This is a genomic window from Pseudoalteromonas sp. SD03, from assembly GCF_040937955.1.
In the GTDB taxonomy this organism is placed as follows: Bacteria; Pseudomonadota; Gammaproteobacteria; order Enterobacterales; family Alteromonadaceae; genus Pseudoalteromonas; species Pseudoalteromonas tetraodonis.
In genome coordinates, this window is sequence record NZ_CP162514.1 from 863,436 (window position 1) to 921,106 (window position 57,671).

Genomic DNA, 57,671 nt, shown 5'->3' on the forward strand with positions numbered 1-57,671 from the left:
AGTCGTAACAAGGTAGCCCTAGGGGAACCTGGGGCTGGATCACCTCCTTATACGATTTAGAACTTATTTGTTCGTAGTGTCCACACAGATGATTGTTAGTTAGTTTGCTCTTTGAGTTGACTAATTAATATGCTCTTTAAAAATTTGGAAAAGCTGATAATAAAATTCGTATGAATACATTGTATTTGTACAGAGTTTTCAAAAGTAAAAAAGAATGATAGCAGTATCATTCAGTGCCATTTAATGAACGTTTAACGTTTGTTGATTGGTATCTACTTTAGTATTCAATATTAACTTCTGGCGAAGTTAAACTGTCACAAAACAAAGACCCGTTTGGGTTGTATGGTTAAGTGACTAAGCGTACACGGTGGATGCCTTGGCAGTTGGAGGCGATGAAGGACGTATTAACTTGCGATAAGCCTAGTCAAGCTAGTAAAAAGCACTTGAGACTAGGATTTCCGAATGGGGAAACCCACCTGCTTGCAGGTATCGTTAACTGAATACATAGGTTAACGAGGCGAACGCGGAGAACTGAAACATCTAAGTACCCGTAGGAAAAGAAATCAACCGAGATTCCGATAGTAGCGGCGAGCGAAATCGGAACAGCCCTTAAGCTTATTATGTGTTAATGGAAGGCTCTGGAAAGTGCCACGATACAGGGTGATAGTCCCGTACATGAAAACGCATTTTAAGTGAAATCGAGTAGGTCGGAGCACGTGAAACTTTGACTGAATATAGGTGGACCATCATCTAAGGCTAAATACTCCCAACTGACCGATAGTGAACCAGTACCGTGAGGGAAAGGCGAAAAGAACCCCTGTGAGGGGAGTGAAATAGAACCTGAAACCGTGTACGTACAAGCAGTAGGAGCCCACTTGTTGGGTGACTGCGTACCTTTTGTATAATGGGTCAGCGACTTATATTTTGTAGCGAGGTTAACCGATTAGGGTAGCCGTAGGGAAACCGAGTCTTAACTGGGCGAATAGTTGCAAGGTATAGACCCGAAACCCGGTGATCTAGCCATGGGCAGGTTGAAGGTTGAGTAACATCAACTGGAGGACCGAACCCACTAACGTTGAAAAGTTAGGGGATGACCTGTGGTTAGGAGTGAAAGGCTAATCAAACCGGGAGATAGCTGGTTCTCCCCGAAATCTATTTAGGTAGAGCCTCGGACGAATACTTACGGGGGTAGAGCACTGTTAAGGCTAGGGGGTCATCCCGACTTACCAACCCTTTGCAAACTCCGAATACCGTAAAGTAATATCCGGGAGACACACGGCGGGTGCTAACGTCCGTCGTGAAGAGGGAAACAACCCAGACCGCCAGCTAAGGTCCCAAAGTCATAGTTAAGTGGGAAACGATGTGGAAAGGCCCAGACAGCCAGGAGGTTGGCTTAGAAGCAGCCATCCTTTAAAGAAAGCGTAATAGCTCACTGGTCGAGTCGGTCTGCGCGGAAGATGTAACGGGGCTAAACTATGCACCGAAGCTGCGGATTCAAAATTTATTTTGAGTGGTAGGGGAGCGTTCTGTAAGCGGTTGAAGGTGTACCGGGAGGTATGCTGGACGTATCAGAAGTGCGAATGCTGACATGAGTAACGATAATGCGGGTGAAAAACCCGCACGCCGGAAGACCAAGGGTTCCTATCCCATGTTAATCAGGGTAGGGTAAGTCGACCCCTAAGGCGAGGCCGAAAGGCGTAGTCGATGGGAAACGGATTAATATTTCCGTACTTGGTATAATTGCGATGGGGGGACGGAGCAGGCTAAGCAAGCATGGCGATGGTAGTCCATGTGAAAGTGTGTAGGCTAGCGACTTAGGTAAATCCGGGTTGCTGTTAGGCTGAGACACGAGACGAGTCACCAAGGTGATGAAGTTGCTGATGCCATACTTCCAGGAAAAGCCTCTAAGCTTCAGATTATACCGAATCGTACCCCAAACCGACACAGGTGGTCAGGTAGAGAATACTAAGGCGCTTGAGAGAACTCGGGTGAAGGAACTAGGCAAAATCGTACCGTAACTTCGGGAGAAGGTACGCTCCGATTGGTGATGAGACTTGCTCTTTAAGCTGATTGGAGCCGCAGTGACCAGGTGGCTGGGACTGTTTATTAAAAACACAGCACTGTGCAAAATCGCAAGATGACGTATACGGTGTGACACCTGCCCGGTGCCGGAAGGTTAATTGATGGGGTTATCTTCGGAGAAGCTCTTGATCGAAGCCCCGGTAAACGGCGGCCGTAACTATAACGGTCCTAAGGTAGCGAAATTCCTTGTCGGGTAAGTTCCGACCTGCACGAATGGTGTAACCATGGCCACGCTGTCTCCACCCGAGACTCAGTGAAATTGAAATCGCAGTGAAGATGCTGTGTACCCGCGGCTAGACGGAAAGACCCCGTGAACCTTTACTACAGCTTGGCACTGAACATTGAACCTACATGTGTAGGATAGGTGGGAGACTTAGAAGCAGAGACGCTAGTTTTTGTGGAGTCGTCCTTGAAATACCACCCTTGTAGTTTTGATGTTCTAACGTTGGCCCCTGAATCGGGGTTACGGACAGTGCCTGGTGGGTAGTTTGACTGGGGCGGTCTCCTCCCAAAGAGTAACGGAGGAGCACGAAGGTTGGCTAAGTACGGTCGGACATCGTACGGTTAGTGTAATGGTAGAAGCCAGCTTAACTGCGAGACAGACACGTCGAGCAGGTACGAAAGTAGGTCATAGTGATCCGGTGGTTCTGAATGGAAGGGCCATCGCTCAACGGATAAAAGGTACTCCGGGGATAACAGGCTGATACCGCCCAAGAGTTCATATCGACGGCGGTGTTTGGCACCTCGATGTCGGCTCATCACATCCTGGGGCTGAAGTCGGTCCCAAGGGTATGGCTGTTCGCCATTTAAAGTGGTACGCGAGCTGGGTTTAGAACGTCGTGAGACAGTTCGGTCCCTATCTGCCGTGGGCGTTTGAGAATTGAGAGGGGTTGCTCCTAGTACGAGAGGACCGGAGTGAACGAACCGCTGGTGTTCGGGTTGTCATGCCAATGGCATTGCCCGGTAGCTACGTTCGGAACTGATAAGCGCTGAAAGCATCTAAGCGCGAAGCAGGCCTCGAGATGAGTTCTCACTAGACTTTTAAAGTCTCTGAAGGGCCGTTGAAGACTACAACGTTGATAGGCAAGATGTGGAAGTGGTGTGAGCCATTAAGCTAACTTGTACTAATTACCCGTGAGGCTTAACCATACAACGCCAAACGCGTTTTATGTGATAGTTTAAGCGAAGAAGTTAATATAACTAAAGTAGATTACTTGATTACTCTTTATTATCAGAATTCCAAATTTTAGTAAGCTCGATTAAATCGACCTTACACCAAATTTGCTTGGTGACAATAGCGTTTTGGACCCACCTGACCCCATGCCGAACTCAGTAGTGAAACGAAACAGCGCCGATGATAGTGTAGCATTTGCTATGTGAAAGTAGGACATTACCAGGCTCCAAATTTAGTCGAAAGACTTTAAATTTAAAAATAAATAATAAGAAAATTGAAAAGAATTTTCTTGGTGATAATAGCGTTTTGGACCCACCTGACCCCATGCCGAACTCAGTAGTGAAACGAAACAGCGCCGATGATAGTGTAGCATTTGCTATGTGAAAGTAGGACATTACCAGGATCCAAATAAGAGAAACCCGTTACAGCGATGTAACGGGTTTTTTGCTGTCTGGGATTTAATAAATAGCCAAGAGCCCATGCCGAACTCAGTGGTGGCCGTTCTCGTATATCCTGTGCTCCACGGCATTCGTATTCCTAAACAGCTCGAAGGCGAGCCCCGCAAAAGGCCGCCCCGACACAATGATAGTGTCGCATTTGCTATGTGACTTTCTACTGCTGTGGGCACCATGACATTACCAGGATCCAAATAAGAGAAACCCGTTACAGCGATGTGACGGGTTTTTTGCTGTCTGGGATTTAATAAATAACCAAGAGCCCATGCCGAACTCAGTAGTGGCCTTTCTCGTACATCCTGTGCTCCACGGCATTCGTATTCCTAAACAGCTCGAAGGCGAGCCCCGCACAAGGCCGCCTCGACACAATGATAGTGTCGCATTTGCTATGTGACTTTTTACCGCTGTGGGCACCATGACATTACCAGGATCCAATTAAAGAAACCCGTTACAGCAATGTAACGGGTTTTTTGTTGTCTGAGATAAAGAAAAACATCAAGCCAAGACTGTATATGGAACTTAGTAGTGGCCGCTCTTGCATATCTTGTGCTCCATGGCATTCGTATTCCTATACATCAAACAAAACAGCTTGGATCTAAACAAAAATGTAGGATGTTCTATTGTATTGTCGCTATAAATTAGCGCACTGGCTCCAAATAACAGAACCACGTTACAGCAAAATGCTGGTTTTTTATTGTTTTAAATTTGAAGATGAATTACGCAATATCTTAAAAAAAGAGACTGCCAGCCAATCTCATCATGTATATGCTTCCTATCAGATTACTAATAACTTATAGACTTAACATTCTCATGCAGTTATAGATCCTACGTGTTAAAATTTGATTTTAACTTTGCATATTATTGAGGTGTCTATTGCCAACCAGTGATTATCAACGAGTGCTAAATGAGATAACTCAAGAGGTTAAGCCTTTATTGAGCCAAGGTAAGGTTGCTGATTATATACCTGCTCTTGCTGAAGTTGATCTTGAGCAGTTTTCTATTGCTATTTACACCACTGAGGGGGAGATATTTTGCGCGGGTGATTGCGAACAACGTTTTACTATTCAATCTGTTTCTAAAGTAATGACTCTGACATTAGCGCTGCAACGTTATGGCGATGAACTATGGAGTAGAGTGGGTAAAGAGCCCTCAGGAACAGCATTTAATTCACTGACACAGCTTGAGTTTGAAAAAGGCATACCCCGTAACCCATTTATTAATGCGGGTGCCATAGTTACCTGTGATGCTTTATATAGTCGTTTATCAGCACCCATGCACTCTATGCTGGAAACATTTCGCGATTTATCTGGTAATCGAAGTATCGTAATAGATAAACAAGTGGCTAATTCAGAGTATGAGTTTAGGCATCGAAATGCGGCAATGGCACACTTAATGAAATCATTCGGTAACTTTGAAAATGAAGTTGATGATGTGCTGTGGTCATACTTTAATTTTTGTGCCATAGAACTTAATTGTATCGAACTTGCTAAGGCGTACAATTTTTTAGCTAATAAAGGGATAGACTATAGTTCTTCTAAACGAGTGCTTTCTAGTCGTCAGAATAAGCAACTAAATTCGTTGTTATTTACCAGTGGTTTATATGATGCGGCGGGTGATTTTGGTTATCGAGTAGGAATGCCGGGCAAATCAGGGGTTTCTGGCACTATATTGGCGGTGTTACCGAATAGATTTACTGTGGCAGTGTATTCCCCAGGATTAAACTCTTTTGGTAATTCAGTCGCAGGAATAGCAGCATTAGAGCTGCTATCTAAAAAGCTTGATATATCGATATTTTAAATACGCTTAGTGCATTGGGATTTTATTGATCCCAATACACTTGCTCTAAGCAATCTTCGCGCTCTGGTAAGCCACGTGATAAGCGTGGAGAATGCTGAACCAGTACTTCGTAACTTGCACGGTTGGCGTATTTACTAATTTGAGCGAGCGAAGAGTAGGTAATCGCTTGTTGCTGATGTTTTGCTGAATTAGCAACGTTCAACTTATGATAAACATTCGCTGATAAGTCATGCAATACAGCGGCTAAAGCACAATCACCAGCGCCGTTGGTATTTTTAATCGAGTCAGGCCCGCCCATAAACGGAGCAGTATGACTATATGCCTTTATTGGTTTTTCACAGTCAACTTTACGCATTGCACGTGAAAACTCATAACGATTAAAGTCAGGGATAGCACCAGGCAAAAGTGGATACTCTGTTTCGCGTTTGAAACTGTCATCAACAAAACCGGCCATAAATAAGCCTTTTTCACCGGCAGTACAAATTACTAAATCAACCCAGTCTAATGCTTTGTCGGCAGCTAGTAATGGATCTTCAAATCCAGTAATTGCTTGGCCTTCTTCTTCGTTCATAGCAAGGATATCAACATGCTTTTCTACAAAGTTAGCCCACCATGTCGGATCCTGCTCGATAAGAAACTTAGTACCGAGTGTTAATACAACCGGTACATCTGCATCGTTAGCATACTTGATTGCTTGCATGGTCGCTTCGGTCATGGTTTCATCGCCTTGAGTACGCATTAAATAAGCGCTAATCACTAATGCCGATGAGCCTTCGATTAGCTCTTTATCAATTGACTCAGGCTTTAGATAATTCATTAGGCCAGCACTAATGGCAAAGGTGCGTTCACCTGTTTCATCAATCAATGTGAAACAGCGGCCTATAGGACCATCTACAGGCTGTAAGTAGTCTAAGTCTACGCGACTTGAGTTATTACATAAAAAGCGATAAGCATAACTGCCTATTTTTATGTTTTCACTCATTACACCTAATAGCACCGAACGGTCATCAGCAAGTACGGAATAGTTGTGCATCGTGTTGCCAACGGTTCCGCCTGCGAATTCGTAATCGACCATGTCGTTTAGTTTTAAGCGATCGTATAAAGCATTGGTGATGTCATTATCTATAACTTGCGACATCCCTCGGCGCAATTGAAATTCATCGAGAAAAGCTTGGTCAACCTTAGCTTCTATATCAACAACGATTTGATCGATCCCCGTAATATAGCTGCGGTGTAATCGCTCAGTGGCGTTAAGTTGATTGGTCAGTGGATCTTTGGCTTCCACTGGAAAATAATGTTTATGCCTGCGGCGTCCAGGAAATTTCATTTGCTACCCGTGTTGTGAGCTAAATAAAAAAAGCGTGAGATTATAGCGTAAATCCTGCCTTATGAGCCATGACAAACCACTTAAATTTGTTTTATTTTTGCAATAAAGTGATCAATGACGCATTTTATTGCGCTAAGTTGGTATAATTACGGCATAAAAAATAGTTAAGTAATAATAATGACAGAGCCATTTGACGACCAATATTGGATGGAACAAGCGCTTGTGTATGCAAAACAAGCGGAGCAGCTAGATGAGATCCCGGTAGGGGCTATAATTGTTAAAGATAATCAGCTTATTAGCGCAGGCTATAATCGTTCAATTACTGATAACGACCCGTCGGCTCATGCTGAGATGATAGCGGTACGTGAAGCAGGAAAAGTACTTAATAATTACCGCTTAATTGACTGTACTCTTTACGTCACGCTAGAGCCATGCTCTATGTGCGCAGGTTTATTAGTACATAGCCGAATTAAACGCTTAGTATTTGGTGCAGCCGATGCTAAAACGGGTTCTGCCGGTTCAATTATGAACCTTTTACAAGAACCTCGTTTAAACCATCAGGTAGAAATAACGGGTGGGGTATTAGAAACACAATGTGCAGAGACTATTTCTAGTTTTTTTAAGCGTCGCCGAGCACAAATAAAGGCGGCAAAGCAAGCCGCTCGTAATAGTAACAGCGATTAGTCAGCTGCTGCTATTAAGGCGTCTAATTCAGCCATTTGCTGCATAGCAAACATGCGGCGGCGCCAAATTATTTTTTTATGTAAATTTCTTAACATCACTCGACGACGAGTGGCGGTTGAGTGCTTTATACAACGTTTAAGTTGATGTGTACGTCTACGTTTAAGCATGACTTATCCTTATGTGCTTGGTAATGACACAAAATTTTATACAATTAAGCCAGATTATTGAATAATTGATTACAAGTAAACAACTATTTGATTTTCTGATGTTCAGTTAATTACTAAGCTGCGTATTTATTTTTTTTCTTCAGCGGCATTACTTGTACGTTGCTCTGAATCATCTGGTTTAACGATTTTCTCTTCTGTTTCATTTGTTGAGGTGATTGGCGCCATTGCATTATTTTCATCAAGCCAAACAAGCGCATCGTAATAGCGGCGTATATTATCAACATAGGTCACTGCTACATCACCGCGAGCATAGCCATAACGGGTATTACGATAGTGACGTTTTTTTACTAACAATGGTAAGCGCTTTTTAACGTCGGCCCATTTATCAGGGCTAGCTCCCTGTTGCTCGGTAATAATACGGGCATCGTTAACGTGTCCCCAACCTACATTATAGGCGGCAAGTGCAAGCCAAGTACGATCCGGTTGAGGGATTCGATCCGGGACGCGTTTAATTAATTTTGCTAGGTATTGTGCACCACCGCGTATATTTTGCTCTGGTTCTAAGCGGTTTGTTACACCGACTTGTTTTGCTGTGCGTCTTGTTAGCATCATAATACCACGCACACCGGTTGGTGATTTAGCACGCGGGTTCCACATCGACTCTTGATAACTTAATGCTGCCAGTAAGCGCCAATCTAGGCTACCTGCATATTGCATAAACCAAGGTTGATATTTAGGCAGTGTTTCTTTAATTGCGTCTATATAGGCCAAGGTATTAACGTAATTAAATTGGCGGACATGACCGAAGTATTTTTCTTCGAGCACATAAAGTTGATTATTTTGTTTTGCTTCACCAAAAAAGGGGACTAATAATGCGTATAGGGAATCATCATTCGACTTTCTTAGTATCCATGCAATTGAATCATTTCGGGTAACTGAAAAGCCAATACTTAAATTAGGGTGATAGCGACGAAATAGCGCTAAAGTATGTGAATCCGCTAAGGTGTAATCTATTTCGCCGTCAATAACTGCTTGCAGTAATTCTTCTTCATCAAACTCTTCGGTTTCATTCCAGCTTAAGTTTGGGTTGGTTTGTTGAATTTCTTCTAATGTTAATGAATGGCTACTTTTAGCGATAACGGTGAAGTTTCCGGTTAAATCATCAAAATCACGAGGGCGTTCACGGCCTTGTTTAAAGACTAATTTTTGGCTAATTGTTCTGTATGTAGGGCCATAGCGATAGCGCTCAGCACGTACTTTATTGTAAGTAAGACCTGAGGCAATTAAATCGAGGTCACCACTGTCCAAACGCGCAAACATTTCGGATAAATTAAAAAAGGGTACAATTTCAAGCTCTACCCCTAAGTAGTCTGCAAACGCTTGAGAGAGCTCAAATTCAAATCCTTGTTCCCCTTGAACGGCTTGATAGTAATTACTTGCACTGGCAAGTGTACCAATACGAATTTTGTTTTCAGATTTGATTTGGGCAAGCTGTGTTGATTGCTCTTGTGTATTACATGCACACAAAAGTATGACTAACGTAATGGTTGTTATTAGCTTTATCTTCAACATATTCGCCTCTTTAGCATCGTATCTCCTGTTATAACAAAACTTACTGATTACGTCACTTATCGTTTAATCGCAGTGAGTAAAAAATAGGTGTAAACAAAAAGAAAAAGTTAATTTAATGAAAAGCGCATTTTTGAGTTAAATCTGAGAGTAATTTGGACTATAATACGCGCCTAAAATATCGTTCAATCCCTAACCCCGGGTGAAATTACTTATGTTGATCCTTCGTGGTGCACCAGCACTTTCAGAGTTCAGAGTTAATAAAATTTTAGCGCGTTGCCAACAATCGCAACTTCCTGTCACCAATGTATATGCCGAATACGCTCACTTTGCCGATTTAACATCGCCATTAAACACTGATGAGCACACCAAACTTGAAAAGTTATTAACCTACGGCCCAACAATTGCTGAGCATGCGCCAGCAGGTCAGTTGGTATTAGTGACGCCTCGTCCTGGTACAATTTCGCCATGGGCTTCAAAAGCGACAGATATCGCTCATAACTGTGGGCTTAAACAAGTTCATCGCGTAGAGCGCGGTATTGCTTACTATGTTGAAGGTGATTTAAGTGCAGAACAGTTAGCACAAGTTGCAGCACTTCTTCATGACCGCATGACTGAAGCTACTCACAGTAAATTAGAAGATGCCGCGCAGTTATTTCGCAGCGATGCACCTCGTCCAATGTCATCAGTTGATATTTTAGGTGGCGGCCGTGAAGCATTAGCCGCAGCAAATATAGAGCAAGGGTTTGCACTAGCTGATGATGAAATTGATTATTTAGTTGAAAACTTTATTAAGTTAGGGCGTAACCCTAACGATATTGAACTGTTTATGTTTGCTCAAGCGAACTCAGAGCATTGTCGTCATAAAATATTTAATGCTGATTGGACTATTGATGGCATTGAACAACCAAAGTCGTTGTTCAAAATGATTAAAAACACCTTTGAGCATAACCCTGAAAATGTATTATCTGCTTATAAAGATAATGCAGCCGTAATGAAAGGCTCAAAGGCGGGTCGCTTCTTCCCGAATGCACAAGGTGAATATGCGTATCACCAAGAAGACATTGAAATATTAATGAAGGTTGAAACCCATAACCACCCAACGGCTATTGCTCCTTTCTCTGGTGCGGCAACAGGGTCGGGCGGTGAGATTCGCGATGAGGGCGCAACTGGTCGTGGTTCAAAACCAAAAGCGGGTTTAGTGGGCTTTACTGTATCTAATTTACGTATTCCTGGTTTTGAACAGCCTTGGGAAAGTGATTTTGGTAAGCCTGGCCGTATTGTTAATGCTCTAGATATTATGACTGAAGGCCCATTAGGTGGTGCTGCGTTTAATAACGAGTTTGGCCGTCCTAATTTATTAGGTTATTTCCGTACTTACGAAGAAAAAGTGACCAGTCACAATGGTGAAGAGGTGCGTGGTTACCACAAGCCAATTATGCTTGCCGGTGGTTTAGGTAATATCCGTGCTGATCATGTTCAAAAAGGCGATATTCCAGTTGGTGCAAAACTCATTGCACTAGGCGGCCCTGCAATGAACATTGGCTTAGGCGGTGGCGCTGCATCAAGTATGGCATCGGGTCAATCAAATGAAGATTTAGATTTTGCCTCTGTACAGCGTGAAAACCCAGAAATGGAACGTCGTTGCCAAGAAGTCATCGACAAATGTTGGCAGCTAGGTGATGCAAATCCAATTGCGTTTATTCATGATGTGGGTGCAGGTGGTTTATCTAACGCATTCCCTGAACTTGTTAGTGACGGTGGACGTGGCGGTAAATTTCAGCTTCGCAATATCCCAAATGATGAACCGGGCATGGCACCACACGAAATTTGGTGTAATGAATCGCAAGAGCGCTATGTACTCGCTGTCGCTGTTGAAGATTTTGATCGTTTTGAAGCTATTTGTAAGCGTGAAAGAGCGCAATATGCGGTTATTGGTGAAGCAACTGCAGAGCCTCATTTAACGGTTGCTGATAGTCACTTTGAAAATAATCCTGTTGATTTACCGCTCGATGTTTTATTAGGAAAAGCACCTAAAATGCATCGTGATGTAACATCACAACAAGTGTTAGGTAAAGCACTCGACGTTGAAAATATCAGTGCTGCTGATGCTGCAGAACGTTTATTACGTTTACCAACCATTGCTGAAAAAACCTTCCTCATTACTATTGGCGATCGCTCGGTAACAGGTTTAGTAGCACGCGATCAAATGGTAGGCCCATGGCAAGTACCAGTAGCTAACTGTGCAGTAACCGCAGCAACATATGACACTTACCATGGTGAAGCAATGTCACTGGGTGAACGTACGCCTGCAGCACTACTTAACTATGGCGCTTCAGCGCGTTTAGCAGTGGCAGAATCGTTAACGAATATTGCCTGTGCAAACATTGGCTCTCTTGAAAATATTAAGTTATCTGCAAACTGGATGGCCGCAGCGGGACACCCAGGAGAAGATGCCGGTTTATACGAAGCGGTAAAAGCGGTGGGTGAAGAGTTATGTCCGGCACTTGGGTTAACAATTCCTGTAGGTAAAGATTCTATGTCGATGAAAACGACATGGAAGAACGAAGATGATGCTACAGAGCAATCGGTGACATCACCGTTATCGCTTATTATTACTGCGTTTGGTCGTGTTGAAGACGTACGTAAAACAGTGACCCCACAGTTACGAACAGATAAAGGCGATACATCGCTTATTTTAGTTGACTTAGGCGCGGGCAAAAACCGACTGGGCGCATCAAGCCTTGCTCAGGTTTATAAGCAATTAGGTGATACAACACCTGATGTAGATAGCCCAGAACTACTAAAAGGTTTTTACAACGCAATGCAAGCGCTAGTCGCTGATAGCAAGTTGCTTGCGTACCATGACCGTTCAGACGGTGGTTTATTTACCACTATCGCTGAAATGGCGTTTACCGGTCACACCGGTGTTACCGTTGATTTAGCGACTTTGACCGGCTCTGATATTGAAGCGCTTTATAACGAAGAGCTAGGTGCTGTAATTCAAGTAGCGAATAGCGATTTAGAGGCTGTAAATGCGGTATTTGAGCAGCATGGAGTTGCCGCAATTAGTCATGTGATTGGCTCGCTAAATAACGACGATAACATCGTGTTTAATCGTGGTGAGCAAACAGTACTTAATCATACTCGTACTGAACTTCGTACAATTTGGGCCGAAACAACGTATCAAATGCAAGCGCGTCGTGATAACCCAGATTGTGCTAAGCAAGAGTTTGACGCTAAGTTTGACGCAAAAGATCCTGGCTTAAATGTAAAACTTAACTTTGATTTAAATGAAGATGTTGCAGCTCCATATATTGCAACTGGTGCTAAACCGCAAATGGCTATTTTACGTGAGCAAGGTGTAAACTCTCATTTAGAAATGGCAGCTGCATTTAACCGTGCGGGCTTTGCAGCGGTTGATGTGCACATGAGCGACATTTTAGAAGGGCGCTTAACACTTGAGCAATTTAAAGGCTTAGTGGCGTGTGGCGGTTTCTCTTACGGTGATGTGCTTGGTGCGGGTGAAGGTTGGGCTAAGTCAATACTGTTTAATGACATGGCACGCGATCAGTTCCAAAGCTTTTTCCACCGTGAAGACACCTTTAGCTTAGGGGTATGTAACGGTTGTCAGATGCTATCAACATTAAAAGAGTTGATCCCGGGTACTGAGCATTGGCCACGTTTTGTAACGAACAAGTCAGAGCGTTTTGAAGCACGCTTTAGCTTAGTTGAAATACAAGAGAATCCATCGGTATTCTTTAATGGTATGGCGGGCTCGCGGATGCCAATTGCGGTATCTCATGGTGAAGGCCATGCAGAGTTTGCAAACGACGCAGCAACAAAAGCAGCGCTTGCAAGTGGTACTGTAGCGGTTAAATTTGTTGATAACTACGGCAACCCTACAACGCAATATCCAGCGAACCCGAACGGCTCGCCAGAAGGTATCACAGGTATTACATCAACAGATGGCCGTGCAACTGTAATGATGCCACATCCAGAGCGTGTATTTCGTACTGTTGCTAACTCTTGGCACCCAGATGAGTGGAAAGAGGATAGCCCATGGATGCGAATGTTCCGTAATGCGCGTAAAAATGTAGGTTAATATACACACTAGATTCATGATCTGGATGTAAAATAAAAAAGGCTGCCTTGTGCAGCCTTTTTTGATTATAGTGATTAAAAAACATGTAAGGATAATATGTTTAAGCGCATTGGTTTAATTGTTGGCACTCTTTTACTGAGTCTATTATTACTCGGGTATGTATTTCGCTTGCCTTTACTACAATGGGCCATTGCCCCTGAACTTAAAAAAGCAGGTGTCACATTAAGCTGCCTCGATTTTTCAATTACCTCAAAGTTAAATATACATGCCGACACTGTGTGTTTAAATTACCAAAACCAACAATTACAACTCTCTGATATTACAGCAAATACAAAGCATGTCAGTGTTCAAAGTGCAATATTAACGCTCAATCCATTACCTAAAAGTGATAACGCTAATCAACCGGCTAAACAGCTTGAGATAGCGCTACCTTCAAATCGCCCACTCATTAATATTAAACAGCTTGTAGTAAACAGTAATCAGCTCAATAAACCATTAAAATTTAGTGTATTAGAACCTGCGCTAAATCAATTTAATGTAATGGGCGATATAAATGCGAGTGCTACTTTAACCTCCAATAAAATAAGTGGTCAGCTAGCAGTTGATGACATTTTGTTAAAACAGGTAATAAACACTAAAAACACCTTACTCGATGCTGTTAACTTTAATACTCAACAAGTGTTTAGTTTTGACGGGATTGAGCTTAAGTTGAACGGGGGGATTAGCGCTCAATTTGCTCATACGTTTGAGCAATGCCAATTTAATTTATTAACCACTGGCCAGATGGCTACTCGCTTTAATTTAAATAACCAAGCGTTAATCCTAGATACCGGTTCACTTAATAACAAAATTAATTTAACCCCTCGCTGTACTGAGTTAATTCCACCAAGTAAGTACGCAGATTTTGTAAGCAAACAAGTTGCTTTAAATTGGCAGGTTAAGCTTTCTCAAGCTCTTCGCATAGAAGAGGGGGAGCTGAGTATTCCAGTAATTAATGTGATGAGTGAAGGTAATAAACACTTTGATATTTTAATAACAGATACCGCCCTCACTATTAACGCTTTGCTTGATAATATTCAGGCAAAGGTGTCTGCTCAAATAAACACGCCAGATATAAACAGCATTAATATAAGCGCTCAGTTAAATGGTACTAAAGTTAAAGGTGATTACAACGTTGAGCTTGAAAGGCTACCCGCATTTATCCCTGTTACTGCTAATGCGCTTAATTTCAGTGGTTACTTTGAATTAAGTGAATTTATTGACTCAAAACCTGTCGGGTACACACAGAGTAAATTTTCCGTTGCTAGCTTTGAAGCTTTTGATGTAAAAGCAGTGCATTATCAAGGTAGTTTAACCGCGAAAATGGATAAACAATTAAATGCAGAAATTACATTAACTAATCAGTTAAAAAATGCGGCATATAAAGAATTTAAACTTACCAATATAAATAATAGTCTCACGGCAAAAGCAAACCTAGGTGTAGGTGAGTTATTTGCTCATTTAACTGCGAAAACGCAAATTAAGGCTCTTAATAGCGCTGATATAAGACTGAATAATATAAAAATAGACTCGAGTGGATTACAAAGCCGTGCACTTAAAGCGTCGCACCATGCGTTTATAGATGATATTGAGTTGGTGGTAAATCATCATATATCGTCACAGGCGCATCCGTTTGAGGTGATTGTGCCAGCGCAAAGTGTGTTGCCATTAAACACCTTTATTAATCAGTTTTATCCACTTGCTAAGCTGACAAAAGGTACTTTTAACGGCAATATTAGTGGCGATGTCAATTTACAAAGGGCATCCTTTGATATAGATACTCGCCAATTAAGTGGACTTTATAATGACTACCTTGCAAGTGATTTTAGTAGTGTATTTAGCGGGGAATTTAATTCAGGTAGGCTTAATGTAAAACCCACTACCTTTCATTTAAATGAGTTTAGAGCGGGCGCAGTTATCAAAGGCCTTAAAGGGCAATGGCTCGTCAATAACAATAATGTGCTTGTTAGTAATGTTGAAGGTAATGTGCTTGGCGGTACATTTTTATTAGATAACTATACGCTTGGACAAGAAACCCAAGTTAGCACTGTAACGTTTAATAATATTGATGCAAGTAAGCTGATCACCCTTGATGATAAGTCGGGTATTACTTTAACAGGACGTTTGGCTGGTACACTGCCGGTGAGCGTTAATAAAAATGGTGTGCACATTAGCCAAGGCAGTCTGTTTAGCCAAGGTGAGGGCAATTTAAAAATTAGCAATAATGCTGCATTTGATTCTGTGATGCAGCAACAGCAAGAGTTGCAACCTGTACTGGCGTTATTGACTGATTTAGATATTCAAAAACTCAATAGCAGCGTTGTACTTAAAAATGATGGTTGGTTAAAGCTTGGAGTTAATTTACAAGGTTATAATCAGCAAGCGCAGCAGCAAGTTAACTTTAATTACAACCATGAAGAAAATATATTTACGCTTTTACGGGCACTGCGTTTAAGTGATGAAATTACACAAAAAGTTGAGCAACAATTTTCACAAAAAGGAAATGGGCAATGAGACAGTCGTTATCGATAAAAGTGCTGCTCGCGTTAGCAGCAATATCAGCACTAAGTGCGTGCACGCATCGTGTTGAGGTGTCGGCTAAAGAGCCAATCACTATTAATTTAAATGTTAAGGTTGATCATGAAATTCGTGTCAAAGTAGATAAAGAGCTCGATAATTTATTTAGCGATGACAGTGAGTTATTTTAAGGAGCTAGAATATGAATATTAAAAATAAATTAAATATAGTAACCCTAATTAGTGCCGTTTGTATGTCATTTTCAGTTTGGGCTATGAGTTTAGATGAAGCTAAAAGCCAAGGCTTAGTTGGTGAAAACAGCTCAGGCTACCTTGGATTAGTTGTACAAAATACAGAAGCAAAAGCGGTTGTTGATGACGTTAACGAAAAACGTAAGGCACAGTACTTAAAATTAGCTAAAAAGAATAACTTGTCACTTGCACAAGTTGAGGCATTGGCAGCGGCAAAAACAATCGAAAAAACGCAAAGCGGCCACTACATTGAAGTAAACGGTAGCTGGGTCAAAAAATAAAGTTAATGGGTTAACTAAAGGTATTAAAAGCCGAGCTTATACGCTCGGTTTTTTACAGTTTTCTAATAATTGTTGCCAAAAATCAATGCCTTTTCGGCGTGCTAAGTTTATATTATGCTCAGGAATAGACTCAGGTTCGTCATAATTTTCAAGTGCTTCACTCATACTTGCTTCACGAATTAGGTGCAAGGTAGGAAACGGCGCTCTATTTGTGTAGTTGGCCGCATCGGTTTCATCGCTATCGGCAAATACATAATCGGGGTGAAAATTTGCAATTTGATATTTACCTTCAAAGCCTTGTGCAACCAATAGCGCATTTGCTAAATCGACTAAATCTAAAAAGTCTTCAAAGTCACTAAAACCGTTATCGAACATGATTAGCGTGGTTTCTCGTTCGCTCTCGCGGTCAAGCTCGATACATTGCTCAAGCATATCCATTACAGCATCATCGATAGTATTGGCGTTACTTACAATGTAATGAATACAGTTGTTTTCGACTTCTTTACGGGCAAACGGGCAAAAGTTATATTTTACAATAACGGATGAAACCCATTCTCGGGTTTGGCTAATAGCTATGTTAGTCACTGTTTTGGCTCTAAGTATTGATTAATAATAGTGAGTGTTTTTTTTATGGCGCCTTGGTTTTTAGTAACACATTGCGCCGCTTTTGTGCCGAGCGTTTGGCATGCCTTTTTATTTTGGCTAAAAGTAATGAGTTGTTGTGCCAGTTCATCTGTATTTTCTACCACGCATGCCCCTTTAAGCTTTGTTAACTCAGGATAGACATGATCAAAGTTATACGTGTGAGGGCCTGTTATTACACCGACCGAAAATGCGGCTGACTCAAGCGGGTTATGACCACCACGACGAATCAAACTACCGCCAATATAACTAACACTAGCCGCGCCGTATAAACACTGTAATTCACCTAGCGTATCGGCAAGTAAAACGTGTTCGTTTTGGTAATTATTTTGGCTACGACGACTAAAGCTTAAAGTACTTTGTGTGAGTAGTTCAGCCACTTTATCAAATTGCTCGGGGTGTCGCGGGGCAATAATCAATAAAGCATCAGGCTGCTTTTTTAACAACTGCTGGTGGGCATCGAGTATTAATTCATGCTCTATAGGGTGAGTAGAACCTGCCACCCATATAAAACGTTCTTGGCTATTATAGTACTGTTTGAGCGCGCTCACCTTTGTTAGTTGCTCTTGAGTAGGGCTAATATCAAACTTGATTGAACCTGTAACATGGCTTTTTGAAGGCTCAAGCCCAAGTGCAATAAAACGCTCTGCATCTGTTTTGTTATGACTGGCTAACGCAGTAATAGAGTGCATAATACGGTGAGTTAACTGCGCAACCTTTTGATAACCCTGCTGCGACTTTTCAGAAAGTCTCGCATTAACAACCAATACCGGGATTTTTTTGTTATGCGCATTAGCCATAATATTTGGCCACAATTCAGTTTCTAAAATACACAGTAACTGCGGTTTTACGCGTTTTAAAAATCGAGCAGTGGCAAAAGGAAAATCGATAGGTAAATAACTAGTAGCGACGGTATCTTTAAATTGTGCTGTTATTTGTGCGCGGCCAGTTGGGGTATTACAAGTGATCAAAATATTTAGCTGCGGGTGCTCATTTTGCAACGCTTTAATTAATGGCGTTGCTGCTAATACCTCACCTACAGAAGCACAATGAATAACTACAGGTTTAGTTTTATTAGAAAATAAACAGCGACGTACAAACCCAAAACGTTCTTTAAAATGCGCGCGATAACCCGAATTTTTTTTACCACGTAATACATATAAATAAAATATGATCAAAGGGCTAATAATGATTAGTGCAAGTGAATAAAAAGTTCGTGCCATACTGAGCTTTGTTTAAGGTAATTGTAGCTAGTTTATCGTGAAACGGCTTATTTCTAAACATACAAAGTATAAAAGTTGGTTTGAGTTCATTTACTAGGGTATAAACTAAATCAATGTCATTCAAATCACGCTATTGCATCAGTTACATGATTTTAGGAAATGCTTATGGTTACTTTTATAACAAAAACGATTTCCATGCAGTAAGCCTTTGATTTTAGTTTCTGTGAAACATCTAATTTAGTTATATAGAGGTGATTTGGCTATAAAATTATGGAATAATGAAATTAATTTTTCCTGCCATTTCAGTTCCAAGAGGAATATCTCATGTCAATTATAGATTCAGTGGCAACCAGCTACCTAGAAAGTTTAAACCGTCATCAAGTATTGTTTGAAACAATGGAGGCGTATCATCAAGAGGTAATGCAGTTGCTAGAAGCATGTCATAGTGCTTTACAAGCTGGTGGTAAGGTTGTTTGGTTTGGTAATGGCGGCAGTGCTGCCGATGCTCAGCATTTAGCTGCAGAGTTTGTGGTGCGTTATAAATTAGAGCGAGGCCCATTAGCGTCTATTGCTTTAACCACAGACACGTCTATTTTAACGGCGCACAGCAACGATTATCATTTTGATACTGTGTTTGAGCGCCAAGTACAGGCGCTATGTAAACCTGAAGATATCGTGATTGGTTTAACTACATCAGGTACCAGTAAAAATATCAATTTAGCATTAGAAGCTGCTAACAAAATAGGGGCATTCACGGTTGCATTTACTGGCCGTGACGGCGGGCAAGTAAAAGATATTGCAAAGTTACCTATTATTATTAAAAACGACGAAACCGCGCGTATTCAAGAAGCACACATGTTTATTGGCCATTGGTTATGTGAAGCCATGGATATGGTTGTTGCGGAGCAGCAGTAATGGATTTATCTTTACTAAAGAACTTATCAGCAGCACGTATTTTAGTGGTGGGCGACGTGATGCTCGATCGCTATTGGTATGGTGACTCAGGCCGTATCTCACCAGAAGCGCCAGTGCCCGTTGTTAAAGTAAGTAAATTTGAAGACAAGGCTGGCGGTGCGGCTAACGTGGCTAAAAATATAGCCCGTTTAGATGGTAAAGTGGGGTTGTTAGGCCTTATTGGTGAGGACGAAAGTGGGCAAATTTTAGAAAATATTTTAGAAGGTGAAAAAATAAATTCACAGCTTGTCAGCGTGTGTGATTTACCGACTATTTCTAAAATGCGTGTAATTAGCCGTCATCAGCAAGTGGTACGTTTAGATTTAGAAGAAACTTTTAACGAATCACATAGCCAGCTTTTATTAAATCGATTAGAGCTTGTGCTAAATGATTACGATTTTATAGTGTTTTCTGATTACAACAAAGGCTCGCTATCGCTGATAAAAGAGATGATAAGTGTGGCCAAAAAAGCAGGTAAAACGGTACTTGTTGATCCTAAATCATCAGATTTACAGTTATATCGCGGTGCTGATTATATAACACCTAATTTAAATGAATTTAAATTAGCAGGCGGGCAAGTGGGCTCAGAAGAGACGCTTGCAAGTAGTGCACGAAACCTCATTAGTGATGCGGGTATAACGGCGATGTTACTTACCCGTTCAGAGCAAGGTATGTCGCTTATAAATGCCACTGAAAAATATGATTTTGCAGCTCAAGAGCTTGAGGTCAGTGACGTAACTGGCGCAGGGGATACTGTTATTGCAACCCTTGCCGTTATGTTAGGTGCGGGCATGACTGCCAAAGATGCAGTCGAAATTGCAAACTTAGCAGCCGGTATTGCGGTAAGTAAATTGGGCGCGGCTACAGTTTCTCCAGAAGAGTTAAGCCGAAAACTGGGGCAATATTTACAAGCAACTGGCGAGCATTATCAAACCCCGTTTGATGATGTATTGCAGCATATTGAATTTGCTAAGCAAAATGGTGAAACGATTGTATTTACTAATGGTTGCTTTGATATTTTGCATGCAGGGCATGTGCGTTATTTAGCGCAAGCTAAAGCCCGTGGGGACAGATTAGTGGTTGGTTTAAACAATGATGAATCTATTGCTCGTTTGAAAGGCCCTGAACGCCCAATAAACCCATTAGATGAGCGCGCCATGGTCCTCAGTGCACTTGCCTCCGTTGATTGGGTTATCCCGTTTGGGAGTGCTGATGAAAATGACACGCCAGCAAAACTTATCGAGCAAATAAGCCCTGATATTCTTGTCAAAGGCGGCGACTATACGGTAGAACAAATAGCCGGTGCGGAGCATGTGCTGCGCCATGGCGGAAAAGTCGAAGTGCTTGAGTTTTTAGATGGCTGTTCAACATCAAAAGTGATTAGCAAAATAAAAAGCTAGTTCGCTAATCAAAAAAAGGGGATAAACTGCAGTTTATCCCCTTTTTTAATGTTATTAATGAAACTAAAAGTTGTATTCGAACTTAGCAAATGCAGAGGTATCGTTTTCTGCTCCATCGTTATTAGAGGCAAGTCCGCCAAGGGTTAAGCGCCCCCCCATGGCAAGCATTCTGTAGCGTACTTCAAGTTGTTGAGAACTAAAGCCTGTTTTAGTAATCGAATTACCTAAATCTGGATTATTAGGGTAACGGTCGCGGTTGTCGCTATTGAAGTCAATATCACGCAGTTTTACTTGCCAATCAGTTCCGTTAGAAAGTTGCCCAAGTACAGTAAGTACTAGTGACTGCGTATCATTATCATAAGTAGAGCCGATAGGACGGCCATGATAGCGATAGCCTGATTGATAATCTGTGTGCTCATAATAGCAGTTTTCGGTCGTTGACCCCGCAGAGCAAGAGACACCTGTATCAATATATTCTAAGTTGACTAGTAAATTCTGCTCGTAAACGCGATGTGTTGTTTGTAAGCCAAATAAATACGCTCTATCTGCTGGTTTAAATTGTGAGCTCGCATCTTCACCAATGGTACTTGCATAAATAGCATAAGGTTGATTGAACAACGTATCAGACCAGCGAATATCAATACCGGCTAATTGATTACCAATTTTTGACTGTAACTGGCTATCACAATTACTGGTGCCATCAACGCATTCTGTATCACCGGCAATCATATCGATAAAGTCACTAGCCGAGCTTGGTTGTCCTTTCCCTGCCCATTGTGCTGTCCAGCTTAATGCTATTTCTAATTGTTGAACGGGGCGAAAGTTAACACGAGTGCTCCATAATAACGCATCAGGAATAACGCGGTTTGATTCAAGTTTAGCCATTTGTGCAGTAAAGCTCCACTGACCAATCCAACTCAGCCAAGGTGTTTCAAATGCACTGCTTTGCTCTCTGCTGATACTTATTGCAGGAAGTGGTTTGGCGTTACCGGACATAATTAGACTGTTATCAACGCCTGGGCCCCAAAACTGTTCAACCGCACCGGCTCTAAATATCCAATTACCCAAACGATACGCTAAATAGCTATCATCAAGTGAGGTATCATTGCAGTCAGTCAGTGCTTGCTCATTGTTAACTATATCGTCTGTTGTTTTACCGTTGATTAAACACTTTTTACCATCACTGCGGTGATTAAGCGCAATTTTGGCTGCAAAGTTATGTCCTAGGTAAGCATAGGCTGCTGTTAATTCTGACTCTTGGGTATTCGTTGCACCAAAGCTGGTGGTCGCTAATGGGTCTGAGCTGGCAAATGCAGAAAGTTGAACACTATGTGAACCACTGTTTTCTGACTTATAACGATGTTTTACACGCAATAACGCATCTTGTAAGCGAGGTGGTAATTGCTCTAGTCCGGCATTATCGATATCAGCAATAAAGCTTTTCCACATTAACGGGTAGGTAGTTACCGGGGCTAAAATAACACCTGCATCGGCAAGTTGCTGGATATCAGCTCTTAACCCAAAATCATCAGGTTTAACCCAGGGTTCAGCATAAACAGGGGTACTCATTGCACAAAAAAGCGAAGAAAGTATAAAAATTTTGTTTCGCAAAGCTCAGATCCTTGTGATTGAAATTGCCGGTAAGTTTAGCAATCTAAGCATCTTATTGCAGTAATTAAATCTAAATTGGTATGTTAAATCATATAGAAAAATGCTTACCATCTATCGCTAAAAAGTTGCCATTGGTATACTGCAGGTCAAATAAGCCAGTGAGATTGTAATGAGCAAAAAACGACTTTTATTTATTCCTGTGTCATCACCAGAAGGTATTGGTGAATATATGCGCTCATTACAGCTGGCTCAAACTTTAAAGGCTGAGTATGGCAAGCAGTTAGATATTCATTTTATCTTAAATAAGCATACGGCTTATGCTAAAAGCTGCCCGTTTTCTAGCTTACTCTTAAACCAATCGGCAACAAAAGAAAATACGCACGTATGTCAGTTTATTGATCAATACAAACCAGATGCGGTACTTTTTGATTGCGCAGGACGCGCTGAGCAAATGAAAGCGGCAAAAAAAGTGGGTGCTAAAGTTGTTTTTATTTCGCAGCATGCAAAAAAGCGGGCAAAAGGTTTAAAGCTTAATAGGACTGGTCTTATTGATACTCATTGGGTTGTACAACCGGATTACTGTATTGAACCTCTTTCGTGGTATGAAAAGCTAAAATTGAGCATGTTGCCTTTGGCCTATCCTGCTAATGTTGGGCCATTTACAGTATTTGCATCAGCGCAACAAAAATGCGATGCACTAAACCGTTATCACTTGAAAGAAAAAGAATTCTTTATTGTTAACGCGGGCTCTGGTGGTCATACAGTTAATGGCGTAAATTGCGCAGATATATATTTTCAAGCAGGGCTTGTTATTGCTAAACAAACAGGCTTGAAAGGCGTGGTGGTATTTGGCCCTAATTACACTAAGTCGCTACCTAAAACCAATGAGTTAATTTGTTTGCCAAGCCAAGAGGGAACTGAATTTTTAGCCTTACTCAGTCAGGCTAAAATTGCATTACTGAGCGCGGGTGATACTTTACTACAAGCTATTGCTTTGCAAACCCCAACCATTGCTTGTGCTATTTCAAAAGATCAGAGTGATCGAGTCGCACGTTGTGCAGCCACTGGCGTTGTTAAACAAGCTGAGCTTGATATTTTAGACATCACTCAAAAAGTGCAAGAGCTACTTACTGAGCCAAATTATAACAATACACTCAGCCAATATATGTTGTTAGAAAATGTACATAGCTTTGATGTTATAACGAATGGTGTAAAAGTACTGTTGCAGGGGAATAAGCTATGAATATTGTCATTGTAATTGACTCTCTTGTTGGTGGTGGCGCTGAAAAGGTAATGCTTACATTAGCGCAAGAGATGGTATTAAAAGACCACAATGTGACTATCTTGTCATTGGCGCAAAATATTGAATATGACATTCCAACCACTTTGAACGTTGAAAGTTTATTTTCAGGTCGAGCAACAAAAGTAGATCGATTTTGGCAGATAAAAAAGAATATCAGAGTGTTAGAGACATGGTTTGAGCAAAAGTTACGGCAACTTGGGTCTATTGATATAGTACTTTCTAATTTAGATCGTAGTAATAACTTATTAGCGCAGAGTAAAATAAAAAATACCCATTTTGTTGTTCATAACTCAGTTAATGCAGAGCTCGCTAGGCAAAAAAAACTAGGCCCACTTTCATACTTATATCTTAAAAAGAGTAAACAAAATCTTAATGGTAAATCACTGATCTGCGTGTCCAAAGGGGTTGAAGAAGAAATACAACAAGGCAGCTTAATAACCCCAAGTGCTATTACCACTATTTATAATCCATTCAATTTTAAAACAATCAATGATAAAGCTAATGAGGTGAATACAAATATACCCGATTCTCCCTATCTTATTCATGTGGGACGTTTAGCTAAACAAAAACGCCATGATATTTTATTTTCTGCATTTGCCAAGTTAGATAAAAAATACAAATTAGTGCTGTTATGTAACAAAAAAGAAAAGGCATTAAAGTTAGCCAAAGAATATGGTATTGAAAATCAGCTTATTGTTCCGGGATTTGTACAAAACCCATATAACTGGATAAAGCAGGCAAAGGCTTTATTGTTAAGTTCAGACTTTGAAGGGTTTGGTAATGTGCTAGTCGAGGCTTTAGCAGTAGGTACGCCTGCTGTCAGTACTGAGTGCCCTCATGGTCCAAGTGAAATACTTACGGGTGAACTAAGTAAATATCTAGTACCTATTGGCCAAGGTGAGCTCCTAGCGCTCGCAGTTAAGCAAGTGCTCGCAGATAACCCAAATGTAACCAACGCAGCTATTTTAGAAAAGGTGTGTGCCGATAGAGTAACAGAGCAATACTTAGCGTTAGCAAACTAGTTTTTATTAGGTTAACCCATTATGGTAGTGTTTATTTAAACTTTGCCAATCGTTTTCTTGCCAATGAAAGCTGCTATTGCGGCTTTGCTCTTTTAAAAATGAGCGCTGTAGGCGAGACATGTTGCTTTGTTGCCATTTTTTATCGGGTGTTTTTATTTCGCCGCGGTCAAAATCGATAATAAAAACGTTGCCACTGTCATCAAATAAAATATTATTAATATTTAAATCAGCGTGATAAACCCCTTTATTATGAAATAACGCAATTGTGCTGGCTATTTTTTTTATTTCAATATCATTCAATGCGCGTTCAATCAGTATATCTAATACGCTTTTAGCGCCGCTAACTGCTTCAGTAATAATATCACCTCGGTAAATAAAACCATGGCGGCTCACTTTAGCGGCAATAGGTTTTGGTACATTTAAACCTAGCTCTATTAATTGTGTCATCAAGCTAAACTCTTTATAAACACGGGTATGTTCAAGCCCCCAGTACAAATACTGATCACTGAGTAGCTTTCCTATCAGGCCGCCACGCCAATAATGGCGCAACACAGCCGTTAAATCTGTGTGTTTAAAAAACCATGCGGTTGCACGTCCCTTTTTAGCGCCAACAATTTTTTGCTGTTGCTGCCAAAAGTCGGGGCTAAACCAATCTAGCGATATCTGCGTGCTATATTGAGGATGGCTTAAAATGACATGGTTATTTTTGATGTGTTGATTAAACATAGCTCATAGGATTCGCTTTAATATGTGCACATATTAACGTGTTTTCAGGCTAAGGATAAGTACTTGCAATGACGCGATTATAATTTAAGATCGGGTTTTATTATATTATGCCCAAGGATACGTGTGACTTCAGCGCCTACTTACACTTCAATTTGTATTTTACGTCTTTCTGCTATTGGTGATGTATGCCATGCAGTAAGTGCGGTACAAGCTATTCAAAAAGCACACCCAAATGCCAAAATTACATGGGTGATAGGGAAGGTCGAGGCGATGCTGTTAGCAGATTTGCCTGGCGTTGAGCTTGTTGTATTTGATAAAAAACAAGGTAAAGCGGCACTGAAACAGTTAAAGCAAACCTTTAAAGGGCAGTGTTTTGACGTACTGCTTAATATGCAAGTGGCTTTAAGAGCAGGTTTTGTTGCTCGCTGTATTCCTGCCAAAGTTAAAATTGGTTTTGACTGGGCTCGTTCAAAAGAGCTACACAGTTTATTTATTAATAAACGCATTAAAGCCCAATCCCAGGCGCATGTTTTAGAGGGATTTAAAGGCTTTGCCCAAGCGATTGGTGTTGATGATTATGTCCCTGTATGGAATATGCCCTTTACCAACAAAGATCAAGCTAAAGCTGATGAGCTGTTAGGTGACGATTATTTATCAAATAAGCTATTTGTTATTTCGCCAGCAGCAAGTAAAGCACAGCGTAACTGGTTAGCCGATCGCTATGCTGCGCTTGCGGATTATGCACATACACAGGGGTTTAAAATAATATTAACTGGTGGACCGACTGAACTGGAAATTAATTTAGCAAATAACATCATTAAACACTCTGATTCACCCATTCTGAACTTGGTGGGTAAAACAAAACTCAAAGAATTATTGTGCGTACTTAAGCGTGCAGACTTAGTACTGGCACCTGACACAGGCCCAGCTCATATGGCGGTGACTGTGGGCACACCGGTTATTGGCTTATATGCGCATTCAAACCCAGCGCGTACGGGGCCTTATTTATACCAAGACTACGTGGTTGAGGTTTACCATCAAAACTTAGTAAAGCAAACAGGTAAAACCGCCGAGCAATTGCCTTGGGGTACTCGTGTTAAAGGCGATGATTTAATGAGTCAAATAACCACCGATGCAGTAAAACAAATGTTTGATCATGTTGTTAAAAAAGAGTCACTGTTATGAATCAAGAAAACACTAACAAGGCGCTTTTTTTAGATCGAGATGGCGTAGTAAATGTTGACCATGGTTATGTGTTTAAAAGCGAAGAGTTTGAATTTATAGACGGTGTGTTTTCAACATGCAAAGCGTTTTATGATGCGGGCTATAAAATAATTATAGTGACTAATCAGTCAGGCATTGGCCGTGGTTATTATTCTGAGAGCGAATTTTTAGCGCTTAGCGAGTGGATGAAAGCGCAGTTTAGCGCTCATCAAATTGAAATTACGGACGTTTATTTTTGTCCTCATCATCCTAAAAACGCATTACCAGATTATTTAAAAGAGTGCGATTGCAGAAAACCAGCGCCTGGCATGTTACTTCAAGGAATAAAAGATCATCATATCGATCCTGCACTTAGTGTGATGGTGGGTGACAAATTAGGTGACATGCATGCTGCCATTAGCGCTAATGTGCGTACCAAAGTACTGGTACGTTCAGGGCAAAAATTTGATGACAAAGCTGTAAATTTTGCTGACTATGTTTGTGACTCAATCAACGACCTTCCGGCTTTGTTTGCTGATCTAACGTAGTACACACCTCAAGCCTGTAAACTGGCAGCTTTTCCTGCCAGTTAGGCAATTTGCGACGAATGACAAACAGTGCAATTTGGCGCTTAAACTTTTACAATACCTGCATTATAAATAGCAGCAACACGTCTGCTGTTTAACCCGTTCAACCAAATGGAGATCACAGATGAGAGCATCTGCTTTTTTTAGCCAATTACAACAGCAAATCGAAGACGTTAAAGCGGAAGGTTTGTACAAGAATGAACGTGTTATCACTTCGCAGCAGCAAGCTCAAATTGAAGTGGCATCAGGCGAAAAAGTTATTAATTTTTGTGCTAACAACTACTTAGGTTTAGCTAACAGCCCAGAGCTTATTAAAGCAGCGCAACAAGGCTTAGATGACCATGGGTTTGGTGTGGCGTCTGTGCGTTTCATTTGTGGTACACAAGATATTCATAAAACGCTCGAGAAAAAAATCAGTCAATTTTTAGAAACTGAAGACACCATTTTGTACTCATCGTGTTTTGATGCCAATACGGGGTTGTTTGAAACCATATTAGGTGCAGACGATGCGATTATTTCTGATTCATTAAACCATGCTTCTATTATTGATGGCGTACGTTTATGTAAAGCGAAACGTTTCCGTTATGCAAATAACGATATGGCTGATTTAGAAAAGCAATTAATGGCAGCCGATGAAGCCGGTGCTAAAACTAAATTAATTGCAACCGATGGCGTGTTCTCAATGGATGGCGTTATTTGTAACTTAGAAGCCGTGTGTGACTTAGCTGATAAATACGATGCACTTGTTATGGTTGATGACTCACATGCTGTTGGTTTTGTTGGCGAAAACGGTAAAGGTACACCTGAGTACTGCAACGTGCTTGATCGTGTTGATATTATTACTGGTACCTTAGGTAAAGCACTAGGTGGAGCCTCGGGTGGTTATACCTCAGGTAAAAAAGAAATTGTTGAATGGTTACGTCAGCGTTCTCGTCCTTACTTATTCTCAAATTCGTTAGCGCCTTCAATTGTAACGGCGTCAATTAAAGTGTTAGAAATGCTTGAAAATGGTGGCGAGCTTCGCGCTAAGCTATGGTCAAATGCTAAATACTTCCGTGAGCAAATGGAAGCGGCTGGTTTTACCTGTGCAGGTAAAGATCATGCGATTATACCTGTGATGCTAGGAGACGCCAAAGTAGCGTCACTTATGGCTGATAAGTTATTGGCTGAAGGGATTTATGTAACCGGCTTTTCATTCCCTGTTGTACCAAAAGGGCAGGCGCGTATTCGTACCCAAATCTCTGCAGCGCACAGCAAAGAACAGCTTGATACAGCCATTGCAGCATTTACCCGTATTGGTAAAGAGATTGGTGTTATTTAATTTTCTTGTTAAATCGCGGCTGAAGTCGCGATTTTTTAATTGAGTGTGAATTATGAAAGCATTATCAAAGTTAAAAGCAGAGCCAGGCATTTGGATGACAGATGCACCAAAGCCTGAAGTAGGTCATAACGATCTGTTAATTAAGATTCGTAAAACGGCTATTTGTGGCACCGATGTGCATATTTATAAGTGGGATGAGTGGGCACAAAACACCATACCGACGCCTATGGTGGTTGGCCACGAATACGTGGGTGAAGTAATCGACATGGGACAAGAAGTTCGCGGTTTCGAAGTTGGCGACCGTGTATCAGGTGAAGGTCATATAACCTGTGGCCATTGTCGTAACTGTCGTGCTGGGCGCGTTCACTTATGTCGTAATACAACAGGGGTCGGTGTAAACCGCGAAGGCGCATTTGCAGAGTATTTAGTGATACCTGCATTTAATGCGTTTAAAATCCCAGATAATATTAGCGATGAACTTGCCTCTATTTTTGACCCATTTGGCAATGCAGTACATACCGCATTATCGTTCGATTTAGTCGGTGAAGATGTCTTGATCACCGGTGCTGGCCCTATTGGTATTATGGCAGCAGCAGTGGCTAAGCATGTGGGTGCACGTCATGTGGTTATTACTGATGTAAATGAATACCGCCTAGACTTAGCACGTAAAATGGGCGCAACGCGTGCTGTAAACGTCGCGAATGAAAAGCTTGAAGATGTAGCTAAAGAGCTGGGCATGACTGAAGGCTTTGATATTGGCCTAGAGATGTCAGGTGTACCAAGTGCATTTAATGCCATGCTAAATAACATGAATCATGGCGGCAAAATTGCCATGTTGGGAATTCCACCTTCAGATATGGCGGTCGATTGGAATCAAGTTATTTTTAAAGGCTTAGTGATCAAAGGTATTTACGGTCGTGAGATGTTTGAAACTTGGTACAAAATGGCCAGTTTGATTCAATCAGGGCTTGATTTAAAACCAATTATTACTCATCAGTATTCAATAGATGACTTCCAAGCTGGCTTTGATATGATGATTTCAGGCCAATCGGGTAAAGTAATTCTTAACTGGGATTAATTACCCCTTGTTAAGAGAATTAAAGGCGGCATTTGTCGCCTTTTTTGTAATTATAAGAGAGTACTATGGCATTTAAACATATATCAATCGCACAAACCCTTGAACTACTTGATAAAGAAGATGTAGTGATTGCTGATATTCGCGATCCTAATTCGTATCAAGCGGGTCATATTCCGGGTTCAGAGGCATTATCTAATGCGAATATTGCCCAATTTATGATGGAAAAGGAGTTTGACCAGCCGATTATTATTGTCTGTTATCACGGTATGAGCTCACAAGGCGCTGCCAGCTACTTAGTAGAGCAAGGCTTTGAAGATGTTTACAGTATGGATGGCGGTTTTACTGCATGGGAAGCCGCTTACAAGGATAAAGTAGCACGATGATAGAGCTAGGCAGCCTAACTAACCCTCGCGCTGCACAGGGCTTTATAGATTACTTAAAAAGCCAAGGGTTTAGCGGGCAAATTCGTACTGAGGATGGCCATACGCTTGTCATTAGTGTGGCACCTGAGGACTTTCATGCGGTTCAACCTTTGTGGAATGAATTTGCTAAAAACCCTAACCATGAACGTTATCAACAAGCGTCATGGCAAGTAGGCAGCACGCAATCACCATTAAAATATCAAGGCCAGTCGCTTAATTTAGTCGCGCGGTTTAAAGCCTTAAGTTGGCTTAATCAAAGTGTTAGCATACTGAGTATTGTTGTTTATATTGCCTTTTTATTTGGTGCGTTTGAACCTATTTACATGGCGTTGCAGTTTAACCCTGCGTCACCACTTACTTGGTTAACCCCGGCTATTGTGCATTTTAGCGCCATGCATATTGTATTTAACTTAATCTGGTGGGTTTCACTGGGTGACAATATTGAAAAGCAATGTGGTAAGTCGAGTCTAATCGGACTTTTTTTAGTTACCGCTTTAATAAGTAATTGGGCACAGTACTTAATGGTCGGGCCTAACTTTGGTGGGCTTAGCGGTGTTGTATATGGGTTGTTAGGCTTTTGTTGGATTTACAGCACCCTTAACCCTAAACAGCCTGCACTGGTTACAACTGCAATTGTTGGATTTATGCTGGTATGGTTAGTACTTGGTTTTGCAGATGTATTATTTGTTGGAATGGCTAATTGGGCACACTTAGGTGGGCTCGTTAGCGGTATGGCTTTTGCCTATACCGCTCAGTTTTTTAAAACAAAAAGTGCCTAATGATATAAATATTTAGTAAATAAGAGATCACGGATGATCTCATGCCCTGTTTCTTCTTTAAGAAGGCTTTTTAGTTTTTCTGCGCTTTTAAGGCGTATTTGCTCGCGTCCTGTTAAAGACTTTATTTTGTTTTCAGGCTCTTTAGATAAAATCTCTACTAACGCATCACGAAGTAACGGCGTGTGGTGTTCCACGATTGCAATATCTGATGTTTTATTAAGCATTAAATCAACAGTGACACGTACATAGCCCATTTTTTTACTCGATGGGCCAATGTAGTTGGTAATAATATCTGGCTCAAACCCAAAATAACCGACAGTAGACTCAGCACGTGCTGATAAGCTAGTTAAGCTGACTAGAAGAATAAAAAGGCCTGTAAATACTGTTTTTTTCATTTCAAAAGCGTTTCCGTAAACTGGTTACAAATAGTTTATACTTATTAGTAAATAAGATACAGCAAGATGCTGTTATTTGTTGAGTTATGTAAAGGCACTCTGTACTCAAGTTTGGGATAGGCAATAGCGAGAGTCAAATGTTGATTAGCTTTTTATAATAACAGGGTGTGCTTGGTAGTGAGTAAATCGCGCTTTTTCAAATCTCTTAGCAATGTTATGATCTTGCTGATTTTTATCAAGTAGAGCTATTGTGATTACGTTTCCTCTTTCTTTATCTGCTGATTGGCAGAGTACTTCTCAAGTCTGTGGCTTATCTAGCGCTGAGCAAGAGTGGCTATTTGAACCGCATTCTTTAACGGCTAAATTAAAAAGCCAGTCACAGCGTTTTGCTGTAAAGGTGCTAAGCGAGCAAAAAGTTAACCTCTCGCAACCTCAGCAAGCTTTATTAAGTAATGAGGTGAACACCGTACTTAACCGTGAGGTTTTATTGTTGTGTGATGACAAACCGGTTGTATATGCTCAAAGCTGGTTGCCAATATCAAACAACAATACAAATAATCAGCTGCATAATATGGGTGAACGTCCGTTGGGTGATGTCATATTTCAAGACCCTGCGTTAAAGCGCGCTGATATTGAAATTGCTCGCTTTGATGATAACCACTCATTGCAATCATTGGTGAGCGAACTTAATTTACCCATACACATATTATTAGGGCGACGAAGCGTGTTCTCTTTGCATGACTACAAATTTTTAGTTTGTGAAGTTTTTTTACCAGGAGCCTATTTATACTCATGAAACTAGCCCCTTTATCGGTAAACCATGTACCGTATTACGTTCAGTTAATGCGAATAGATAAGCCCATAGGCACCTTATTATTACTTTGGCCAACTTATTGGGCGCTGTGGATAGCAAATGAAGGGATACCAAGCCTAACAAACTTCATTGTGTTTACCCTTGGGGTAATAGTTATGCGTAGCGCAGGATGCGTTATCAATGATTTTGCTGACAGGAAAATAGATGGCTCAGTAAAACGAACCTGTCAGCGCCCTTTAGCAACTGGGGCTGTGAGTAGTGGGGAAGCAGTTAGTTTGTTTTTGCTGCTGGTTAGTATCGCTTTTATTTTAGTAATAATGCTAAATACCAATACTATCTTGTTATCGTTTGGGGCGCTTGGGCTCGCGTTTTGTTATCCCTTTATGAAACGTTACACACAACTTCCACAGGTTGTATTAGGGGCTGCTTTTGGTTGGGCAATTCCTATGGCATTTATGGCATCAACAAACTCATTGCCTGTGCAAGCTTGGCTATTATTTGTCGCTAATATTTGCTGGACGGTGGCTTATGACACTATGTATGCCATGGTTGATAGAGATGATGATTTAAAAATAGGGGTTAAATCAACCGCTATTTTATTCGCCAGTTACGATCGCCATATGATAGGGTTGCTTAACGTTATATTCTTAGTATTAATGACATTGATCGGCTTTATTAGCCAAGTTGGAGCAAGCTTTTGGTTAGGGTTAGCGGTTGCTGCGGCTTTATTATTGTATCAACAGCGTTTGATTCATTTACGTCAACGAGATGCCTGTTTTAAAGCGTTTTTGAATAATCATTATGTGGGACTTACTGTATTTATAGGCTTATTATTTTCTTACCCCGTTTTTTCTTAACGGGGTGGGTCGATAATACCACTAATTGACGCATTTTTTCTGAACCAACCAGCAATCGAATAGCGGTTATCAAAAGCCGGAAGTACTTCATGCACAAAGCGTTCGCTTTCAAATAATACCAAAGTGCCTGCAGTGGGTTTTATAACCACTTCTATGTCTTTACTTTTTGGCTTGTAAATAACCAGCTCCCCGCCTTTCTTAGGAGAGTTTAAATACAATACGGTGGTAAAAACTCGATTTGAACGACCTTTGAACGCATCTACATGTTTTTTGTAAAAATCACCCTGCGTATACTTTGCATAGTGACATTCATAATCAAACAAGCCCATGAAAAAGTTACGATTAAGGGTAGTGCGAACAGCTTCCATTATTTGTTGATAGCTAAGCTGTGCATTTGAGCTGCCATCAAACCAGTAGGTTTTATCTTTACGAACGGAATCATCAATTTGTAAATTGTTTAATCGTCCAATACCGGCAAGGCTAAAGTGAGGATTTATTCTATAGCAATCAGCCATCAACTCGGATATTAAGTCACTATCAATGGCGTTTTCAATAATGGCATAGCCATGCGTTTCAATGTGCTCTAGGTAAATTTCAGCAGCTGTAAAGTTATTCATTAACGCTAGTCATAATATAAGGGAGCGTTAGTGTAGTGAAAAAAAACTTTAATGCCACTAATTTATAGTTGTTATAAAACGCATGGAGTCATTTTTTATGCTCTTGAAACCTTCTTAATTAGCGAGAGTAGGTGGTCAACATGCTCACCTGCCTCTATTTGCTGGCTTGTTTGCACCACAAGTTGTTCATGGCTAATATCGTTATTCGTTTTAAGCTGGATTAAGTTATGGTTTTCTGCCACAGAGCTGGTGTGTTCAATACCTGCAATAGCAAAATGATCTGACTTTTCAAGTCCAGCCATTACCTGCTCAATACTACCTACTTTAATAGTTGAAACTTTATTTAACGAGTCTATTACTTCATTAAGCATTGATTGCACTTGTTTTGACTGCGAAAAACAACTGAACATTGGATAGCTTTCGAGCTCTTTTTTACTTATATCGCTTTTATTTGCTAAAGGGTGTTGTTTTGAACAAAATAAAATAAGTTGATCAGGTAATTGTATATCGCTACCAATGCTATTGACTATTTGCGAGCATACACTAATGTCAATTTCCCCTTGAAGCAGTTTTCTATGAAGCTCAGTTTTATTTTGCAGCTGCATTTCAATTTTAATATGCGGGTACTGACTCAAAAATTCGCCGCAGGTGATTGGTACTATGCTGCTGGTTGTTGTGGTGTAGCCAATCACTAATTTTTTTTCTTCTGTGCCATTAATTGATTGAAAAGCGCGATGCTTTATTTGTTCTAGCTCATTGAGCGTATTTTTAGCAAAGTCGAGGAAAAGTTCGCCTGCTTGAGTTAACTTAACCGAGCGAGTAGAGCGGGTGACTAGTTCGTAGCCAAGCTCCGTTTCAAGAGTTTGAATGCTACGGGTTAATGCAGATGTGCTAATTTGGGTTTGTTCAGCAGCTTGCCTAAAATGACGAAGTAGGCCAAGTGCTACAAACTGTTCTAATTGTTCAAATCTCACTATATAGTCCTTTTTTATAGGTAAGCTAGGGGAATTACAGATTTAATACTGACTTTATATCCCTACAGATCAGTTGAAATAAGGTTTTTAACCACTTATTAAGATTAACTTTCTTTTAATCGTATTTAAAGAGAATAGTTGCAAAATGTTGTTATACCTTTGGGTAATGTTAAATTACTGTGGAGTTTTATTATTGACCAAATTTATGCAATTTTATAACAACTTTACTAAAGTCTCGTTTGGTTAATTGCTGTTTTTACTTTTGGGATTAGGCTCAATAAAGTTTTTACTAACTCGGTTACTTAAAGGCTTATTTTCAATGTTTTGTAATTCAATTTCTATGGCATCACAAGAAATATGAATTTCAAATAATGAAGTAAGCAAAGATAAGCTCAAGCAGCTTAAACTGACACCAAATAAAATAATGCCCGTGGTATTAAATTCTATAAATAATGCGAACATAGATAACGTACATAATAAAAAAGAGGCCACTCCGTATACTTGCATGGTCCTTATTAGTTTTATTCGCTTTCTAAGATTAGTTATTTGCGCCACTACAACAGGACGAATAGACTCACCTTCACGGGCATTCAATTCTCGTATTAGTTGCGCAAGTACTAAAAATCGGTTTGTATAGGCAAGTAATAACAATGAGATGGCTGGAAAAAGTAAACCTGGGGTAGTTAGCGTCATAATGTGTCCTTAAATCATATTATTTGCTTTAGGTTACGCGGGCTTATTGTACACATAAAGTAAATGAGGTGGATATTGCAAAATACTAATAATAGCCAATCAAATGTAACATCATTTGATTGGGTGACGCTTTATAATGCAGAAAATAGTTTAGAGGCCAATATAATAAAAGGACTGATTCTTAATGCGGGAATTGAGTGCCAAATAAAAGGTGAAATACTGCAAGGCGCAATGGGCGAGATCCCATTTGAACAAACACAAGTAAGTGTGCAGGTTTATGCGATAAAAGAGCGCCATGCACGTGAAATATTGGTAAACTATCAGCAAGTAAAACAATCCGCTCCAGATTGGGTGTGCCCTAACTGTAATGAGCATAATGGATCAACATTTGATTTTTGTTGGTCATGTGGGACCTTAAAGAATGACAAAAGCGAATAATTTTCAGCGTATTAGAGAGTTAAATTATTTACAAAAAGCGGTATTGGCCAGTGCGTTAATAGAGCGTATGTTGCCTAATTATGGGCTATTTAGTGAGGCTACCGGCTTTGGCGATGAGGTTATTTTACGCAATGCTTTAAATGTATGTTGGGAAAAAATACTCCTTCCTAAAAGTAAAATTGATTTAGAAAAGCAAGTTGAAAAAATAGAACCTAATGTTCCTGAACTTGCCGATTTTGATATGTTTGGTACCTATCCTGCCATTGACGCTGCCACCTCATTACTGAGCTTAATGCATGGCCTTTTAGCACAAGATGAGCAAGAGTTTGTTAATGTGAGTAAAATATCACAGGCCACCGTAGCTCGCTTTATTGAGTACCAAATGACGGTTGAAGGTGATGTTGCCGATAACAAAGCGGTGCGTGAACACCCACTGATGCAATACGAAATAGAGGTATTAGGTGAACTAATTGATTTTGTAGAAGCAATGGGGCGTATCACTGCTGAAAATGTGAAAGCATTGAAAAAGCATGTCCTTGCTGATGGCCAAACTAACATTGGTTTAGCACTGTAAGTTATTTGTTTTAAACACCTTGTTAGGTGGCAGGAGAATTAACAATGCGAATTTTAGGCATTGAATCATCATGCGATGAAACTGGTATTGCTATTTATGATGACGAAAAAGGGCTGCTAGCCCATCAATTATATAGCCAAGTAAAAGTACATGCAGACTATGGTGGTGTAGTACCTGAACTTGCCTCGCGCGATCACGTACGTAAAACATTGCCGCTTATTGATGCGGCATTTGCGCAAGCGGGTTGTGGGCCTGAAGATTTAGATGGTATTGCTTATACGGCAGGGCCAGGTTTAGTAGGGGCTTTGTTAGTAGGTACCTCAATTGGTCGCTCTTTAGCATATGGCTGGGATATCCCAGCGGTGGCAGTGCACCATATGGAAGGGCATTTATTAGCGCCAATGCTTGAGGAAAACGTCCCCGAGTTCCCATTTATTGCCTTACTGGTTTCTGGCGGTCATACCATGATGGTAAAAGTTGCTGGTATTGGTCAATACGAAGTATTGGGTGAGTCGGTAGATGATGCTGCTGGTGAAGCATTTGATAAAACAGCCAAGTTACTTGGGCTTGATTATCCAGGTGGCCCTCGTTTGGCTAAAATGGCTGAACAAGGTGTTGCTAAGCGATTTGTTTTTCCGCGTCCAATGACAGACAAACCTGGCTTAGATTTTAGCTTTAGTGGCCTAAAAACCGCCGCTTCAATTGCTATTCGTGAAAACGACAGTGATGAGCAAACAAAAGCAGATATTGCTCATGCATTTCAAACGGCCGTTATTGATACTTTAGTAATTAAGTGTAAGCGCGCATTAAAACAAACCGGTATTAAGCGCTTAGTAATAGCCGGTGGCGTAAGTGCTAATACGCAATTACGTTTGCAATTAGAGCGTGTGATGCAAGGTATGAAGGGCGAAGTGTTTTACCCTCGTACTGAGTTTTGTACTGACAATGGTGCAATGATAGCGTATGCCGGTATGCAGCGTTTAAAAGCGGGGCAGTTTGCTACGCTTGATATGAAAACTAAACCGCGCTGGCCAATCGATAGCTTAGAAGCAATATAGTTAACCAGAATTCAGGTTAGTTATTACTTCTTATCATCTGTAGGGGCTTGTTTAGTCCCTACTTTTGGTTCTTCCCCTTTAAATAAACGCACAATATTAGTGCGATGCCTAATAATGATCAGTAGCGTAATAAAGGTCACCGGTAAGGTGTATAACGGTTTTATCCACCATGTGTATAAAGGGGCTAGCGTAACGGCCACTAACGCGGCAAGTGATGAGTAACGAGTAATCGCGACAATCAGCAACCAAGTACCAATCAATAACCCTCCTAAAGAAAGCCCTATCGGTAGTAACGAGCCAAATGCAGTTGCAACCGCCTTACCGCCCTTAAAACTAAAGAATAACGGGTACATATGCCCTAGGCATGCAGCAACGGCGATTAAACCAAGCTCTAATGGCTCGAGTTTTAAAAAATAAGCGCCCCAAACAGGGATTGTGCCCTTTAAAATATCGAAGACTAAAACTAAGCATGCAGGAAGTGACCCGCCTAAGCGGTAAACATTGGTTGCACCTGGATTATTGGAGCCATGCGTGCGTGGATCGGGGAGTTTGAATAGCCGCGACACTAAAATGGCCGATGAAATCGAGCCGAGCAAATAGGCTAAAACAAACATTAAAATGACTAACACGCGCTTCCTTATTTTTTAATCATTACTTTTAAGCTATTATTGGCGTCAAAATTTACGGGCTTCTTAAATTACTCGCAATTTTGTAACGATTCTATTGTAGAAGTAATTTTAGTATATTTAAACACTGATTAAAGTATATACAGTATTAATTTGATTGATACAATATGTAATTAACTCAGTGACTTGTTACAGTCATTTGGAGTATCAATGGACAAGGTATTTATATCACAATTGCATGTCGAAACGATTATCGGGGTGTATGATTTTGAAAAGAAAAGTAAACAAAGCCTGTACTTTGATATTGAAATGTTAAGCGACATCAAGCCCGCAGCGCAAAACGACGATATTAACTTGGCACTGGATTACGCTAAGGTAAGTGAGCGTGTTATCGAACACAGTACGGCTAAACCGGTAGAGCTTTTAGAAACACTGGTGGAGCAATTAGCGCAAATCATTTTAACCGAATTTAATACCCCACAAGTGACAATAAAAGTAAGTAAGCCCGCTGCAGTTGCACAAGCGCAAACCGTCGGTGTAGAAATAACGCGTAACAAGGCTACGGCTTAAATGGCGCAAATATTTATTAGTTTAGGGTCAAATATTAATAAAGCAGAGCATATCAGGCGTGCTTTAGTGGCGTTAAATAAACACTTTAAAAATACACAACATTCTTCGGTATTTGAAAGTGAAGCGGTGGGTTTTGCCGGTAATAACTTTTACAACTCCGTACTCGCTGCCACTACCGAAATGGCGCTTGAAGATGTGTGTGCGTTATTAAAACAAATAGAGCGCGATAATGGTCGCAAAGCAAATGATAAAAAATTTAGCCCGCGCACCTTGGATCTCGATTTACTCTTTTACGATGATGTCATTTGCGAGAGCCCAGCTCAACTACCACGTGACGAAATTACCAAAAATGCCTTTGTATTACAGCCTTTAGCAGAGGTGGCTCCTGATTTTTATCACCCTGTAGCAAAAAAAACGATTGCCCAAATATGGAATGCATATAACAACCCTCAACAAAAACTATGGAAGGTGGAGTTTTCTAACCCATGAGTATTATAGAAATAATTGTTTTAGCCCTAATTCAGGGATTTACTGAATTTTTACCTATATCGAGTTCTGCACACTTAATTTTACCGTCGCAAATTTTAGGCTGGGAAGATCAAGGCTTGGCATTTGATGTTGCCGTTCATGTAGGAACGTTAATAGCTGTTGTTATTTATTTTCGTAAAGAAGTGGCCGATATACTCGGTGCTTGGTTTAAATCGTTTGGTGCACAAGGTACAACAGATGACAGCAAACTAGGCTGGTGGATAATTTTAGGTACTGTGCCTGCCGCTATTTTAGGGCTATTGCTAAAAGATTTTGTTGAACTGTATTTGCGCAGTGCATGGGTGATTGCAACCACAACCATCGTATTTGGTTTGTTGTTGTGGTACGCCGATGCTAAAGGTAAGCAAATAAAAACAATTTATCAGCTTAACTGGAAAACCGCACTCATCATTGGCTTTGCGCAAGCCGTTGCGATGATCCCAGGGACTTCTCGCTCAGGTATTACCATGACCGCGGGTTTAATGCTGGGTATGAATAAGCAAAGTGCAGCCCGTTTTTCGTTTTTGCTGGCTATTCCTATTATTTCAATGATGGGCCTTTATTACACAGCAGAGCTAGCGCTTGGCGATCATATTGTTGATTGGACTGCTTTATTGTTGGGTGTAGTGCTGTCGTTTTTATCAGCTTATGCCTGTATTTTTATGTTTTTAAAAGTGATTGAACGAATGGGTATGCTGCCATTTGTTATTTATCGTTTGTTATTAGGCATCGGCTTAATATTCTTTTTAATGCTATAAGCCATTAATCTTTAAAAGCCTCCCACCGTGGGAGGCTTTTTTATTTGCGTCAAACATCGCATCGGCGCTGTCTTGTTGAAATACCAAACATCTGCTGCAAATTTACCTAGAAAGCTCAACAGACCCTGATGGTAACTTGATCTAAATTTTGGCATTATAGCGCCATTAAAGTTCGCCTTAGAGCACATTCCGCGCAGGATGAAAGGATAGTAAATGCATATACATATTTTGGGTATTTGTGGCACATTTATGGGTGGTATTGCCGCTATAGCTAAATCATTAGGTCATCGCGTTACCGGGTCTGATCAAAACGTTTACCCACCAATGAGTACCCAATTAGAAGAGTTAGGAATCGAGCTAACCCAAGGCTATGATGTATCTCAACTAGAACCGGCACCCGACATCGTCGTCATAGGTAATGCTATGAGCCGAGGGAATCCGTGTGTTGAATATGTATTAGATAAAGGCTTGCCTTATACCTCAGGCCCAGAGTGGCTTAAGCATAATTTACTACAAAAATCATGGGTGCTGGCGGTGGCAGGAACCCATGGTAAAACAACGACTGCCAGTATGCTGGCATGGATATTAGAATATGCAGGTTTAAAACCAGGCTTTTTAATTGGCGGGATCGTGCAAAATTTTGGTCTTTCGGCTCGGGTTGGGCAAACGCCATTTTTTGTAATAGAAGCCGATGAATACGACACCGCCTTTTTCGATAAACGTAGTAAGTTTGTTCATTATTTACCGCGAACACTCATTTTAAACAATCTTGAATTTGATCATGCTGATATTTTTGAAGATTTAAATGCGATTAAAAAACAATTTCACCATTTGATACGTACACTACCGCAAAGCGGGAAAGTATTGTGGCCAAAAGATGATGAGGCTCTGAGCGATGTTATAGCAAAAGGGCTGTGGAGCGAGAGCGAAACATTAGGCGATGATTGGGATTATCAGCTACTTAAAGCAGATGGTTCTCAATTTAATGTGTTATTAAACACGCAACTGCAAGGTGTAGTTAACTGGCAGGCAATTGGTGAGCATAACGTTAAAAATGCCATGATGGCCATTGCAGCAGCGCGCCATGTAGGAATAGCTATTGAGCACAGTATTGCGGCTTTAGGCGAATTTATCAGCCCAAAAAGGCGTATGGAGCTTAAAGCGGATATAAATAACATTAAAGTGTATGATGATTTTGCCCATCATCCTACCGCGATACAAACAACGCTTGCGGGGCTGCGCGCCAAAGTGGGCAATGACAAAATTATTGCGATTTTAGAGCCGCGCTCTAACACCATGAAAATGGGAGTTCATCAATTTACATTGCTAGACTCATTACGCGATGCGGATGAGGTGCTACTGTTTGAACCTGAAAACTTAAGCTGGTCGCTTAAGGAGCAAGCAGAAAAAGCCGGTATGCAGTGTTTTGATTCTACAATCGCCATTATCGAAACAGTGCTTGAAAGTATTGAGCCAAATCAACATGTTTTAATTATGAGTAATGGTGGTTTTAATGGCCTTCATCAACAACTTGTTGATGGCTTGGCCAATAAATACAGCGGAGAATAATGTGCAATTTAAAGATAAAATCACCTTAGCATTTAGTGGTGCATCAGGCGCGCCTTACGGACTAAGGCTATTAGAGGTATTGCTTGAGCAGCAGTTTCAAGTGTATGTGCTTATTTCAAGTGCCGCGCGGGTAGTCTTTGATACCGAATCAAATGTTAAACTATCAGCAAATGAAGACAAGGCCACAGAGCAATTAAGCCTGTTATATAACGCAAAACCTGGGCAGTTAAAGGTATTTGGTAAAGATAATTGGTTTAGTCCGGTAGCTTCGGGCTCTGCAGCGCCGAAAAAAATGGTAGTATGTCCATGTAGCGCAGGCTCTGTGTCTGCCATTGCAGTCGGCGCATCAGATAATTTATTAGAGCGCGCCGCCGATGTGGTGATAAAGGAGCGAGGCCAGCTTATCTTAGTGCCACGCGAAACGCCATTTAGCGAAATTCATTTAGAAAACATGCTTAAATTATCGCGTTTAGGTGTAACAATTATGCCTGCAGCACCTGGGTTTTATCATCAACCGCAAAGCATAGAAGACTTGGTTGACTTTATGGTGGCGCGAATTTTAGATCATTTAAATATTGAACATAATCTCACAAAGCGTTGGGGTTATGGTGAGGGTAAGAAATGAATAAGCAAAATATTGCTTTAAATATTGAAGGCCTTACCAAGGTTTACAAAAATGGGGTAGAGGCAGTAAAAGGGGTTGATTTACAAGTTCACGAAGGTGACTTTTTTGCATTACTTGGCCCGAATGGGGCGGGTAAATCAACCACTATTGGGGTAATTTCTTCACTGGTTAATAAGACCAAAGGCAAAGTTGAAGTATTTGGTCACGATATTGATACCGACCTTGAGGCGGCTAAAGCGAATTTAGGCCTAGTACCACAAGAGTTTAACTTTAGTCAGTTTGAAACGCTGAGCCAAATACTCGTTAATCAAGCAGGTTACTACGGTGTACCGCGCGGCGAAGCACATAAACGTGCAGATAAATACTTGGCGCAGCTTGGATTAATCGAGAAAAAAGATAAGCAAGCGCGTACCTTATCTGGTGGTATGAAACGCCGTTTAATGATTGCACGTGCCTTAATGCATGAGCCGAAATTACTTATTTTAGATGAGCCGACAGCAGGGGTTGATATAGAGCTTCGCCGTTCAATGTGGGACTTTTTAAGGCAAATTAACGAACAAGGTGTGACTATTATTTTAACAACCCACTACCTTGAAGAAGCTGAACTGCTTTGTAAAAACATCGCCATTATTGATACCGGGCGAATTGTTGAAAACACCACGATTAAAGCCCTGCTTGCTAAATTAGACAAAGAAACCTTTGTATTGGATTTAAAACAACCGTCTAAACCCGTAACGCTAGATGGATACAAATTTACTATGGGGGATGACCACACCATTGAAGTTGAAGTGGCTAAATCTCAAGGATTAAACGCGGTGTTTACAGCATTGACTGAACAAGGTAATACCGTGCTGAGCATGCGAAACAAAGCGAATCGATTAGAAGAATTATTTGTAGGTTTATTAGAGCAAGGGCGGGGCGAATAAATGTTTAAATATGGCGTAGCCTTAAAAAGTATTTGGATTAAAGAGTGCATTCGCTTTTTGCGTATTTGGGTGCAAACCTTAGTACCGCCAGCGATCACGATGAGTTTATATTTTGTTATTTTTGGTAACCTAATTGGCTCGCGTATTGGTGACATGGGCGGTTTTAGCTATATGGAGTTTATTGTCCCTGGCCTTATTATGATGTCAGTTATAACTAACTCTTATTCAAATGTTGCCTCTAGCTTTTACTCAACTAAGTTTCAAAAAAGTATTGAAGAGTTATTAGTTGCACCTGTGCCTAATTACATCATTGTACTGGGTTATATGGGCGGAGGTATGACCCGTGGCATTATGGTTGGTTTTATCGTAACGTGCGTTTCTTTATTTTTTGTAGATATACAAATACATAATATTTTTGTGATTATAGCCACTGTTATTCTCACCTCGGCGGTGTTTGCCTTGGGTGGATTAATTAACGCTATTTATGCAAACAGCTTTGATGACATAAGTATTATTCCGACCTTTATTTTAACGCCGTTGACCTATTTAGGCGGGGTGTTTTATTCAATCACTTTACTGCCTGATTTTTGGCAAATGGTGTCGCAAATAAACCCAATTATTTATATGGTTAACGCATTTAGATATGGGTTTTTAGGTGTTTCGGATGTGGATTTATCGGTCGCAATGGGTGTGTTGTTGGTGTTTATCAGCGTCCTATTTACTTTAGCACTGACGCTAATTAAAAAAGGTGTGGGGCTAAGACACTAATGAGCGATGCAAATTCACGTAGTATTGTATCTAATCAAGCGGGACTTCATGAAAAGCTTGATGAAATAGTTAATAAACACTTACAGGCTGAGTTTAAAAAGCCAATTGCAACGCATACGCAAACCGCATTTGATGAAGTTAATGCTAAAGTGCAAGCCTTTAATGGGCCGCTTATTTTAGACTCCTGTTGTGGGGTCGGAGAGAGCACCGCTAATTTAGCAAAACGTCATCCTGAAGCGTTAGTCATAGGCATTGATAAGTCATCTCATCGACTTGATAAGCATGATGTTGAATATAAACAAAGTGAAAGTGGTCAATACATTTTAGTGCAAGCTGACTTAAATGACTTTTGGCGTTTAGCGGTGGCTGCTAATTGGCAGCCTACGCATCACTATTTGCTTTACCCTAACCCTTGGCCTAAGTCTAAACACATACAAAGGCGCTGGCATGGGGCGGCTATATTCCCGTTTATTGTAAAGTTAGGCGGTTTACTTGAGGTGCGCAGTAATTGGGATATTTATGTTAAAGAGTTTGCCAGAGCGCTTGAATTAGCGGGGAATCCATGTGAAACCGAATTGTTTGAGTCAGACGAAGCAATTACCCCTTTTGAACGTAAGTACTGGGCCAGTGGCCAGCAAAGCCACCGGCTTGTTATAAATCTTAAATAGCTAATTGTTGCTTAAAGTGAGTCACATGTGGCGTTGGTTTACCAAGGTAACTACCTTGCATCAGCGTCACATTTAGTTTATTGAGTAGCTCGGCAACCGTGTTATTTTCTACCGCTTCAACAACCAATTCAAGTTCAAGCTGCTGGGCTATATCAGCAATATAGGTGATAAATAGCGATGTATTTTCATCATTTACCAGTTGCTTGGTGATCGCACCATCGAGTTTAATACCATCTACCTCAATCTTTAACGTATTGAGCGTATTAATAAACTCATTACCCCAACAATGCATCACTATTTTTGCCCCTTTACTTTTTACCATCGCAATAAATGATTTTATTTCATAGTAGTGTGTAATGACCTGCGACTCTAATATTGAAATAGTAATGTTTTCAGGGTTGGGGTAGCGATGAAGCTCATATGCTATGTGATCATAAATAGTGGGATCTGCAATATTTTCAGCGCACACAGTTAACCCCCAGCTGATTGCTGATTTGCGAAAGCGCGAAATGCATTGAGTAAATAAGGTACGTGTTAACATCCCATCCATACGCAGCCTATTTACTGCATTAGAAAAGGTATCAGGGGTTAAAATCTCCCCATGTGAGGTCACTATTCTTGGTGAGCAGTCATACCTAATAATGGCATTGGTATTGGTATCTATAACAGGTTGAAAATAAGGAACAACGCGATGGGCATCAAACGCTTCACGAATTTCCTTTGCTATTTCTACATTGTATAAATACAGAGATTTATTGTCGTTAATCGCTTCTGAGTAGTTTACTATGGGTTGAACACCTTGCCTTGATTGTAGCAAAGCAATGTGGGCATTCTTAAGCAGTAATGACTTATTCCCTCTTGCGACTCCAGCGTTGAGCGTAATATAAATAAATGGGTCTGTAATAAAAGGTGTATTTTTATTATGGGATTGAATAATGCTGTAAAGCTCATCAAAAGGTGTTTCTTTACTGGTTAAAATGGCCAGCTTGTTGGTCGCAATACGATAAATACGTGATTGCAGACGGTTTTGCTGCTTAAAGTGACTGAGTAGTTTTTTCATCACTTCATCGGCTGTTTTTGTGCCAAAAAAACGACTGATACTATCAATTTCGTTAACCAAAATAATCGCGATTTGTAGATGATGCTCATTACTTTTTTTTAGCTGCTTTTCCAAGGCAATATGATTTTCAAACCCCGTAGCATGATCCCTCATTAGTGAGCGGCGTACCCCAAAACAATAAAGAATATAAACCAGTAACAATATGAACAGTACGCAACTAAAATGAAGCAGGGCTTGATTCAAACGTGTTATTAAAGCCGTATTGATTTTATCGACGCTAATATCAGCTGCAGTTAAATAGGTTCTGCCATTTTTTGCTATATGAGGAATATACACCGTTTTAGAATGACCACGATGCGCCGTTGACACTTCAAAAATAGGGGCCGTTGATAAAAATGCCACCATATTAATTGGCGTCGCTTCAGGGTAAAGATCTAAATACTGGGTAACTTTACCGTTATTTTGATCATCTTGGGTGTAACTGGAGGCAGTAAAATAAATATTTTCATCAATTAATATCATTGAATATAAATAATCTATATTTAAATCATTGGCTAAAGCAGAAAGCTGTTCGGCCTTATTTTGATAGCTTGCAAAGCTAATTTCTTGCGACGTTTTGTCGTGGTAATCACTACCTAAAATATACTTTACGCTGGTGGCTGCATTTATTAAGCGATTGTCAATGCTGCGCATTACATCACTTTGAATGGCAGAGTAAGTGTAGTAACCATAAATGATTAAGCTGACCAAAAAAAAGACGGTTCCAAGCGCCAACTGTGTTAATTTTAGATTTCCTTTGAGCATGTATTATCCTTATTTTTGTTGATTTTATTATACTTAAAAATTATAAATGCCCAATATTTTAATTACCCTTTGTACTAAATTTAAAAAATAGTGAAATGTTATCTATTTAGTATTGTCTTTTATGGCTTAAAACGAGACATTTTTGTCATATTGCAGTAAAGTTAGCGCAATTTTTTAGAAATGCCGTTGCTTAAAAAACACCTTATATTAGCGTGTTTTACAAACTAACAGGTGTTTTAGTCACACACTAGGTATGAAGATGGATCAAAAGCGTTGTGCCGTCGCCTCTAAAGAAAGCCTTAAACGGATATTCACCGTTCCAGAGGCGCCAGACTCAACTTTGAGCAAAATAGAGCTTGAAATTTCGAGTAATTTAGCAGGTTTCTTAAACGAAAATATCGCGGCAATTGAAAAACCATTACATGAAATAGAAAAAGATTTTCAATCGGCGGCAATCCCTGAAGAACCGACGTTTGTGTCTTGCTATGCTCAAGATATTATGGAGCAGCTGGTTGCTCATTCTGTTCATACCGCAGCGCCAAGCTTTATTGGCCATATGACATCGGCTCTGCCTCATTTTTTACTACCGTTATCGAAATTAATGGTTGGGTTAAATCAAAACCTAGTAAAAATTGAAACCTCGAAAGCGTTTACCCCATTAGAACGTCAAGTTTTAGGGATGATGCATCATTTAGCTTATAGCCAAAGTGATGGTTTTTATTCTAAATGGATGCACAGTGCAAAAACTTCGTTAGGGGCATTTTGCTCTGGCGGCACCGTGGCAAATATTACTGCACTTTGGATAGCTCGAAACCGCTTATTAAAAGCGGATGGCAATTTTAAAGGCATTGCTGCACAAGGTTTAGTTGCAGGAATGCTTCACTATGGTCACAAAGGGCTGGCAGTTTTAATTTCTGAACGAGGTCATTATTCGCTTGGTAAATCGGTTGATTTATTAGGTATTGGTCGTGAAAATTTAATTGGTATCAAAACTTCTGCCGATAATAAAGTCGATGTTAGTGCAATGCGAGAAAAAGCGTTAGAGCTTGAAGCACAAGGCATTAAAGTGATGGCAATTGTTGGGGTCGCAGGAACCACTGAAACCGGTAATATTGACCCACTTGAAGATATGGCTAATTTAGCACAAGAGATTAATTGTCATTTTCATGTTGATGCAGCGTGGGGTGGAGCTACTTTACTGTCTAATACCCATAGGCATTTATTAAAAGGTATTGAGCATGCAGATTCAATCACCATTGATGCGCATAAGCAAATGTATGTGCCGATGGGGGCCGGTTTAGTCTTATTTAAAGACCCTGCTGCAACTGATGCCATCGAGCATCATGCTGAATATATTTTACGTAAAGGCTCTAAAGATTTAGGCAGCCATACGCTTGAGGGAAGTCGCCCTGGGATGGCGATGTTAGTGCATGCTTGCTTACGTGTTATTGGTCGTAAAGGCTATGAAATGCTTATCGATCGCAGTATTAAAAAAGCGCGTTATTTTGCTGATTTAATAAAAGCCGATGAAGACTTTGAGTTAATATCAGAGCCAGAACTTTGCTTACTGACCTATCGCTATGTACCAAAACAAATTAAACACGCGATAGCCCAAGCTGATGCACAAACCCGTTTAGACATTTTTGCCGCGCTTAATCGTTTTACTGCCAGCATGCAAAAACGCCAACGTGAATCGGGTCGCTCATTTGTATCGCGTACGCGTTTAACGCCAGTTCAATATGATAACCAACCAACCGTGGTATTTAGAGTGGTACTGGCGAACCCGCTTACCTCAGGTGCTATATTAAAAGAGATATTAGAAGAGCAGAAAGAACTGGCACAAACTGATCCGGTGTTTAAAAAGTATTTACGAAAATATATGTAACTACAATTACAAATGCAATGACAAAAAAGACGCGATTAAGCGTCTTTTTTGTTGCTGATTAAAAGCAACTCGCCTTTATAAGGTTGCTGATAATTTGTTGAGAAGGTTTGATTTTTTCCATTGCTAAAAACTCATCGGGCTGATGCGCTTGGTTAATAGAGCCTGGTCCCATTACGATGGTTTCACAACCGAGTTGCTGTATAAATGGCGCTTCGGTACAGTAGTTAACAGCCACTGCTTTTTGCCCTGCTATATTTTCGGCTAATTTGACTAACGCGCTATCTGTGCTTCCCGTAAATGCTGGAATTGGCTCATGCAAATCAATTACGCTCACAGAGTTAGGGTATTGCTGGTTTATATCGTAGGTTGCATCAAGTACCAGAGCTTGAAGCTCTTGCACGCTTAAACCTGGAAGAGGGCGCATATCAATGTGCATTTCACAGCAGCCACAAATTCGGTTGGCATTGTCACCCCCATAAATATTGCCTAAGTTGAGTGTTGGATAAGGAATTTCAAAGTGATTTATTGAATATTTATTCTTAAGTTGTTCTTTTAAGATCAGTAATTTTGTAATCACTTTATGCATTACTTCGATGGCATTAAGGCCCCGTTCGGGATCAGAGCTATGTCCTGAGCGACCAACGACTCTGATTGCTGTAGTCATATGGCCTTTATGGGTAAATACTGGTGTCATATCCGTGGGTTCACCAATAATACAGCGGCTTGGCTTTAAATTTGGGTGCTTACAAATTTGCTGTGCGCCAGCCATAGTGGTTTCTTCGTCGGCGGTCGCTAATATTAAAATAGGTTGAGTTTGTTGCTTTTCATCAAGCTCACTAATAGCTTGCAGTACAAAAGCAAAAAAGCCTTTCATATCAATACTGCCTAAACCATATAATTTGTTATCAAGTTCAGTTAATTTAAATGGATTTTGATTCCAGCGGCTATCATCAAACGGCACCGTATCGGTGTGCCCCGCAAGCATTAACCCGCCATCGCCTTGTCCGCGTTTTGCTAATAAGTTGTAGCGGCCTTTACCACCTTCTAACTCTATTATTTCACAGGTAAAACCTAAGCTTTCACACCACTGAGCGAGTAGTTCAATCACGCTTTTATTGCTCATACACAAATGCTCTTCAATAGCGCTAATAGAGGGGGCAGCAATCAATTGCTGATACATCGAGATAAATGACGGCAGAGACATAAAAAAATCCAAAATAAGTATTCAATTTAATTGCATAACAATATAAAAGTATTTATGATGAATATCAATTCACTTTTTAAGCATAAATATATTAAAGTTACGCCATGAAAATAATACGACGATAGTTATCACTCATTAATTTAATCAGTTTAGCTAGGTTGCAACCTAGTGTAAGTCAATAACATGGAATGTAGTCACTAATTTTAGATAAAGAGTAAATAATGAACGTAGTAATTATAGGTGCCAGCGGTTACAGCGGCGCAGAATTGGCTAGCTTAATTGCCAAACATCCAGCATTAACATTATCAGCATGTTATGTATCAGCGCAAAGCTTGGATAAACATAAACTGCTCAGTGAATTATACCCTGAGCACTTAGGGTTACTTGACTTACCTTTGCAACCACTTGATGAGAGTGCATTGAGTGATATAGCTCATTCAGCAGACTATGTGTGTTTATGCACTGACCATAAAGTAAGTGTTGATTTAGCCCCTCAGTTTTTAGCGATGGGCAAAAAGGTATTTGACTTATCTGGTGGTTACCGTCTTGAAAGTAATGAAGATTACGTCACTTATTATGGTTTTGAACACCAGCATCCAGAGCTCCTCAATGAAGCTGCATATGGCCTTGCAGAGTGGAATAGTGAGGCCATTGCAAAGGCGCAGTTAGTCGCTGTAGCTGGCTGCTACCCAACTGCCGCATTAAACGCATTAAAGCCTCTTCAGCAAGCTGGGTTACTTAGTGATGAGCGGATTATTATTAATGCTGTATCGGGAGTAACTGGGGCAGGTCGTAAAGCAAGTATTGGCACGCATTTTTGCGAAGTATCGCTTGCTGCTTATGGTTTGTTTAACCATCGTCATGGGCCTGAAATACAGCAGCATCTTGGCCATAACGTATTATTTACCCCTCATTTAGGTAATTTTCCTCGCGGTATTTTAGAAACCATTTATGTACAGCTAAAACTGGGTGTGACTAGTGAGCAAGTAACTAAAGCGTATCAAGTATTAGCGGATGAGCCGTTAATTCGATTGCTTGGTGGCAAAACTCCCTCAATTAAAGGGGTAGCAAAACAACCCTATGTTGATATTGCGTGGCAGCAGCAAGACTCACAATTAATAGTGATGGCAGCGATTGACAATTTACTAAAAGGGGCGGCTGGTCAGGCTCTGCAATGTATTAATTTGTCAATGGGCTTGCCCCACACTACAGGTCTAGTAGGAGCGTTTAAATGAGCAGTAAAACGTGGGTTATTAAACTCGGTGGCGCAGTACTCAATACTGAAAATGCCGCTAAAGCGCTTTTTGAGGTTCTTAATGAGCAACATGATGCACAGTTTGTCATTGTTCATGGCGGTGGCTCATTAGTTGATAGCTGGTTAAAAGAGGCGGGTTTTGCCAGTGCTAAACACCAAGGTTTGCGTATCAGCCCTAAAGAACAGATGCCTTATATTGTAGGAGCATTAGCGGGAGCAGCAAACAAACAATTAATGGCGCAAGCAATGACTGCTGGGCACAAACCCGTTGGCTTGAGTTTATATGAAGCTGGAATAACAGCATCACAAAAATTAAAAGCGCTAGGGCAAGTAGGTCAATGCCATAGTAATGATGATTCTATTATTAATGAATTACTCAGTGGCGGGCGTTTACCTATAGTCAGCTCCATCGGTTTTGATGAGCAAGGGCTTTGGTACAACGTCAATGCTGACGAAGCAGCAGCCGCGATTGCGAGTAATTTAAACGCCGAACTTATTTTTATGACAGATGTAGAAGCGGTGCTTGATGTGAATAAGCATCCACTACATCAACTTGACACAAAACACATTGATTCTTTAATTGCAGAGGGAGTAATTGTGGGCGGGATGGAGGTCAAAGTTAAGACCAGCCTTCACGCTGCCCAACATTTACGACGCGGTGTGTACATTTCCAGCTGGCAAAAGCCAGAAAATTTAACGGCTTTGCTGCAAGGCGAGCACGTCGGAACTAAAGTGACACCATAGGTTGAATATGTTTAAAGATTTTATAACAGGTCTAGAATTAGACCAACAAGGCGCCCTTAATTTATTAAAATTAGCGCAAGATATTAAAGAAAGCCCTGCAAAGTACAGCCAAGTGTTAGCTGGTAAGTCAGTGGTTACTCTGTTCGAAAAGCAAAGTTTACGTACGCGTTTATCGTTTGATATTGGTATAAACCGTTTAGGCGGTCATGCGGTTTATCTAGATCAACAAAACGGCGCGATGGGGGCACGTGAATCAATAAAAGATTTCGCCTTAAATATTTCAACGTGGGCCGATGGGATTGTTGCCCGGGTCAATCAGCACAGTACGTTAACTACCTTAGGTGAGTATTCGTCTGTTCCTGTGGTTAATAGTTTGTGTGATTTATATCACCCATGCCAAGCCTTAGCTGATTTTTTAACGCTTCAAGAAGTGCACGGTGATGTTAGTCAGCTAAAGTTGGCTTATTTAGGTGAAGGTAATAACGTAACGCATTCACTGATGCTACTTGCAGCAACTTTAGGTACTGACTTTGTTGCTGTGACGCCAAAAGGCAGTTCGCCCGATTCGCAAATTCTTAAAAAAGCGGAGCAAATTGCCGCAATGAATGGGGCGTCTGTGATGGTAAGTGACAGAGTTGAGGCTGCGGTAGGTGCTAACGCAGTTTACGCTGATACCTGGGTTTCTATGGGAGACACCACACCGCTTGAGCAAGTGAAAGAAAAATACATGCCTTATCAATTAAATCAGGCATTACTTAAAAAAACTGGGGCTACCACGGTATTACATTGCCAACCGGCACACCGTGAGTTTGAAATTACCTCTGAGGTGATGGATGGCCCCGCATCAAAAATTATTCAACAAGCAGAAAATCGTATGCATGCGCAAAATGCTCTGCTTGTTACATTATTAAATCCAAATTTTGTTAAGGAACACCTATGAGTTCAATTAAAAAAGTCGTTTTAGCCTATTCAGGTGGTCTTGATACATCGGCTATTGTGCCATGGTTAAAAGAAAACTACGGCTGTGAAGTTATTGCCTTTGTGGCCGATGTTGGCCAGGGCGCAGAAGAACTTGAAGGCGTAGAAGCGAAAGCCATTGCATCGGGTGCATCTGAATGTTACGTAGTTGATTTGAAAGATGAAATGGTAAGTGATTACATTTACCCAACACTTAAAACAGGCTCTATATACGAAGGGACCTACTTGCTAGGTACTTCTATGGCACGTCCAATCATCGCCAAAGCCCAAGTTGAAATTGCCCGTAAAGTGGGGGCAGATGCACTTTCTCATGGCTGTACGGGTAAAGGTAACGACCAAGTACGTTTTGAGTCATGTTTTGCAGCACTGGCTCCTGATTTAAAAGTGATTGCGCCATGGCGTGAGTGGGATTTATCAAGTCGTGAATCATTGCTTGATTACCTAGCTGAGCGTGATATTCCGTGTTCTGCATCAGCAACTAAAATTTACAGTCGTGATGCTAACGCATGGCATATCTCCCACGAAGGCGGCGAGCTTGAAGACCCTTGGTGTGAGCCAAGTGAGCAGGTATGGACCTGGACTAATTCACCAGAGCAAGCGCCCGATAAAGCTGAGCATGTCACTTTATCAGTTGTAGAAGGTGAAGTGGTTGCTGTAAACGGCGAACAATTAAAGCCTTACGACTGTTTAGTTAAACTAAACGACATTGCAGCCCCGCATGGTGTTGGTCGTGTTGATATTGTAGAAAACCGTTTAGTGGGCATGAAATCACGCGGTTGTTACGAAACACCAGGCGGTACAGTGATCATGGCGGCGCTTCAAGCAATTGATGAGCTCGTTCTTGATAAGTCAAGCCGTAAATGGAAAGAGGTACTCGGTGGTGAATTTTCGCATTTAGTCTACGACGGTCGTTGGTTTACGCCGCTTAAAGATTCTATTTTAGCCGGTGCAGAAGCGCTTTCTACGTTAGCGACAGGTGAAGTGGTACTTAAACTTTATAAAGGGCAAGTAACAGCGGTTCAGAAAAAATCACCTAACAGTTTATACAGCGAAGATTTTGCTACTTTCGGTGAAGACGATGTTTATGACCAATCGCACGCAGAAGGCTTTATTCGTTTATTCTCACTATCAAGCAGAATTTCAGCATTAGCTAAAAAGTAATTTTTTATGCCCCTTGGAATTAAGGGGCTATTATCGGGTTTGGAGAGATTTCATGGCATTATGGGGCGGGCGTTTTTCTACGGGTCCAGATGAAGCGTTTAAACAATTTAACGATTCACTTCCCTTCGATTATCAATTAGCAGAGCAAGATATTATTGGCTCTGTTGCATGGGCTGGCGCACTTGAACAAGTGAACGTGTTATCTAATGACGAACACCAAAAGCTGGTATCGGCATTATATGAATTACTTGAAGAGGTAAAAGCAGATCCACACGCTGTTGCCACCTCAGGTGCTGAGGATATTCACTCGCATGTTGAAGCCGCGCTAATTGAAAAAGTGGGTGATTTAGCTAAAAAATTACACACAGGCCGAAGCCGTAACGACCAAGTTGCTACCGACTTTAGATTATGGTGTCGCGATACTGCCGATCATATCTTAAAAGCGATTGCACAACTAAAAGCTGAATTTATTAGCTTGGCTGAACGTGAGCTTGGCACAATATTGCCAGGGTATACGCACTTACAGCGTGCACAGCCGGTGTTATTTAGTCACTGGTGTATGGCTTATGTAGAAATGTTAGAGCGTGATGAAAGCCGGTTGCAAGATGCCCAAGCACGAATGAACTATTGTCCACTCGGCAGTGGCGCTCTTGCGGGAACTGCCTATCCGATTGACCGTCATGCACTTGCACAAGGGTTAGGGTTTACAGGCGCGACTAAAAACAGCCTTGATGGTGTATCTGATCGTGACTTTGTGGTTGAGCTATTAAGCTGTGCGTCTATTTCTATGATCCACTTATCGCGCATGTCTGAAGACTTGATTTTTTATAACTCAGGAGAAGCTGGGTTTATCGAACTGGCTGATAATGTTACATCGGGCTCATCTTTGATGCCGCAGAAAAAGAACCCAGATGCATTAGAGCTAATTCGTGGTAAAACAGGGCGGGTATTTGGTGCGTTTAGTGCAATGATGATGACTCTAAAAGCACTGCCGCTTGCCTACAATAAAGACATGCAAGAAGATAAAGAAGGCATTTTTGACGCTATGCCAACGTGGCTTGCGTGTATTCATATGGCGCAAGCGTGTATTAAGGGTGTAACAGTTAAAGCAGACAAAACCTTAGCAGCGGCAAAAGGTGGCCACGCAAATGCAACAGAGCTTGCTGATTATTTGGTAGCCAAAGGTGTACCGTTTAGAGAAGGGCATCATATTGTTGGGGTGTTGGTGCAATTAGCTATTAGTGAAGGTAAAACGTTAGAGGAGCTTTCACTTGAGCAGTATAAATCAGTAAACCCAGTGTTTGAAGATGATGTGTATCCGGTACTTGAAATTGATGCCTGTATTAAAGCACGTCAAGCACTTGGCGGAACCTCATTAGAACAAGTAAGTAAAGCGGTGAAAGACGCGAAAAAAAAACAGCAAATAACAGTTCGTGATGCAAACCTAGATGACGTGGAAGCAATCGCTAAACTCGTACAACACTGGGCAACAGTCGGCGAAAACTTACCGCGCGCTAAAAGTGACATGGTGCACTCAATTAATGAGTTTGCTGTAACCGAGATAAACGGTCAGGTATCAGGTTGTGCTTCATTATACATTTACGACACTGGATTAGCTGAAATACGCTCATTAGGTATTGACCCTAAAAGCGCAGTAACAGGCCAAGGGCGAGAGCTAGTAGAACATTTATTAGTAAAAGCCAAAAAATTGGCACTCAATCGTGTCATCGTTCTGACTCGTGTACCTGACTTTTTCGAAAATCAGCGCTTTAGTTTCTGTAGTAAAGAGAGCTTACCTGAAAAAGTCATGAAAGATTGTGAGCTATGTTTACGTAAAGAAAACTGTGATGAAGTCGCAATGGAATATATGTTAAAGCCAAGTAATAGCATGGAGATCCCTTGTAAAAACGTGGCTTGAGCAATCCCTAGGATAAAAAACGCACGGTGACCCCGATGCGTTTTTTTTTGAGTAAAATAAAATGATGTTTTAAATTAATATGCTATGAATTTAAAGTTGGCATATCTGTTGCATTTATAGTTCTGTAGTGTGTTGTTGAGTCAATTAATCAACGAAGGCAATACGTTACAGCAGTTATTTAGTAACTACTTCAGGTGGTGTGATTTAAATTTACGCCAATAATAAAAATTTAATACTCAAAAGGATTAATCACATGCAAATTTCAGCTAATAGCCAAGTACAAATGCAAGCATACAATAAAACGCAACAATTAAAGCCTGCAATGGAACAAACTGCTAGCCCTAAAACCCTACAATCTGATACAGTAAGCTTTTCTAAAGAGGCGATGACGGCTGCTACTGCGGATTTACAGCGAGGTGGTGGCACTGTTATACCAACATGGAAACCTAAATAATTATAAAGGTTTTAAATGATTCTAACTGAGCTTTTTGGGTTGTTCTCACTGTCTGCTTTTACGATGTGGGGATTTCTAATGACTTTCTTTTTTAATGTATTTGTATATTCATTAGATGTAAAAAGGGGAACAACCCTTTTACTCAGTTCATTTATTATGATGGTATCTTATACCCTTTCTGATTACTTTTATACGTGGCTATCAATGAAAGATTCAATTTATCTTGATTGGGCCATGTATGATATTGTCACGATCATCGCTCTTGTATGTATCTATAAAATTATAAAGAAAACAACCCCATCTTTTATGTATTTAATTATTGGTCTATCAATAAACTCAATCCTTTTTCTTTGCATGTATTTAGATATCTATATATTAGAAAACAAAGAACCATGGTTTTTGTGGGATGCTTATACATATACAGTTAATCTTGTAGACTTCATTATGATAGTTGTATTAATTATTGATAGAGATTTTTTGGGATTACATAAGTTCAAAAATAAAATACTATCATCATTTCAAAGACCAAAAATAGCAAGGGATTGTAACTAAGTTGTATATCGATTACAGCATGGTTGATTACGTAAGTGCCTTCACTCAATGGGGTTTTTTAATGGCGTTTTTATACTCACTTGTTTCGAGTATAAATAAGGCAGACAAGTCGTTAACATACTTAGCCGCTATTATGTTTTCCTCTTACTTTTGTAGTGATTTTTTTCCGATATTAGAAAATGTATATTTAGATTGGATCCTCTTCGATTATATAACCATTTCTATTATTCTCATTTTATTGAATTTCTGTCTTAAAGCTCCCCTCGCTAGCTACTTTATTATTCCAGGCTTACTAATAAATAGTCTGCTAACATGTTTCATTTATTATGACTTATTTGTACGTAATAATATTGATGAATGGTGGCTTTGGAGTTTTTACTCTTTAGGAGTAAACTTTATTGATGTATTAATGATTATTTCTTTGGTAATAAATACAAGTATCTTAAAAAAACGACAGGTAAAAAAACAACTTAATTTAGCTATTCGAAATAATGTTTCAAATGAATGACTTCTTGCTCAACCCATATGTATCTCTTTATCTAGGTGCGTTTGTTCAATGGGGTTTTTTAATGGCTTTTTTATACTCATTAGTAACGAGTATAAATAAACCCAAAAAAGAGGCTTTATGGCTGTCGCTAATAATGTCGGTTTCATACTCTTCAAGCCTGTTCATTGATATCCAAAATATTTCTTATATGAAATTATTACTTTTTGATTTAGTAACAATTTTGGTTATTTTGGTTGTAAGCAACTTCTTAACTAAAAATGTTATATCTACTTATCTATTATTAGGGTTAAGCATAAACTCACTGTTATTTTTTTGTATGCACATAGACGTGCTAGTCTTTAATAACAGCACACCGTGGTGGTTTTGGTCGTTTTATTCAATGAGTATTAACCTAATGGACTTTATGATGATAGCTATTTTCTTTATTAATAAAGACTTTTTGAGAGTAGTGAAATTTAAAAATTGGCTTGTAAAAATTAGAATTAATAGAGCTATTATTAATGGCTGATTTTCTTTGGCAGTTAGTCGCGATTTTTGATTATATGTCGATTTTTATAACTTGGTTATTTGTAATCGCTTTTCTGTATAATTTATCGACAAGTATAAACAATCACAATAAAAATCTTTTGCTTCTCTCTTTTATTATGATGCTATCTTACACTTCAAGCATGTTTATTGATCCAACTACAGAGACACCTCATCTTAAAATGTTTATGTTTGATATAGTGACTATTGTTTTGCTAGTTATTTGGGGATACTTTATTAAGGGCAAAATTATTCCTGTTGCTTTTTATTACCTTATAGTAGGGCTTAGCTTTAATGCACTCATGTTTTTAGGTATGCATTACGATGTCAGCATGCAGGATAATACCGATTACTGGTGGTTTTGGGCACTTTATGCAATAGGTCAAGTTGTCAGTGATTGTGTTATGGCGGTAGTTTTAATCATAAATAAAGACGTATTAAAAATA

The 57,671-nt window shown here is 40.4% G+C and carries 52 protein-coding genes and 4 rRNA genes (2 of these 56 cut by a window edge); 42 read left to right on the forward strand and 14 right to left on the reverse strand.

Annotation, left to right across the window (positions count from 1 at the left end; genetic code table 11):
* From ABZP26_RS04010 to glsB, 5 genes are all read left to right on the forward strand, one after another.
* Window positions 1-50, forward strand: a 16S ribosomal RNA gene (locus ABZP26_RS04010); it begins 1,484 nt to the left of the window's first position.
* Between the two features lie 294 nt (window positions 51-344).
* Window positions 345-3,231, forward strand: a 23S ribosomal RNA gene (locus ABZP26_RS04015).
* A 135-nt stretch (window positions 3,232-3,366) separates the two neighbouring features.
* Window positions 3,367-3,481: ribosomal RNA gene (gene rrf / locus ABZP26_RS04020) — 5S ribosomal RNA — on the forward strand.
* Window positions 3,482-3,544: 63 nt separating this feature from the next.
* Window positions 3,545-3,659, forward strand: a 5S ribosomal RNA gene (gene rrf, locus ABZP26_RS04025).
* Together the 16S, 23S and 5S rRNA genes form the textbook arrangement of a ribosomal RNA operon.
* A gap of 925 nt (window positions 3,660-4,584) precedes the next feature.
* Window positions 4,585-5,508, forward strand: a complete 924-nt coding sequence (glsB, locus tag ABZP26_RS04030) for a glutaminase B (protein WP_028835530.1) — start codon at window positions 4,585-4,587, stop codon at window positions 5,506-5,508.
* A 22-nt stretch (window positions 5,509-5,530) separates the two neighbouring features.
* Here the strand turns inward: glsB and ABZP26_RS04035 are convergent, their stop codons facing one another.
* Window positions 5,531-6,835 (reverse strand): inosine/guanosine kinase, encoded by a 1,305-nt coding sequence (locus ABZP26_RS04035; RefSeq protein WP_368485389.1) that lies wholly within the window; start codon window positions 6,833-6,835, stop codon window positions 5,531-5,533.
* Between the two features lie 177 nt (window positions 6,836-7,012).
* Here ABZP26_RS04035 and tadA point away from each other — a divergent pair, with 177 nt between their 5' ends.
* Window positions 7,013-7,519 (forward strand): tRNA adenosine(34) deaminase TadA, encoded by a 507-nt coding sequence (gene tadA / locus ABZP26_RS04040; RefSeq protein ID WP_013464271.1) that lies wholly within the window; start codon window positions 7,013-7,015, stop codon window positions 7,517-7,519.
* Here the strand turns inward: tadA and ABZP26_RS04045 are convergent.
* Complete coding sequence (locus ABZP26_RS04045; protein ID WP_008468235.1) at window positions 7,516-7,686, reverse strand: hypothetical protein; 171 nt, start codon at window positions 7,684-7,686, stop codon at window positions 7,516-7,518. The genes tadA and ABZP26_RS04045 overlap by 4 nt on opposite strands.
* Window positions 7,687-7,812: 126 nt before the next feature.
* Window positions 7,813-9,258 (reverse strand): membrane-bound lytic murein transglycosylase MltF, encoded by a 1,446-nt coding sequence (mltF, locus tag ABZP26_RS04050; protein ID WP_368485390.1) that lies wholly within the window; start codon window positions 9,256-9,258, stop codon window positions 7,813-7,815.
* Window positions 9,259-9,469: 211 nt separating this feature from the next.
* On the opposite strand from mltF, the gene purL reads away from it, so the two are divergent.
* The 4 genes from purL (at window position 9,470) to ABZP26_RS04070 (ending at window position 16,448) form a co-directional block, all read left to right on the forward strand.
* On the forward strand, window positions 9,470-13,360 hold the full coding sequence (purL, locus tag ABZP26_RS04055; RefSeq protein WP_368485391.1) for a phosphoribosylformylglycinamidine synthase: 3,891 nt from the start codon (window positions 9,470-9,472) through the stop codon (window positions 13,358-13,360).
* Between the two features lie 96 nt (window positions 13,361-13,456).
* Window positions 13,457-15,913: a YdbH domain-containing protein gene (locus ABZP26_RS04060; protein WP_368485392.1), complete on the forward strand. Its 2,457-nt coding sequence runs from the start codon at window positions 13,457-13,459 to the stop codon at window positions 15,911-15,913.
* A complete protein-coding gene (locus ABZP26_RS04065) occupies window positions 15,910-16,107 on the forward strand; it encodes a YnbE family lipoprotein (protein ID WP_028835526.1) in 198 nt (65 codons plus the stop codon). Before ABZP26_RS04060 ends, ABZP26_RS04065 begins: the two co-directional genes overlap by 4 nt.
* A gap of 11 nt (window positions 16,108-16,118) precedes the next feature.
* Window positions 16,119-16,448: a YdbL family protein gene (locus tag ABZP26_RS04070; protein ID WP_008468219.1), complete on the forward strand. Its 330-nt coding sequence runs from the start codon at window positions 16,119-16,121 to the stop codon at window positions 16,446-16,448.
* Window positions 16,449-16,484: 36 nt separating this feature from the next.
* Here the strand turns inward: ABZP26_RS04070 and ABZP26_RS04075 are convergent, their stop codons facing one another.
* Window positions 16,485-17,033 carry a DUF1415 domain-containing protein gene (locus tag ABZP26_RS04075; protein ID WP_368485393.1) on the reverse strand — a complete coding sequence of 183 codons (549 nt, stop codon included), beginning with the start codon at window positions 17,031-17,033 and terminating at the stop codon, window positions 16,485-16,487.
* Window positions 17,030-18,313, reverse strand: a complete 1,284-nt coding sequence (gene waaA / locus ABZP26_RS04080; RefSeq protein ID WP_368485394.1) for a lipid IV(A) 3-deoxy-D-manno-octulosonic acid transferase — start codon at window positions 18,311-18,313, stop codon at window positions 17,030-17,032. The genes ABZP26_RS04075 and waaA overlap by 4 nt, the downstream gene beginning before the upstream one ends.
* Before the next feature lie 324 nt (window positions 18,314-18,637).
* Here waaA and ABZP26_RS04085 point away from each other — a divergent pair, with 324 nt between their 5' ends.
* Both ABZP26_RS04085 and hldE read left to right on the forward strand, forming a co-directional pair.
* The gene (locus ABZP26_RS04085; protein ID WP_028835523.1) at window positions 18,638-19,228 is read left to right on the forward strand and encodes an SIS domain-containing protein; all 591 of its coding nucleotides are present in this window, start codon (window positions 18,638-18,640) and stop codon (window positions 19,226-19,228) included.
* A complete protein-coding gene (hldE, locus tag ABZP26_RS04090; RefSeq protein ID WP_028835522.1) occupies window positions 19,228-20,667 on the forward strand; it encodes a bifunctional D-glycero-beta-D-manno-heptose-7-phosphate kinase/D-glycero-beta-D-manno-heptose 1-phosphate adenylyltransferase HldE in 1,440 nt (479 codons plus the stop codon). The genes ABZP26_RS04085 and hldE overlap by 1 nt, the downstream gene beginning before the upstream one ends.
* A gap of 63 nt (window positions 20,668-20,730) precedes the next feature.
* Here hldE and ABZP26_RS04095 read toward each other — a convergent pair whose 3' ends face one another.
* Complete coding sequence (locus ABZP26_RS04095; RefSeq protein ID WP_368485395.1) at window positions 20,731-22,278, reverse strand: capsule assembly Wzi family protein; 1,548 nt, start codon at window positions 22,276-22,278, stop codon at window positions 20,731-20,733.
* 169 nt (window positions 22,279-22,447) lie between these two features.
* Here ABZP26_RS04095 and ABZP26_RS04100 point away from each other — a divergent pair, with 169 nt between their 5' ends.
* Together ABZP26_RS04100 and ABZP26_RS04105 are read left to right on the forward strand one after the other, a co-directional pair.
* A complete protein-coding gene (locus ABZP26_RS04100; protein ID WP_036956742.1) occupies window positions 22,448-23,521 on the forward strand; it encodes a hypothetical protein in 1,074 nt (357 codons plus the stop codon).
* Complete coding sequence (locus ABZP26_RS04105; protein WP_090494218.1) at window positions 23,518-24,603, forward strand: glycosyltransferase; 1,086 nt, start codon at window positions 23,518-23,520, stop codon at window positions 24,601-24,603. Before ABZP26_RS04100 ends, ABZP26_RS04105 begins: the two co-directional genes overlap by 4 nt.
* A gap of 6 nt (window positions 24,604-24,609) precedes the next feature.
* On the opposite strand, the gene ABZP26_RS04110 is transcribed toward ABZP26_RS04105, so the two are convergent.
* Entirely contained in the window at window positions 24,610-25,329 is a 720-nt protein-coding gene (locus ABZP26_RS04110) for a 3-deoxy-D-manno-octulosonic acid kinase (protein ID WP_090494215.1), read from the reverse strand.
* A gap of 123 nt (window positions 25,330-25,452) precedes the next feature.
* Here ABZP26_RS04110 and ABZP26_RS04115 point away from each other — a divergent pair, with 123 nt between their 5' ends.
* From ABZP26_RS04115 to glpG, 6 genes are all read left to right on the forward strand, one after another.
* Entirely contained in the window at window positions 25,453-26,514 is a 1,062-nt protein-coding gene (locus ABZP26_RS04115; RefSeq protein ID WP_368485396.1) for a glycosyltransferase family 9 protein, read from the forward strand.
* Window positions 26,511-27,080: a D-glycero-beta-D-manno-heptose 1,7-bisphosphate 7-phosphatase gene (gene gmhB / locus ABZP26_RS04120; protein ID WP_368485397.1), complete on the forward strand. Its 570-nt coding sequence runs from the start codon at window positions 26,511-26,513 to the stop codon at window positions 27,078-27,080. The genes ABZP26_RS04115 and gmhB overlap by 4 nt, the downstream gene beginning before the upstream one ends.
* A gap of 163 nt (window positions 27,081-27,243) precedes the next feature.
* Window positions 27,244-28,440 (forward strand): glycine C-acetyltransferase, encoded by a 1,197-nt coding sequence (locus ABZP26_RS04125; RefSeq protein ID WP_058154271.1) that lies wholly within the window; start codon window positions 27,244-27,246, stop codon window positions 28,438-28,440.
* 52 nt (window positions 28,441-28,492) lie between these two features.
* The gene (gene tdh, locus ABZP26_RS04130; protein ID WP_010390995.1) at window positions 28,493-29,518 is read left to right on the forward strand and encodes an L-threonine 3-dehydrogenase; all 1,026 of its coding nucleotides are present in this window, start codon (window positions 28,493-28,495) and stop codon (window positions 29,516-29,518) included.
* Between the two features lie 65 nt (window positions 29,519-29,583).
* Window positions 29,584-29,901 (forward strand): thiosulfate sulfurtransferase GlpE, encoded by a 318-nt coding sequence (glpE, locus tag ABZP26_RS04135; protein WP_033104018.1) that lies wholly within the window; start codon window positions 29,584-29,586, stop codon window positions 29,899-29,901.
* Entirely contained in the window at window positions 29,898-30,719 is an 822-nt protein-coding gene (glpG, locus tag ABZP26_RS04140; RefSeq protein WP_013464287.1) for a rhomboid family intramembrane serine protease GlpG, read from the forward strand. Before glpE ends, glpG begins: the two co-directional genes overlap by 4 nt.
* Here the strand turns inward: glpG and ABZP26_RS04145 are convergent.
* Window positions 30,716-31,114 (reverse strand): flagellar basal body-associated protein FliL, encoded by a 399-nt coding sequence (locus ABZP26_RS04145; protein WP_008468199.1) that lies wholly within the window; start codon window positions 31,112-31,114, stop codon window positions 30,716-30,718. The genes glpG and ABZP26_RS04145 overlap by 4 nt on opposite strands.
* 250 nt (window positions 31,115-31,364) lie before the next feature.
* Between ABZP26_RS04145 and ABZP26_RS04150 the strand changes: the two genes are divergently transcribed.
* Both ABZP26_RS04150 and ubiA read left to right on the forward strand, forming a co-directional pair.
* A complete protein-coding gene (locus tag ABZP26_RS04150; protein ID WP_013464288.1) occupies window positions 31,365-31,910 on the forward strand; it encodes a chorismate lyase in 546 nt (181 codons plus the stop codon).
* Window positions 31,907-32,785 (forward strand): 4-hydroxybenzoate octaprenyltransferase, encoded by an 879-nt coding sequence (gene ubiA / locus ABZP26_RS04155; RefSeq protein WP_368485398.1) that lies wholly within the window; start codon window positions 31,907-31,909, stop codon window positions 32,783-32,785. Before ABZP26_RS04150 ends, ubiA begins: the two co-directional genes overlap by 4 nt.
* On the opposite strand, the gene ABZP26_RS04160 is transcribed toward ubiA, so the two are convergent.
* From ABZP26_RS04160 to ABZP26_RS04170, 3 genes are all read right to left on the reverse strand, one after another.
* Window positions 32,782-33,402, reverse strand: a complete 621-nt coding sequence (locus tag ABZP26_RS04160) for a 2OG-Fe(II) oxygenase (protein WP_008468193.1) — start codon at window positions 33,400-33,402, stop codon at window positions 32,782-32,784. The genes ubiA and ABZP26_RS04160 overlap by 4 nt on opposite strands.
* Window positions 33,403-33,497: 95 nt before the next feature.
* A complete protein-coding gene (locus ABZP26_RS04165; protein WP_008468191.1) occupies window positions 33,498-34,376 on the reverse strand; it encodes a LysR family transcriptional regulator in 879 nt (292 codons plus the stop codon).
* Between the two features lie 243 nt (window positions 34,377-34,619).
* Window positions 34,620-35,069: a DUF2721 domain-containing protein gene (locus tag ABZP26_RS04170; RefSeq protein WP_008466063.1), complete on the reverse strand. Its 450-nt coding sequence runs from the start codon at window positions 35,067-35,069 to the stop codon at window positions 34,620-34,622.
* 75 nt (window positions 35,070-35,144) lie between these two features.
* Between ABZP26_RS04170 and ABZP26_RS04175 the strand changes: the two genes are divergently transcribed.
* Genes ABZP26_RS04175 through tsaD form a run of 3 tightly spaced genes read left to right on the forward strand, consistent with a single transcriptional unit; the run spans window position 35,145 to window position 37,139 of the window.
* Entirely contained in the window at window positions 35,145-35,507 is a 363-nt protein-coding gene (locus ABZP26_RS04175) for a DUF2007 domain-containing protein (protein ID WP_008466062.1), read from the forward strand.
* Window positions 35,491-36,081: a YjaG family protein gene (locus ABZP26_RS04180; protein ID WP_008115608.1), complete on the forward strand. Its 591-nt coding sequence runs from the start codon at window positions 35,491-35,493 to the stop codon at window positions 36,079-36,081. The genes ABZP26_RS04175 and ABZP26_RS04180 overlap by 17 nt, the downstream gene beginning before the upstream one ends.
* 44 nt (window positions 36,082-36,125) lie before the next feature.
* Window positions 36,126-37,139 carry a tRNA (adenosine(37)-N6)-threonylcarbamoyltransferase complex transferase subunit TsaD gene (tsaD, locus tag ABZP26_RS04185; protein WP_008466060.1) on the forward strand — a complete coding sequence of 338 codons (1,014 nt, stop codon included), beginning with the start codon at window positions 36,126-36,128 and terminating at the stop codon, window positions 37,137-37,139.
* Window positions 37,140-37,162: 23 nt separating this feature from the next.
* Here tsaD and plsY read toward each other — a convergent pair whose 3' ends face one another.
* On the reverse strand, window positions 37,163-37,768 hold the full coding sequence (gene plsY / locus ABZP26_RS04190; protein WP_008466051.1) for a glycerol-3-phosphate 1-O-acyltransferase PlsY: 606 nt from the start codon (window positions 37,766-37,768) through the stop codon (window positions 37,163-37,165).
* 207 nt (window positions 37,769-37,975) lie between these two features.
* Between plsY and folB the strand changes: the two genes are divergently transcribed.
* The 8 genes from folB (at window position 37,976) to ABZP26_RS04230 (ending at window position 44,177) form a co-directional block, all read left to right on the forward strand.
* Window positions 37,976-38,335, forward strand: a complete 360-nt coding sequence (folB, locus tag ABZP26_RS04195; RefSeq protein WP_262976678.1) for a dihydroneopterin aldolase — start codon at window positions 37,976-37,978, stop codon at window positions 38,333-38,335.
* The gene (gene folK / locus ABZP26_RS04200; protein ID WP_013464293.1) at window positions 38,336-38,824 is read left to right on the forward strand and encodes a 2-amino-4-hydroxy-6-hydroxymethyldihydropteridine diphosphokinase; all 489 of its coding nucleotides are present in this window, start codon (window positions 38,336-38,338) and stop codon (window positions 38,822-38,824) included.
* On the forward strand, window positions 38,821-39,621 hold the full coding sequence (locus ABZP26_RS04205; protein WP_024601856.1) for an undecaprenyl-diphosphate phosphatase: 801 nt from the start codon (window positions 38,821-38,823) through the stop codon (window positions 39,619-39,621). Before folK ends, ABZP26_RS04205 begins: the two co-directional genes overlap by 4 nt.
* A 213-nt stretch (window positions 39,622-39,834) precedes the next feature.
* Window positions 39,835-41,190 carry a UDP-N-acetylmuramate:L-alanyl-gamma-D-glutamyl-meso-diaminopimelate ligase gene (mpl, locus tag ABZP26_RS04210; RefSeq protein ID WP_368485399.1) on the forward strand — a complete coding sequence of 452 codons (1,356 nt, stop codon included), beginning with the start codon at window positions 39,835-39,837 and terminating at the stop codon, window positions 41,188-41,190.
* Between the two features lies 1 nt (window position 41,191).
* Window positions 41,192-41,815, forward strand: coding sequence for a flavin prenyltransferase UbiX (locus ABZP26_RS04215; RefSeq protein ID WP_024601858.1), 624 nt, complete (start codon window positions 41,192-41,194; stop codon window positions 41,813-41,815).
* Window positions 41,812-42,741, forward strand: a complete 930-nt coding sequence (locus ABZP26_RS04220; protein WP_013464297.1) for an ABC transporter ATP-binding protein — start codon at window positions 41,812-41,814, stop codon at window positions 42,739-42,741. The genes ABZP26_RS04215 and ABZP26_RS04220 overlap by 4 nt, the downstream gene beginning before the upstream one ends.
* Window positions 42,742-43,509, forward strand: a complete 768-nt coding sequence (locus ABZP26_RS04225) for an ABC transporter permease (RefSeq protein WP_008466038.1) — start codon at window positions 42,742-42,744, stop codon at window positions 43,507-43,509.
* Window positions 43,509-44,177, forward strand: coding sequence for a tRNA (guanosine(46)-N(7))-methyltransferase TrmB (locus ABZP26_RS04230; protein ID WP_013464298.1), 669 nt, complete (start codon window positions 43,509-43,511; stop codon window positions 44,175-44,177). Before ABZP26_RS04225 ends, ABZP26_RS04230 begins: the two co-directional genes overlap by 1 nt.
* Here ABZP26_RS04230 and ABZP26_RS04235 read toward each other — a convergent pair.
* Entirely contained in the window at window positions 44,170-46,041 is a 1,872-nt protein-coding gene (locus ABZP26_RS04235; protein WP_368485400.1) for a GGDEF domain-containing protein, read from the reverse strand. The genes ABZP26_RS04230 and ABZP26_RS04235 overlap by 8 nt on opposite strands.
* Before the next feature lie 259 nt (window positions 46,042-46,300).
* Here ABZP26_RS04235 and panP point away from each other — a divergent pair, with 259 nt between their 5' ends.
* Complete coding sequence (gene panP / locus ABZP26_RS04240) at window positions 46,301-47,926, forward strand: pyridoxal-dependent aspartate 1-decarboxylase PanP (RefSeq protein ID WP_013464300.1); 1,626 nt, start codon at window positions 46,301-46,303, stop codon at window positions 47,924-47,926.
* 58 nt (window positions 47,927-47,984) lie between these two features.
* Here the strand turns inward: panP and argE are convergent, their stop codons facing one another.
* The gene (gene argE, locus ABZP26_RS04245) at window positions 47,985-49,130 is read right to left on the reverse strand and encodes an acetylornithine deacetylase (protein ID WP_013464301.1); all 1,146 of its coding nucleotides are present in this window, start codon (window positions 49,128-49,130) and stop codon (window positions 47,985-47,987) included.
* Window positions 49,131-49,351: 221 nt separating this feature from the next.
* On the opposite strand from argE, the gene argC reads away from it, so the two are divergent.
* The 8 genes from argC to ABZP26_RS04285 form a co-directional block, all read left to right on the forward strand.
* Window positions 49,352-50,365: an N-acetyl-gamma-glutamyl-phosphate reductase gene (gene argC, locus ABZP26_RS04250; protein WP_090494188.1), complete on the forward strand. Its 1,014-nt coding sequence runs from the start codon at window positions 49,352-49,354 to the stop codon at window positions 50,363-50,365.
* Complete coding sequence (gene argB / locus ABZP26_RS04255) at window positions 50,362-51,129, forward strand: acetylglutamate kinase (protein ID WP_368485401.1); 768 nt, start codon at window positions 50,362-50,364, stop codon at window positions 51,127-51,129. Before argC ends, argB begins: the two co-directional genes overlap by 4 nt.
* A 7-nt stretch (window positions 51,130-51,136) precedes the next feature.
* Complete coding sequence (locus tag ABZP26_RS04260) at window positions 51,137-52,069, forward strand: ornithine carbamoyltransferase (protein WP_016900252.1); 933 nt, start codon at window positions 51,137-51,139, stop codon at window positions 52,067-52,069.
* Complete coding sequence (locus ABZP26_RS04265) at window positions 52,066-53,268, forward strand: argininosuccinate synthase (protein ID WP_036956760.1); 1,203 nt, start codon at window positions 52,066-52,068, stop codon at window positions 53,266-53,268. Before ABZP26_RS04260 ends, ABZP26_RS04265 begins: the two co-directional genes overlap by 4 nt.
* Window positions 53,269-53,320: 52 nt before the next feature.
* The gene (gene argH, locus ABZP26_RS04270; RefSeq protein ID WP_016900254.1) at window positions 53,321-55,186 is read left to right on the forward strand and encodes an argininosuccinate lyase; all 1,866 of its coding nucleotides are present in this window, start codon (window positions 53,321-53,323) and stop codon (window positions 55,184-55,186) included.
* 253 nt (window positions 55,187-55,439) lie between these two features.
* Entirely contained in the window at window positions 55,440-55,640 is a 201-nt protein-coding gene (locus tag ABZP26_RS04275; RefSeq protein ID WP_010391035.1) for a hypothetical protein, read from the forward strand.
* Between the two features lie 15 nt (window positions 55,641-55,655).
* Window positions 55,656-56,192 carry a hypothetical protein gene (locus ABZP26_RS04280; RefSeq protein WP_368485402.1) on the forward strand — a complete coding sequence of 179 codons (537 nt, stop codon included), beginning with the start codon at window positions 55,656-55,658 and terminating at the stop codon, window positions 56,190-56,192.
* A 1,008-nt stretch (window positions 56,193-57,200) separates the two neighbouring features.
* Window positions 57,201-57,671 carry the 5' portion of a hypothetical protein gene (locus ABZP26_RS04285; RefSeq protein WP_016900259.1) on the forward strand. Its footprint extends 48 nt past the window's final position, so only the first 471 of its 519 coding nucleotides appear in the window; it begins with the start codon at window positions 57,201-57,203; its stop codon lies beyond the right edge, outside the window.

Excerpts from the sequence above, each read along its gene's own strand:
- ABZP26_RS04035 (WP_368485389.1), bottom strand. The coding sequence starts at position 6,835 with ATGAAATTTCCTGGACGCCGCAGGCATAAACATTATTTTCCAGTGGAA.
- tadA (WP_013464271.1), top strand. The coding sequence starts at position 7,013 with ATGACAGAGCCATTTGACGACCAATATTGGATGGAACAAGCGCTTGTG.
- ABZP26_RS04045 (WP_008468235.1), bottom strand. The coding sequence starts at position 7,686 with ATGCTTAAACGTAGACGTACACATCAACTTAAACGTTGTATAAAGCAC.
- mltF (WP_368485390.1), bottom strand. The coding sequence starts at position 9,258 with ATGTTGAAGATAAAGCTAATAACAACCATTACGTTAGTCATACTTTTG.
- purL (WP_368485391.1), top strand. The coding sequence starts at position 9,470 with ATGTTGATCCTTCGTGGTGCACCAGCACTTTCAGAGTTCAGAGTTAAT.
- ABZP26_RS04060 (WP_368485392.1), top strand. The coding sequence starts at position 13,457 with ATGTTTAAGCGCATTGGTTTAATTGTTGGCACTCTTTTACTGAGTCTA.
- ABZP26_RS04065 (WP_028835526.1), top strand. The coding sequence starts at position 15,910 with ATGAGACAGTCGTTATCGATAAAAGTGCTGCTCGCGTTAGCAGCAATA.
- ABZP26_RS04070 (WP_008468219.1), top strand. The coding sequence starts at position 16,119 with ATGAATATTAAAAATAAATTAAATATAGTAACCCTAATTAGTGCCGTT.
- waaA (WP_368485394.1), bottom strand. The coding sequence starts at position 18,313 with ATGGCACGAACTTTTTATTCACTTGCACTAATCATTATTAGCCCTTTG.
- ABZP26_RS04085 (WP_028835523.1), top strand. The coding sequence starts at position 18,638 with ATGTCAATTATAGATTCAGTGGCAACCAGCTACCTAGAAAGTTTAAAC.
- hldE (WP_028835522.1), top strand. The coding sequence starts at position 19,228 with ATGGATTTATCTTTACTAAAGAACTTATCAGCAGCACGTATTTTAGTG.
- ABZP26_RS04100 (WP_036956742.1), top strand. The coding sequence starts at position 22,448 with ATGAGCAAAAAACGACTTTTATTTATTCCTGTGTCATCACCAGAAGGT.
- ABZP26_RS04105 (WP_090494218.1), top strand. The coding sequence starts at position 23,518 with ATGAATATTGTCATTGTAATTGACTCTCTTGTTGGTGGTGGCGCTGAA.
- ABZP26_RS04110 (WP_090494215.1), bottom strand. The coding sequence starts at position 25,329 with ATGTTTAATCAACACATCAAAAATAACCATGTCATTTTAAGCCATCCT.
- gmhB (WP_368485397.1), top strand. The coding sequence starts at position 26,511 with ATGAATCAAGAAAACACTAACAAGGCGCTTTTTTTAGATCGAGATGGC.
- ABZP26_RS04125 (WP_058154271.1), top strand. The coding sequence starts at position 27,244 with ATGAGAGCATCTGCTTTTTTTAGCCAATTACAACAGCAAATCGAAGAC.
- tdh (WP_010390995.1), top strand. The coding sequence starts at position 28,493 with ATGAAAGCATTATCAAAGTTAAAAGCAGAGCCAGGCATTTGGATGACA.
- glpE (WP_033104018.1), top strand. The coding sequence starts at position 29,584 with ATGGCATTTAAACATATATCAATCGCACAAACCCTTGAACTACTTGAT.
- glpG (WP_013464287.1), top strand. The coding sequence starts at position 29,898 with ATGATAGAGCTAGGCAGCCTAACTAACCCTCGCGCTGCACAGGGCTTT.
- ABZP26_RS04145 (WP_008468199.1), bottom strand. The coding sequence starts at position 31,114 with ATGAAAAAAACAGTATTTACAGGCCTTTTTATTCTTCTAGTCAGCTTA.
- ubiA (WP_368485398.1), top strand. The coding sequence starts at position 31,907 with ATGAAACTAGCCCCTTTATCGGTAAACCATGTACCGTATTACGTTCAG.
- ABZP26_RS04160 (WP_008468193.1), bottom strand. The coding sequence starts at position 33,402 with ATGAATAACTTTACAGCTGCTGAAATTTACCTAGAGCACATTGAAACG.
- ABZP26_RS04170 (WP_008466063.1), bottom strand. The coding sequence starts at position 35,069 with ATGACGCTAACTACCCCAGGTTTACTTTTTCCAGCCATCTCATTGTTA.
- ABZP26_RS04180 (WP_008115608.1), top strand. The coding sequence starts at position 35,491 with ATGACAAAAGCGAATAATTTTCAGCGTATTAGAGAGTTAAATTATTTA.
- tsaD (WP_008466060.1), top strand. The coding sequence starts at position 36,126 with ATGCGAATTTTAGGCATTGAATCATCATGCGATGAAACTGGTATTGCT.
- folB (WP_262976678.1), top strand. The coding sequence starts at position 37,976 with ATGGACAAGGTATTTATATCACAATTGCATGTCGAAACGATTATCGGG.
- folK (WP_013464293.1), top strand. The coding sequence starts at position 38,336 with ATGGCGCAAATATTTATTAGTTTAGGGTCAAATATTAATAAAGCAGAG.
- ABZP26_RS04205 (WP_024601856.1), top strand. The coding sequence starts at position 38,821 with ATGAGTATTATAGAAATAATTGTTTTAGCCCTAATTCAGGGATTTACT.
- mpl (WP_368485399.1), top strand. The coding sequence starts at position 39,835 with ATGCATATACATATTTTGGGTATTTGTGGCACATTTATGGGTGGTATT.
- ABZP26_RS04220 (WP_013464297.1), top strand. The coding sequence starts at position 41,812 with ATGAATAAGCAAAATATTGCTTTAAATATTGAAGGCCTTACCAAGGTT.
- ABZP26_RS04225 (WP_008466038.1), top strand. The coding sequence starts at position 42,742 with ATGTTTAAATATGGCGTAGCCTTAAAAAGTATTTGGATTAAAGAGTGC.
- ABZP26_RS04230 (WP_013464298.1), top strand. The coding sequence starts at position 43,509 with ATGAGCGATGCAAATTCACGTAGTATTGTATCTAATCAAGCGGGACTT.
- ABZP26_RS04235 (WP_368485400.1), bottom strand. The coding sequence starts at position 46,041 with ATGCTCAAAGGAAATCTAAAATTAACACAGTTGGCGCTTGGAACCGTC.
- panP (WP_013464300.1), top strand. The coding sequence starts at position 46,301 with ATGGATCAAAAGCGTTGTGCCGTCGCCTCTAAAGAAAGCCTTAAACGG.
- argE (WP_013464301.1), bottom strand. The coding sequence starts at position 49,130 with ATGTCTCTGCCGTCATTTATCTCGATGTATCAGCAATTGATTGCTGCC.
- argC (WP_090494188.1), top strand. The coding sequence starts at position 49,352 with ATGAACGTAGTAATTATAGGTGCCAGCGGTTACAGCGGCGCAGAATTG.
- argB (WP_368485401.1), top strand. The coding sequence starts at position 50,362 with ATGAGCAGTAAAACGTGGGTTATTAAACTCGGTGGCGCAGTACTCAAT.
- ABZP26_RS04260 (WP_016900252.1), top strand. The coding sequence starts at position 51,137 with ATGTTTAAAGATTTTATAACAGGTCTAGAATTAGACCAACAAGGCGCC.
- ABZP26_RS04265 (WP_036956760.1), top strand. The coding sequence starts at position 52,066 with ATGAGTTCAATTAAAAAAGTCGTTTTAGCCTATTCAGGTGGTCTTGAT.
- argH (WP_016900254.1), top strand. The coding sequence starts at position 53,321 with ATGGCATTATGGGGCGGGCGTTTTTCTACGGGTCCAGATGAAGCGTTT.
- ABZP26_RS04275 (WP_010391035.1), top strand. The coding sequence starts at position 55,440 with ATGCAAATTTCAGCTAATAGCCAAGTACAAATGCAAGCATACAATAAA.
- ABZP26_RS04280 (WP_368485402.1), top strand. The coding sequence starts at position 55,656 with ATGATTCTAACTGAGCTTTTTGGGTTGTTCTCACTGTCTGCTTTTACG.